Source organism: Glutamicibacter sp. JL.03c (genome assembly GCF_025854375.1).
Lineage (GTDB): Bacteria > Actinomycetota > Actinomycetes > Actinomycetales > Micrococcaceae > Glutamicibacter.
In genome coordinates this window covers 1-57,671 of record NZ_CP107575.1, presented here as the reverse complement: position 1 = coordinate 57,671, position 57,671 = coordinate 1, and the positions used below count along the sequence as shown (strand labels likewise).

Sequence of the window (57,671 nt, the reverse complement as noted above, 5' to 3'; positions counted from 1 at the left end):
GCTCGTCCATGCCCTGCTCGACCAGGTGGTCCAGGGCGCGATCCGAGCGCTGCAGCATTTCCTGGGCGGGGTGGCGCCGCGAGCAGTTGTAGACCGCGTACTTCGCGACGCGGATGCCCTGCCCGGCCTCCAGGCGTGCGCTGATGACCTCGTCGGCGCGTTCATCGGAGGTCTTGCGATCGATGCGCAGTTGCTGGTCGGCGCCCCCGGTGGTGCTCACCTGATGCTCGACCATTGCCGCCACGGACATGCCGGAGCCCGGGACCGCGTAGGAGATCCCCAGGCGCGAGCCGTTGACCGTGTTCCCTGCCGGGTGCAGCGGATTCTGGCTGGCTTCTTCGCTCTTGCGCGGATCGGCCACCCCGGCGGCGGAGGCGTCAGTCTCCTCCGGCGATGCCACCGTGCGCGCTGAGCGGTTGCCCACGACCGAAGACTGCACGAGCACCCTGGCCGGGGCATCCAACAGGCGCACATGGACGTCCTGCAAGGCCAGGTGCCGGTCGGTGAAGGAAATCATCGTTCGGGCCATGACGGCTACGCGGTGCCCTTCGGCGGTCCGCCACAGGGTGCGCGCGCACAAGGTTCCGTCGCGGAAGTCCAGGCGCAGTTCATCGCGCAGCATCTCAGTGCGGCCGACTTCCAGCGCTTCATCGTTGATGAAGACGCGCAAGGTCCTGAAATCCGGGGCGCTGATCATGGTCTGCCCGGTTTCGGCCAGGCCGAACGCGCTTTCAGCGTGGCGGATCTGCCAGGCCTCGTGCAGGCCGTTGATGAATGTTCCGCCGCTCTGGTCGCCCAAGCCCAGCTGGGCGGCCCGGGCGCCGAGGAAACCATTGCCCAGGGAGAAGACGGTGTCCTGGGCGCCGTCGGTGTCGCGGTGCTCATCGCGCAGCAAGGACCAGGAGTCCATTTCCCAGGCCTGAACTGAATCCCCGGAGACGAGTTCTGCAAGATCCTCGATGACAAAATGCGCTCCGGCGTCCATCAGCTCGGCCGCGTTCTCCTCGCGAGCCACGCCGACCACGCCGAAGCCTCCGGCACGGGCTGCGGCCACGCCGCTGGTGGCGTCCTCGAAGACCACGCACTCTTCCGGGCGCCAGCCCAGATCCGCCGCGGCTGCCAGGAAGGTGTCCGGGGCCGGCTTGCCGGCCAAGCCGCGGGCGGCGGCTTCATGCCCGCCCATCACCAGCGGGAAGTGCTCCTCCAGACCCGCGGCAGAAAGCACCATGCGGGCGTTGCGGGAGGAGGAGACTACCGCTACGTCCAGCCCTGCTGCGAGGACCTGGCGCAAGTAGGCCAGGGAACCCGCGTAGGGTTCGATGCCGTCGCGCAGCAGCACTTCGGTGAACTTATCGTTTTTCATATTTCCCAGGGCGCAGATGGTGTCCTGGCCCGCAGGATCCTGGACGTTTCCCCATGGCAATTCGAGACCCCGCGAGGCGAGAATGGCTTGCACCGCGTCATAGCGCGGACGCCCGTCGAGCAAGTTGAAATAGTCCTGCTCGGTGTAGCCGGCCACGCCCGGGAATTGGTCAAAATAGGAAGAGAAAAGTTCATGCCAGGCCCTGCGGTGAAGCAGTGCCGTTGGTGTAATCACACCATCCAGATCGAAGAGGACGGCTTTGTAATCACGGTGTCGGTACTCAGGTCGATAAGCGTTCACGATCGAAATCCTTCGAAAGAGGAGCAAATTACTAGCCGTAGTCCATACGGTAGCAACTGAACGCGTTTGCATCGACATACTACGATAAGAACGTGGCACAGTGGATAGATTTGTTCAATAGCGATAACTGGCGTGAGTCGACCACCGAATGGATCGACGCGGCCTGCGAGGCGTACGGCATCCAGCGCACCGCCGATCCCGACTTCTGGCCCGCCCAATTGCACCAGATCCAGGCAACGGTGCAAACCGACGCGGCGGACCTGATCTTCAGCGCCAATGCCCCGGGGCTGGCAGCCGAAGCGGCCACCACCGTGGTAGCCGGCCAGATCCTTCCCGAGCGTTTCGTGATGCCTCTGGCGGTGGACCGCAGCGCCGGCTACATGCTCAGCCCCGACTTCGGACATACGATGGCGGATCTCGGGGATTCGGTAGAGAACTGGGAACTGGCCCTTGCCTCGCTTGGCTCACTGCAGGTGGCCTTAATGGGCCGGGAAGACCAGTTCTTCGACGCCGGAGTCACCGTTGTCGACCCGCAGTTCCTGCCAGAACAGTTCGAGCAAGCGTTGATGATGCATGTATCCCTGCCGCCCGAGCATCCCCTGCACATCGACGGGGCCCACGCCGATCACCTAGCGTCCCATATCGACGAGCTGACCAAGGCCTGCGCAACGTTGCATGAGGGTTCTGTTCCCCTGAGCCTGGAGCATGGAAACTTTGATCTCTCCCAGGTGGTTGTTCCGGCTGAATCCGGTACCCATGGGCGGATCCTGAACCTATCCTCGGCCCACTGGGCGCACCCCTTCTCGTCGCTGAACACCGCTCTGGCCGCCATGACCGAGGTATGGGATTGTGACACCAGCGATGAGCGCGTCATGCAGTCGCTGTTCGCTTATCTGGAACAGTTTGCAGCCTATGGCTCACCGGATGAGCTCTATGACCTGATCAGCCCAGCCTGCCTGGTGGCTCCACTATCCCAGCATGAAACATGGCTGCGATTGCTGTTGGATGCCAGCGACGAGCATCTGCGCGAGAACGCGCCGAGCGTGCTTGCCACCTTGGATCTTCAGTAGCTGTAGAAAATTCGAGGGACCCAGTTCAATGAATGAACTGGGTCCCTCAGTTTGCATGGACTACTGCGCTACAGCGGTTTCGATTTCCTTGAAGGCGTTCTGCGCGGCATCTGCCACGCTCTGGCGGTCAAAGAAGACTTCCATTTCGTAGCGGTATAGGATGTCCTGGACGGCGCTGAATCCCATGGGCGGAATAGGTTCAGTTCCTTGCAGCTCCGGTTCCAGGCTGGTGACGAATTCTGCCGAGGCGGTTTCAATCGAGTCAAGGTCGGCGACGACGCTCTTGCGGACATCGAGGTTGGCGGGCAACCCGCGGTCCATCTTGTTCAGCGCGCCGGCCTCTTGCGAATTGACCATGAAATCAATGAATTTCTTGACCTCATCCGGGTGCTTGGTACGGCCGTAGCCGGACATCATCATCGAAGATTTGTACCACAGCCCATTGTCCTGCGCCTTGCCGGTGCTGCTTGGCAAGCGCAATGGAACCAGATCAGATCCTACGGCTGCCGACAGGCCACCGAGCTGGTTGCTCCACCACATGCCGAAGGCTGCGGTTCCGGTGCCGGTCATCGAGCGGTCTGGTCCGGCGTTCTGGTTTTCTGCCAGCACCGAAGCCTTAGGGTATGACCCGCCGCTGAGCAGGTCCCGGTGGTGCTGGAAGTACCCGGTGAGGTCTTCGACGGTGAACCCGAGGGCGCCGTCGCTGCCGGTCAGGTGCTTGCCGTCCTGACGTAGCCAGGTCTGCAGGCCTGCAGGTTCATTCGGGGCTTCGGCGCCGTATTTGCCGTCGAGCTTCTCGCTCACGGTTTCGGTGATCTTCCGGTAGTCATCCCAGGTCCAGGTCTTGTCATCGGGAATTTTCAGCCCGGCTTCCTCGAGGACTTTCGGGTTGGCAGTCAGCGTGAAGGAATTGATGCCCGTGGTGATTCCGACCAGGCCGTCATCGGTGGTGCCGTTCTGGATGGATACCTCTTCAAACTTGGAGACATCCACGCCGGTCAGATCGAGCAACGCTCCGCGGTCCGCATATTCACGCAGGTACTTGTCGTCCATCTGGATGACATCGGGAGCATCATTGGAGGCAACCTGGGTAGCCAGCTTGTCCCAGTACCCGCTCCAGTCCGAGTACTCGCCCTGTACGTCGATGTCCGGGTTCTCGGCTTCAAAGGCTTCGATGATCTTGTTGGTGGCTTGGGCTCGCGAATCGGAACCCCACCATGAAAACCGGAGTACGGTCTTCCCGTCGGCGCTCTCAGCGCCGCCGCTGCCTCCGCAACCGGTCAACGCGAGGGCAGCAACCGCGGCAATGGCTACGGACTTGCTCAGGCGTGCACCGAACTTCTTTCGATTGTTTCTTGAGATGTCCTGCTGGTCCATGGGTCTCCTCCTTGAGTGGGCCGGTGAGTGCGAGGCTTCAACAATTGGCCGTGATTTTCAGTCTTTTGGAAAGCGCTTCCCAAACAATCTAATTGTGACCCCAGTCACGAGTCAAGAGGCAAAGTTGAATAGGTCAATAACTTTTGGCCATGGCATCGCGCACGCTAGGTCCTACCGATTCCCATCGCGCAATCGCGACGATTCGCGCAGCACAGTGGTGCCAGTAACCACCATTTTGCGCGCATCACCATGGCTGAGCACCATTTCTCCAGCCCAGCGGCCGATTTCCTCCAGCGGAAGGCGAGCGGTACTAACCGAAGGCGTGACGTCCTCAAGTGTTGGAATATCGTCAAAGCCCACCACAGCGATATCTTCGGGTACACGCAACCCGCTTTCCCTAATGGCGCGAATCGCACCCAGGGCCATGACATCGGATACGCAGAAGACGCATACTTGCTGGCCCGCCCCTTCGGGCTTTCGCGCCTGGAGGTAGTCGCTCATGGCCATGTAGGCACCTTCCCGGGAAAACGCCCCATGGACAACCTCGACGGCGGCAAGACCGGTGCGCTTGAGCTTCGAGAGAAAGCCTTGGGCGCGATGGCGGGAAGTCAGCAGATTTTCATCGCCTGCCAGCACAATAAACTTGCGATGACCTGCACGGATCAGATCTCCGGCCAGATTCTCGGAGGTGGTTTCGTTATCCACCTGGATACCGCCGGTACTGGCTAGCGGCTGGCCAATAACAACCACCTGCCCGCCATTCTCCTGGTAGTTCTCAATCAGCTTGAGCAGCCCGTCATCTTCAGATTGACCACGTGAGCCGGACAAGATGATGGCATCTGTCCGCTGCGACATGAAGGCCCTGACGGCCTCGATTTCCCGCTCCGGCTCGGAATCGGTGCTGGCCAAGAGCAACTGGGTACCGCTATCTCCCAGGCCACGCTGGACACCGCGCGCAATCGTGGAGAAGTAGGGGTCGGCGATATCGCGGACGACAAGGCCAATGAGCTTAGTCGATGCACGGGCAAGCGCTTGCGCTTGCGCGTTGGGAAAGTATCCGAGTTTTTCCGCAGCCGCGCGGACCTTATCGGAGATCTCGGCCGCTGGTTTACGTGCGGAACCGTTGAGCACACGCGAGGCAGTAGCCAATGAAACTCCGGCTTCATTAGCGACGTCAGTTAGTCGAATAGCCATCTGAAATCCTTTTCGTCCACTACAAGCTGGGACAAGCTTATCTTTCAATCCCCGTGATGGTTGACACCCCAATTCTGCATCACTATCGTGGAAAGCGCATTCCCAAGAATATTTCCCTCTCTCACTTCAGCCGAGGAGTCTCTCGTGACAAATACCAAAGTTCTCCGAATTGCCATGAACGGCATTACCGGCCGCATGGGCTATCGGCAACACCTGCTGCGTTCGATCCTGCCCATCCGCGATCAGGGCGGCATCACCCTGGCTGACGGCACCAAGCTCACCGTTGAGCCGATTCTTGTCGGCCGCAATGAAGATAAATTGCGCGAGCTCGCGCAAAAGCACCAGGTAGAGCACTACAGCACAGACCTCGATTCGCTGATCGACGACCCGAGCATCGACATCATTTTCGATGCCTCGATGACTTCGCTGCGGTACGACACCCTGTCCAAGGCCATCGCCGCCGGCAAGCACATCTTCACCGAAAAGCCGACCGCTGAAACACTGACCGATGCCATCGACTTGGCCCGGCAGGCCAAAACCAAGGGCATCACCGCTGGCGTCGTGCACGACAAGCTCTACCTGCCCGGACTCGTGAAGCTGCGCCGCCTCGTCGACGAAGGCTTTTTCGGAAGAATCCTCTCCCTGCGCGGAGAATTCGGCTACTGGGTCTTCGAAGGCGAAATCCAGGAGGCACAGCGCCCATCGTGGAATTACCGGTTAGCCGACGGCGGCTCGATGACCACCGACATGTACTGCCACTGGAACTACGTTCTGGAAGGAATCATCGGCAAGGTCAAGAGCGTCACCTCGACAACCGCCACCCACATCCCGACCCGCTGGGATGAACAGGGCAAACCATATGAAGCTACCGCAGACGATGCGGCCTACGGCATTTTCGAACTCGAAACCCCCTCAGGCGATCCGGTGATCGCACAGATCAACTCCTCCTGGGCGGTGCGCGTGTACCGCGACGAACTGGTCGAGTTCCAGATCGATGGCACCCACGGCTCAGCCGTTGCAGGCCTGAACAAGTGCGTCGCCCAGCAACGCGCCCACACCCCGAAGCCGGTCTGGAACCCTGACCTGCCGGTTACCGAATCCTTCCGCGATCAGTGGCTGGAAGTTCCAGCCAACGCGGATTTGGATAACGGCTTCAAGCTGCAGTGGGAAGACTTCCTCGCAGACGTCGCCGCCGGACACGAACACAAGTACGGCCTGCTCTCGGCAGCGCGCGGCGTGCAGTTGGCGTCCCTGGGCTTGCAGTCCGCAGCAGAGCGCCGGACCTTGGACATCCCGGAGATCACGCTATGAGCGAGAACAATTTCCCGGAACTAACCCTGATCGACGAGCACGGCCAGTCCTTCACTTATCGGTTGCAGGGTCCCGGAGACTTCCACCGCCCCGCCTCGCCGATCACCTCGCGCAAGGTTTATGCCGCGGCCCACGTGATTCCTCAAATGGGGGCGGACAATACTCCCGGCGCGCCAGCGGTGATCGACTGGGAGGCCACTATGGCCTATCGCCACGAGCTCTGGTCCTACGGCCTCGGCGTCGCCGATGCCATGGACACCGCGCAGCGCGGCATGGGCCTGGATTACCCTGCGACCTGCGAACTCATCAACCGCTCTGCTCAAGAGGCGGCAGCTGTCATCTCGGAAAACCGCTACCCCGCGCTCACCGGGATGACGGTGCGCGATATTGTCGCCTGCGGCGTGGGAACCGACCAGCTCACCATCGAATCCGTTGAACCGGGCCAGCTGCAGAAAGTCGCTGACGCCTATCTGGAAATGCTGCGCCTTGTCGAGGCCTCCGGCGCGAAGTCCATCCTGATGTGCTCGCGCGCGTTGGCCAAGGCCGCGCGGACTCCCGAGGATTACCTCCAGGTTTACGGCGACCTGCTGGAAGCAGCCCAGCAACCGGTGATCCTGCACTGGCTGGGCGAGATGTTTGATCCGCAGCTTGCCGGCTATTGGGGAACCACCGATCTTTCCGAAGCGACCTCGGTATTCCGGTCCATCTTGGAAAAGTACTCGCAGAAGATCGACGGGGTGAAAGTTTCCCTGCTCAACGCAGAGCATGAGAAACAACTCCGCTCGGCCCTTCCCTCAGGGATCAGGCTCTACACCGGAGACGACTTCAACTACCCCGAGCTCATCGACGGTGACGGCGAACTTCATTCAGATGCCCTGCTGGGAATATTCGCCGCCATCTACCCCGCCGCCTCGACAGCGCTGCAGGCGTTCGATGCCGCGGATTCGGTGCGGGGACGGGCCATCTTGGACTCTACCCGGGAGCTGGGACTGCATATCTTCAGTGCCCCGACCTTCTACTACAAGACGGGTATCGCCTTCCTTTCCTGGCTAAACGGCCATCAAAGCGGCTTCCAGATGGTGGGCGGGCTGCACGCTGGGCGCTCGCTGCCCCACCTGATCCGAACCTTTATTCTGGCGGATTCCGCCGGTTTGATCTTGAACCCGGGCTTGGCCGCTGAGCGCATGGAACAGCTCCTTGCGGTCTATGGAATCAAGGCAGCCAACCGATCACTGACAGGAGTGTCATGAGCTTCGAATTATCACTGAACACCGGCACCACCCCCCACCTCAACCTGCACGAGGCGGTCGAAGCGGCAGCCCGCGCTGAATTGACCCATATCGGCCCTTGGCGCCACTTGCTCGAAGAAGCGGGAGGGGCGCAACGCGCAGCGGACATCATCAAGGAAGGCGGACTGCAGGCAAGCACCCTGTGCCGTGGCGGATTCCTGACGGCAACTTCCAAAGAGGCGCAGAAGGATGCTTTCGATTCCAATAGGAATGCCATCGAGGAAGCGGCCACCATCGGGGCAGGAAATCTGATCATGGTCGTCGGCGGATTGCCGTCAGCCGCGCACGTTCTCGGAGGCACCGGAGATCCGCAGGATAAGGACATCGTCGGAGCTCGCGACCGAGTCGCGCGTGCACTGGACCAGCTGGTGCCTGTTGCGTTGGATCATGGGGTTTGCCTGGTTCTCGAAGCGCTGCACCCCATGTATGCCGCTGACCGGGCGGTGCTCTCGACCTTGGGCCAAGCCCTGGATTTGGCCACCGCGCACCCTTCCGAAGCCGTCGGTGTTGTTGTCGATACCTTCCACGTCTTCTGGGACCCGCAGTTGCAGCAGCAGATCCAGCGAGCCGGGCATGAGCGCCGATTGGCCAGTTACCAAATCTGCGATTTCAATCTGCCCATTGCCAGCAACGCCCTGCAATCGCGCGGCATGATGGGCGACGGGCATATTGATTTCACTTCCATCTCCCGCTGGGTGGCGAAGGCCGGTTATCGAGGCCCGGTGGAAGTCGAGATCTTTAACGACGAGATCAATAGCCAGGATGCCGATCTGACCTTGGCGGCCATGTCTGAGCGTTATCAGTCGCTTGTTTTGCCTCATCTTGAACAAGCTGCGGGCATCCAGCCGGCGAGCGCAATAAACTGATCTGACTTCAACGATTCCAAGAAGGGCACTATGAACCAGCAATCCACCGCAGCGACTGCCAAAGACGACAGTTCCGTTGCGCCGTCATCAGCGCCAACGGTGGTGCTGGTTGGCCTCAATGGCTTCGGACGCCAGCATCTGAGCAACATCCAGCGCTTGGCCAGCGAGGACAAGATCAGTTTCCTCGCCGGCATCGATCCTGAAGATCCGGGCAGCCTGGTTCCCGGGGACAACACGCGAATATTCACCACCCTCGATGAGTTCCTCGAATCCGGGCTGAAACCGGATATCATCATCATTTCGACCCCGATCAGCACCCACGCCGATTTGGCCATGAAAGCTCTGGATACCGGCGCGGACCTGTATCTGGAAAAGCCGCCAACGGCCACGCTGGAGCAATACGAGACCCTGCTCAGTGCCGCCCAGGCAGCTGGCGTTAACGTCCAGGTTGGGTTCCAGGCCCTGGGGTCGCTGGCTCTGACAGCGGTGGCCGGGTTCTTTGAAGAGGGCGCTGAGAACTCTCCCATCGGGGCGCTACGAGCGGTCGGTGCCAGCGGAAACTGGCTGCGCACCACGGGCTACTACAACCGATCTCCATGGGCGGGCCATCGCCAGCTCAACGGCGTGGATATCGCCGACGGCGTGGTCACCAACCCGCTGGCCCATGCGGTTGCCAGCGCACTGCGGATCGCCGGTGCCCAGCGTGCTGGTGATATTCTCTCGGTAGCCACGGATTTGTACCATGCTCATCGAATCGAGGCCGACGATACGTCCGTGGTGAGGATGCAGACAAACAGCGGCATCCCGGTCACCGCGGCCTTGACCGTTTGCGCGGCCGATCAGCAGGATCCGTGGATCACCATCTATGGGACCGAGGGCTCGGCCATCTTGTACTACACGCGCGATGAATTGGTGATCCGCCCCAATCCAGAATTCGGCAAGCCCGAGTCATCCCAGGTCTTCGGTCGCGTGAACCTGCTGGAGAATCTCGTAGACGTCCGTGCCGGTCGCGCGCCCGAGCTGCTGAGCTCGCTGGAATCGGCCGGCGCGTTCATGCGGGTCCTGGAACAGATCCGCACCGGTGCCGAGCCCATGGATATTCCGGCGGACTACGTGATCTCCACCGACCGCGGCGATCAGTTCCATCCGGTCATCCCCGATATCGAGCATTTCATCAACCGTTCCGTGGCCGCGCAGTCCGATTTTTCCTCGCTTGGCGCACCGTGGGCCAGCGAACCGGAGACCAGCGGAACATTCGCATTGGAGAATCCGTCCAACGCCCAAAAACAAGTCATCGCGAGGCTGCGCACGGGCCAGGATATTTCCATCACGAACTCGCCGCGACCCTTCTTGGATCAACTGACCACCATGGGCGGCGTGCACGTCAGCGACCAGCAGCCGCTGGACCACACATGGCATCTTGGGGTCTCGGTGGCCCTGCAGGACGTGAATGGAAACAACTTCTGGGGCGGGAGGACCTACACCCGTGCCGACTCGCGGTATGTATGGCGCCAAGACCACGGGCACATCCGCACAGTGGCCAATTCCTTTGCCCCGAACGGAAGTTCAGTGCGTTCCGAACTGGAGTGGGTCGGACATCAGCAGCGGGTGCTGCTGGACGAGCACCGCACCATTGATTTCACCGCCTTCACCCACCAGCCCACCTCGGCAACAGGCTGGATCATGGATTTCGCTTTCAGCCTGCGGGCACGGGAAGAATACGTATCCATCGGCTCCCCAGGATCCAACGGACGGGTCAACGGCGGTTATGGCGGATTCTTCTGGAGACTGCCCAAAGCCGAAAACACGCGGATATTCACCGACACCCTCTTGGGTGAGGAACAAGTCCACGGCTCCCGCAGCCCATGGATGGCATTCAGCTCCGACTTCGCCTCGGAAGCTGTCAGCTTGGCGCAACGAAGCACCGGCCACGGCGCGGCGACCCTCATTTTCTGCAGTGGCGACAGTGACCCATGGTTCGTCCGCAGTTCCGGCTATCCGGGTGTGGGAAGCTCGCTGGCATGGGATGCCCCGGTCGTCTTGGATCCCGGAGCCGCATTGACCCGTCGTGTGCGGGTGCTGGTGGCTGATGGCCACTGGGATCGCTCCGCAGTGTCGGCGCTCTTCCAAGAATTCGGTTCCCACCATTAGGACGCCGCCTCATGTCTTCTGCCGCCACTATTGAGTATTCAACAAAGCATGCCCAGCTCATTGAGCTCCTCCAGTCACGTGGAGCCCAGGCCATCATGCTCTCCACCCCCGCGTCCTTGGCTTGGTTCCTTGGTGGCGCCCGGACCCATGTGTCCCTCGCCGCACCGCCAATTGCCAGGGTCCTGGTTCATGCCGATGGCTGCGAACTGGCGACGTCCGTCAGTGAGGCGCAGCGCCTGCAAAACGAGGAACTCAATGCCTCGGATCAGATCAACATCCACGTCACCGCGTGGTACGAGTCCCTCGATGACGTTGGCTCGTGGTTTGGACAAGCCGCTGCATGGGAGATTCTCGACGAATCTGAGATCGAGCCGGAATTGCGTGCCTTGCGCACCGCATTATCCGCGGTGGAAATCGAGCGTTATCGCCAGCTATGCCAGGACACGGCTGAGATCATGACCGAGGTCTTGTCTGTCGTCTCCAGCGAGGACAGCGAATTTTCCGTCGCAGCCAAGCTCTCTGCCAGCGCCATGGAGCTAGGTGGTGAGGTGCTCGTTGCGCTCGTTAGTTCGGCTGCGCGTGGCGGCTACCGGCATCCCCTGCCGACGAGTGTTCCGCTGGGGCGCAAGGCCATGGCAGTGCTGTGCGTCCGGAGACACGGGCTGATTGCCAATCTCACCCGGTGGGTGCGTTTTGAACCAGCCACGGAGCAGGAAACCTCCGGGGAATCAGACATTCTCGGCGTCGAGGCGGAGATCCTTTCCGGCATTTGCGCGGGCACGATGCTTGGCGATCTTTTGTCTCGGATCCAACAGGCCTATCCGGCCCACGGTTTTGACGAGCAGGAGTGGACGCGGCATCACCAGGGCGGAATTGCCGGGTATAACGGCAGGGATCCGCGGCTGGCTCCCGGAGCGACTGACCGCTTCCAGGTCAATCAAGCGTTCGCGTTCAACCCGAGCGCGCAACGCAATGGGCTGACTTTCAAGGTCGAAGACACCATGCTCTTGACCGAGTCCGGCACTATCGAAGTTCTCAGCATGGATCCGCGCTGGCCGGCGATCATGGTGAACGGCTTGCCTCGGCCCCAAGTCCTGCAGCGATAGGCGTCCAACACAAAATCCGGTGGATGCGAGGTATATTTTCCTCGCTTCCACCGGGTTTTTGCCTCAAGGCTCAGACCTTTGCTTTGAGCTCCGTTCTCCAGCTTCGCTTGGGTTCCCAACCGATGGTTTCCCTCGCCTTGTCGATGCTGAAGGCCGGGCGGTCCCCCGTCAGACCGGTTGCCAGCGATGCGAGTTCTGGGTAGATTTCCGGAATGATTTCCGAGAGCGGCCGGGTTGCCATGGCATCCTTGGCTCCGACGAAAAATACCGAGCCGTTCTCAACTCGATCAAATCGCCCTAGGAGCAGCAAAAGGAAGTCAGCGACATCGCGTGCATCCACATAGTTGAATAGTGCCGGGGCTGAGAGCCCAGGATCCTTCAGGCGCTCGGCCACCGTGTGTCCTTGCTGCGTTGGAGCTCCGTCCCATTCTTCTTCGGCAATCACGAAGCAGGGACGGAATGAAGCGAACTTCACCGGGCTGCTGGGACCCATCTTTGCCGCGAACATGGCAGCGATCTGTTCAGCGACATATTTTGACAGCCCATAGGCGTGCCAGGGGCGTGGGGTTTCGTCTTCGTCCAAGGGAAGCTTCTCGGGAACCCAGCCGCCCGGAGATCCGTAGCCCATGATGGATGGGCTGGAGGCCAGCACCACGCGCGTCGCGCCGGACTCGACGGCGGCCGAGGTGACGTTGTGCGCGATTGTCGCGTTGGTCTTCAGCAGAACTTCCTCGGGAGCCATGAAAGGCACAGCCATCGCGGCTAGGGAAACCACTGCTTGCGGGGAGATTTCCTTGAATGCCGTGTGGGTAGCTTCGGCATCCATCAAATCAAGGCTGCGGTAGTCAACGCCGCGAACGCGCTGCTTGGGCAACTCCCGGTCCAGCGAGACGACCTCGTGTCCGGCCGCTGCGAAGCCATCGACCACTGCACGTCCCAAGCGGCCAGAGCCGCCGGTGATAATGACTTTTTCGCTCATGGAATCAATCACACCTGAACCTGTTGATGCAATGACAGATTAACCCCTAGTCCGGCCGATGCAACATCGATGAGGGCGCCGGTGTCCAGGGATTTGTTCCCGCAGATTCCTACGGCAATGGCGCGGACGCCGTCGAGGAACCCGGCTTGGCGTGAGTAGGCGTCTGCTTGGCGCCCTTCGAAGAGTTCTTCCAAAAGCAGCCTGTCGCCCCCTCCGTGCGATCCTTCCGAATTGATGATCGGGATTTCTTCGGCCCCTTGCCAGTGGCGCTGAACCACAAGGCGTTCACCCTTGGAACGGACGTTGCTGCTCTGCCCGTCGTCGCTGTAGGAGGGATCCACTGGCCTCCCGCCAGATGCCGGCAGAACTGCAGCGCGCTCGACCACGTCGAGTTCCAGTCGGCCTTCGGTTCCGTTAATGGCCACCCGGTAGCCTTCCCAGGGGCTGTGCGCGTTGAGCGAGTAGGAAAGAATCGGGCCTTTGTCGTATTGAACTGTCAGGCTCAGATTGTCTTCGATGGAAATCTGGCCGTTGAAGACGCCTTGGTCGCGACGGTACCCATCAAAATGCTCATTAGCCAGGTACAGTTTTTCCAGTCGTTCATCGCTGCGCAGATCAAGATCGAATGGCTCTTGGTCGCTGGTATCGTGCGTGCCGCGTTCGTGGGTCGCGAAGCCCCTGGCTTCGGCGTTCTTCGGGCCATAGAACTTCAGGCCTCCGGCGGCGAATACGCTGTGCGGCGAGTCATCAAGCCACCAGTTGACGAGGTCAAAATGGTGGCTCGATTTGTGGATGAGCAGGCCGCCGGAATTCTCCTTGAGACGGTGCCAGCGGCGGAAGTAGTCGGCGCCATGGACGGTGTCGAGCATCCAATTGAAATCAACGGAGGTGACCTGGCCGATCAGCCCGTCGTCAATGGCCTTTTTCAGTGCCGTATTGCGCGGTGAGTAGCGATAATTGAAGGCCACGATGACTTCACGTCCGGTCTCGGCAACCGCCTGGGCAATGCGCGCGGTGCTCGCGGCATCGATAGTCAGCGGCTTTTCCACAATGACATCAGCGCCTGCGTACATGGAGGTGCAAATCAAGGAGGCGTGGGTATAGTCCGGCGTCGTGATGATGACCCGATCAATCGCGTTCTCGCGGATGTACGCTTCAAGGTCTTCAGGGTCAAAGGACCCCAGCCTTTGGCCGAAGGTCTGCTCGACGACATCCTGGTAGTACTCGATGCGGCCTGGGTTGGTATCCGCCAAGGCAACCAGTTCAGCGACGCTGCTGTGATCGCCGAGCATGGAGGTGATGTACATTTCGCACCTGTTGCCGGCTCCGATCAGCACATAGCGCGTGCGTGTTGTTGTTCCCATGTGTTGTTTTCTCCTTAGCTAAGGGCCGCGGCCATTGGGTCAGTTTCAGACATGCCAATGGCCCGGGTTCTAATTCTCCGGGCCATTCGCACTTGGTTATTTGATGCCGGTCGTGGCGATGCCCTTGACCAGATACTTCTGGCCGAAGAGGAAGGCCAGGAAGACCGGGATAAGGGTGACTATCGACATCGCGAACAGGGCGCCCCAATTCGATTCGCCGGTGGAGTCGATGAACGCGTTGAGTGCTACCTGCACGGTGTAGTTGCTCGGGTTCGTCAGGTAGATCAGCGAGGTGAAGAAGTCGCTCCAGGTCCAGATGAAGGTGAAGATCGCCGTGGTGGCCAACGCCGGCACCATCAGCGGCAGGATCACCTGCAGGAAGATCCGCGGGTGGCCTGCTCCATCGATACGGGCGGCTTCGTCCATATCCTTAGGAATACCGCGGATGAACTGGATCATCAGGAAGATGAAGAACCCGTCGGTGGCCAGCAGCTTGGGGACAATAATCGGCCAGAAGGTGTTGACCCATCCGATCTGGGAGAACATGACGTACTGCGGAACGATGATCACGTGAATCGGAAGCATGATCGTCATGAGCATGAGAACGAACATGATCTTCTTGAACTTGAACTCAAGCCGGGCGAAAGCGTATGCCGCCATGGAGCAGGAGACCAGATTTCCGATGATGCAGCCCAAAACCAGGATGGCGGAGTTCATCAGGTACTTGCTGAATGGCTCTGACAAGGCGTCCCACCCGTTGGGGTAGTTGGTCCAGTCCACCTCGGAAATGACCAGGCCCGCTTCACGGAAGATCAGGTCATTGGGCCTGAAGGAGCTTGCTACCATCCACAGCAGCGGGTAGATCATCACGCCGGCTGCCAGGATCAGCAGGGCATGCTTTACGACTGAACGCAGTGGCGTACGCATCTTGGGTTTGTGCCCCTTGACCCTGCGGCCCTTGGAGTCGGTTCCACCCGCCGGTGGTTTCTGGCCCAGCATTTTCTCCTCGTCGAGAACCTGATCCTGCCGTGCCTGGTCAAGATCTGCTGATTGCGGTACCGAAGTTTGATTAGTCATCGTAGAACACCCAATACTTTGAAACTAAGAAGTTCACGGCGGTGAAAGCGCCGACTATGAGGACCAGGAGCCAGGCCATGGCCGAGGCATAACCCATGTCGAATTGCTTGAAGCCTTGCTGGTACAGATACAGAGTGAAGAACATCGTGGAGTCCGCCGGCCCTCCCGAACCATTGGAAACGATGAAGGCTTGGGTGAAGTTCTGGAATGCGCCGATGATCTGCAGCACGAGGTTGAAGAAGATGATCGGGCTGATCATCGGAAGGGTGATGCTGCGGAACTGGCGCCATTTCGTAGCGCCGTCAATGGACGCGGCTTCGTAGTACATGGCCGGCACCTGACGCAGTCCCGCCAGGAAGATCACCATAGGTGATCCGAAGGTCCAGACGTTGAGCAGGATCAGGCTTCCAAGCGATGTATTCGGATCCGAAATCCAGCCGATGCCTTGTATTCCTATAAGTTCCAGCATCTGATTGACCAGGCCGGTGGTGCCGAAGATCTGCTTCCACAGCACTGCAATAGCTACGGAGGATCCGAGCATTGAGGGCAGGTAGAAAACCGAACGGTAGAACGAGAGTCCGCGCATGCCCCGGTCCAGCAGGATGGCTACACCCAGTGCTACAGCCAGCTGAAGCGGGACGCCAACCAATACGTAAGTGAAGGTCACTCGCAGCGAATTGTGCAGTCGCTGGTCCTCGAGCATCCGCTGGATGTTGTCCAAGCCGGAGAATTCCGGCGACTGCAACAGGTTGTAATCCGTGAAGGCCAGGTACAAGGACATCGCCATCGGTCCCAAGGTAACCAGAAAGAGCCCAATCGTCCACGGAATCAGGAAGATATGAGCGGCCTTATTGTCTTTTGCAGAAACCTTCCGACCCTTGGTCTTACTCAGGCTTTGCAACTCGGCAATGGCACTCACTGGCCATCACCTCCTTTCATCAGAACGCTAAGGTGCCCCTTGCGAATCGGGACCGACATGACTGACTCCTTGCTTCAAGAACTGCTTCGCCAACATGCTTTGGAATGCGCTTTCCAATCTCTATTCCACAACGCTAAACTAAAGAGCAACGTGAGGTCAACCACATTGGCCAGATGAATAATCGCAACAGCATCACCGGCAGGACAGTCGCGGACACAGGCGAAATGACATCACCTCGGCGCACCAAGAACCTTCGAAAGGAAAGGCCAATTGGCACAGGTCAGATCCGGATTTAATGACACTATCGAGTCCATAGAACTCTATCTAGTTTCACTGCCCTTTGATGCGGCACGCAGAGAAGCGGAAGATTCCAATGTGGAATCAATCGATACTTTCAATGCATCATCAAGAACTTTCACCGAGATGGAATCATTGATCGTCAAAATCACCACGGCCCAAGGACTGGTCGGCTGGGGCGAGGGATTCGGGCACAAGGCGAATCCCGCCACATGGGCGGCTTTGGAAGACATCGTCGCTCCATTTTTCCTGGGGCGCACAACCGATCTGAATGACTGCCTCCCCGCGGCGCAGTATGCTTTCCATGCCTTCGGACGCACGGGCCCGATCCATTACGCCCTGTCAGCTATCGACATCGCTCTTTGGGACATCGCAGCCAAGCATGCCAACAAGACGCTTCGGGAATTCATCAATGCCCAGGCACGCCACGAAGTCCACGCCTACGCGTCCCTGGTGCATTATGCAGAGGATCCGCACGAGGTCTCGTTCCACCTCGAACGCGCCAGATCCCGCGGATTCAAGGCTTTCAAGCTGCATGAATCCCTCAAGCCGGCGATTAGTGCCGCGCGGGGCACCGTTGGAACTCTCCCGCTGATGGTCGATGTGAACTGCAAATGGGATGCGGCCCAGGCCCGCTCGGCCTTCGCAGACTTGGCTGACTTGAATCTGCTGTGGATCGAAGAACCGGTCTTCCCGCCCGACGACTCGCGGTCCTTGCACGAGCTGAATTCCGTCTTCAAGAATGTCTCCGGTGGCGAAAACCACTCGGGAGTCCAAGGCCTGATCCATGACATGGAGCGAGGAGCCCTTGAATTCGCGCAACCAAGTGTGGGAAAAATCGGCGGCATCAGCGCAATGCTGCAAGTGCGCGAAGCCGGCCATTGTCTCGGCGCGCACGTGATCCCGCATTGCTTCTACTACGGCCCCGCGCTGCTGGCCAGCGCGCAACTCATTGCCCTGGATCCCCCGGTGCAACTGGCAGACGGCAATCTCCGCCCGGAACTGGAAATCCCGTTCTTGAATTGGGAGGTGCAGCTGCATCCCTGGCACGCGCCGCATCAAAGCCTCATGGATTCCGAGGGCATCGTGCCACTGCCGAGCACACCGGGCCTTGGATTCGCCCCGGACGAAGCCGTCGTGGATCAATACACCATCAAATACAGCGCGTTAGGCGCAAGCTAGGATCCCAGCACCTTCATCAATAACTCCGCGTCATCGCTCATGATCGCGTCGACTTTGCGATCCTTGAGCAGTTTCATGGTCGGCTCGTCATTGACCACCCACACGTGCACCTGCGCGCCAGCACGTTGGACGGACCGGGTGAAACGACCGGTGGCCACGGGCAGCCAGCCCTGCTTAAAAGGGACCTGCACCGCCCAGAAATCCTTGACCAGCTTCTTGGGAACCCAGCCAAGAAGGTGGGCGCAGAGCCAAATCAAGATGATTTCACGCTGTCCCGGCGAGCGCCTGATCGGCGCCGACAGAAGGTGGCGCACCGCATGGCTGCGGGCGCTGGAGAATGAAGCCAAGGCGATCTGCTGATGCGCCCCGCGCCGCTCGATCAGCTCGGCCAACGGGCCAATGACGTGTTCGTCTTTGACATCGAGGTTCACGACCTGCGCCTGCGGGAAGGCCTCGAGCAACTGGTCGAGGGTGCACAGCGGCTCTCCGCCGGCGGTGATCTGCGCGAGCTCATCGTCGGTGCGCTCATTGAATTTTCCGCTGGCCTCGGTCACCCGGTCCAAGGTCTCATCATGGAACAGGTAGACCGTGCCATCAGCCGAGGCGTGCACGTCGGATTCCAGATGGAGCACTCCGAGATCCACGGCACGCTGGAAGGCCACCAGCGTATTCTCTTCGTCGGCATGGCGCACCCCGCGGTGCGTGAAAGCATACGTCATTTCAGCAAGTCCTCGATGACCTGGGCGACGCCGTCTTCGGCCAAGGACGGGGCACAGTAGCGGGCCGTGGCCAGGGTGGTGGGGTGCCCCGAGGCCATGGCGTAGCCGTGGCCGGCAAATTCGAGCATCTGGATATCGTTGGGCATATCCCCGAAAGCCATCACTTCTTCCGGGGTGATGTCCAAGCGCTGGCAGTATTCGTTCAGGGTCCGCGCCTTGTGGATGTCCACGTGGGCCATCTCCAACAGCGACACGTCAAAAGCCGAGTGGGTGATGGACACCAGATGGCTGAGCTTGGGTCTCACGGCAGCATAAAAATCATCGATCGCCAGGTGCTGGGAGCGCGCAAGGAATTTCACGATGCCCTCGCGGTCCATGGCATCCGAGGACAGGTCCATCACCGCCTGCACACCGAAATTATGGTGCCGGTCGGCGAAACCCTCGCCAAGGTGCAGGCCCTTGGTGGTCTCCGCGGCAAAGGTCGCCTCCGGTTCCACTGCGGTGATGATCTGCGCGGCTTCGCGTGCCGTGGCGGCGCTCAGCGTCCGGGACCAGATCACCTCGTCGCGCTCCAGATCATAGAGCACCGCGCCGTTGGAGCAGATGACGGTACCCAGGCCGCCAAAGGCCTCGATCACCGGGGTCAGCCAGCGAAACGGGCGCCCGGTGACAAAAACGATCTGGATCCCGGCCTGGCGGGCATCCAGAAACGCCTGGCGGGTACGCGCGGATATCGTCCCGTCCGGGGCGACAATGGTCCCATCCAGGTCCGAGGCGATCAGCTTGATCACGCTAGAGCTCCTCGCGCCGTGGCGGGTTGGCACCGGCACGCTGAACGGTCACGGCTGCCGCCTTGGCGGCAAATTCCAGGGCCTGGGACAGTTCGCTGGTCTGCAGCTGGCCCAGCTTCTCGCGGTTGGCAGCGCCAATCATGTCGTGCTCGGCCAGCCAGCACAGCAAGGCCGCCGTGAAGGTATCGCCGGCGCCCACGGTGTCGGTCACTTCCACCGACGGTGCGATGAATTCTGCATCCCCGGCGCGCACCACGCCCCAGGAGCCACGTGATCCGGCGGTGGACACGACGATGGCCGGGCCCATATCCAGCCAGGCCCGGGCCGACTCATGCACCGAACGCATCGGGTACATCCATTTCAGGTCGATGCCCGAGACACGCACGACGTCGGCCTGGCCGACAAAGCGTTCCACCTCGGCCACCGTCTGGGCATGATTGGTGACCAGCGATGGGCGCAGGTTCGGGTCATAGCTGATGGTCGCATGCGTGCGCGCCGCGGAGAGCAGCGGCAACAGCTCTTCCGGGCTGAACAGCGTGGCGATGGAGCCGGTGTGCACCAATTCCACGTCCTGCGGCAGCTCCGGGCCGATGGTCGGCATCTGCCAGAAGGCATTGAAGGCGAAGGCCGCACCGCCGGCAGGGTCGAGGATGCCGTGGGCGATCACGGTCGCCTCGTCATCGGCGCCGCCCAGATACTTGACGTTGTTGTCCTTGAGGTAATCCTCGATCTTCGCGCCCTTGTCGTCGGCGCCCCAACGGGAAATCAGGGTTCCGGGATAACCCAGGCGAGCCAGTGAGACCGCGACGTTCAGCGGGCTGCCGCCAACAAATTCCTGGGCTGGGGCAATGCCTGAGGCCAGGACGTCAACGAGGGCTTCGCCGATCACGGTCGGGTTCATGCTGCTCCTTTAATAGTGCACAGGGGACAGGGCACGCACGCAGGCGGCCCATTGGCTGCTGCGCGGGTCAATCCAAGTGTAATGATCGCCCGGAAACAACGCGAAGCGGTAGTCCTGTCCGAGGGCTGCTGCCTTGTGGACCGCCCGCTGGGCGATTTTCAACGGAACGTCGGCGTCCTCGCGACCATGAAAGATTACGACACGGGCGGGCATCGGCCATAATTCCACCGGACTATAGGCAGCCAGCGGCGCCCCGTCGAGCAGCAGATCCACTGCGGAATCGCTGAGCGCCTGCCTGCGCGCATACTCCAAGTCCAGCAGTCCGGCCTGGCTGATCACCTGGGTGACCCGCGGGTCATTGGCCGCCACCACGCAGGCCAGCTGCGCTCCGGCGGAGTGGCCGATCAGCGTAATCGGCCCATCCTCCTTGATCAGTCCCAGAGCCAGCCGGGCGTCGGCGAGCATCGCCGCGGCGCTGCCGGTCCCCCGCCGGTATTCCAGGTTGTAGGCCGGAATCCCGCGGGCCGCCAGATCCTCGGCCAGCGGGACGCCGAGCTGCGCAGTGTATTTCTCGCGCCAGTAGCCGCCGTGGATGATCATCACCGCGCCGCGGGCCGTGCTCTGCTCGGGTTCGAAGAACTGGAGGTGCTGGTCCGGGTGGGCCCCGTAGTGCATCACTAGTTGCCTGGGAAGTTCGGCGAGCGCTTTTCCACGAAGGCGGCCCGGCCTTCCACCGAATCATTGGTGGCAAAGGCCCGCTGGAAGGAGTCCGCCTCCACCAGCAGCGCGTCATGGGTGTTCAGCGCATCCATCTGCACCAGCGCGGATTTGGCGTTGGCCACCGCGGTGGGCGAAACGGCGGCGATCTCCTCGATGGTGGCCACTGCCTGATCGATCAGCTCCTCGGCGGGGACCACCCGGTTGGCCAGACCGATCCGCAGCGCTTCGGCGGACTTGATCCGGCGTCCGGTGAAGATCAGTTCGCGGGCCAGCGCATTGCCGACGCGGCGCGGCAGGCGGACCGAACCGCCGAAGCCGGGCACCAGGCCCAGGTTGACTTCGGGCTGGCCGAAGCTGGCATTCTCGGAGGCGTAAATGAAGTCGCAGGCCAGGGCGATTTCGCAGCCGCCACCCAGCGCGAAGCCGTTGACCGCTGCGATGACCGGAACCTGCAGGGATTCCAGCCGTTCGGTCACCGCGTGCATCTGGCGACCGTAGGCCAGGGCGGCCTGGGAGTCCATGGCGTTCATCTGCACGATGTTCGCACCGGCCACAAAGGATTTCTCCCCTGCTCCGGTGATGATGACTCCGCGGTATTCGAATCCGGTGGTTTCAAACCAGTCGATGAAGGCTTCGAGGTCATTGACGACCTCCTGGGCCAGCGCGTTCAGCGATTTCGGCTGGTTGATGGTCAGGACCAGTGCTGGGCCCCGCGAGGACAGGGCGAGCGTATCAAATTGCTTCATGGCTTCACTCTACCCATGGGATCTGGCCGGTTCTAGCGTTTCTTGCGCCCCTTGGAACCGCCTGGCTTGCCGGGCTTGCCCCCATTGCTGCGCGCCTGCTTCTTGGCCAGCTCCTTTTGGCGCTTGGCTGCGGCCAGGGATTTGGCCTTGGCTTCGGACTTCGCCTTGTCGTTGATGCGCTTGGCCTTCTGCTCATGGTTGCGCACCGAGGCTTGGCGGGAGGAATTCGCGCTGCGGCCGCGCACAATCCCGATGAATTCCTCCAAGAGCGTGGCGTCTTCCATGGAGGTCGCCCAGGCGATGCCCACCTGGGTTGGCGCGCCGTCCTCGACGAAGCGGGAGATCACGTCCTTGCGGGCGAACAGCCGGGCGATGCTCTGCGGCACGCGCAGCACCTGGGCGCCGGAGGCCACGACCTCCATGGCCACGCCGATGCCTCCGGCGTCTTCCGGGTAATCAGCCAGGTCCAGTTGCGGGAAGCCTGCGGCGACATCGGCTGGCACCGATTCGTCGTAGTATTCGATTTCGTGGTCTTTGGCGGCGCAGACCACTTCCAGTTCCTCGTACAGCGGGATCACGTGGCGGGTGGAGTCCTTGGGTGATTCGCCGACGTAGCGCACGAACACCGCGTCGGCCTGGTCCTCGGCCAGCAGGTCGAGGATTCCGCTTTCATCGTGGCGCCATGCCTGGAGCTCAACCTTCGGATAGCGCTCCTTGAAGCGGTCCATCCATTTGCCGGGGGTCACGCCGGTAGCGTAGGCGATTCGAAGAGTTTGCACGGGTTAAGCCTACGCTGTGCCGGGTGGAATGCTGCAGGCGGGCACCGTTGAACGGTACCCGCCTGTCAGTAGAAGCGCTGGGCTTACTTGTCGGTCTTCACAACCAATACGTCGCATGGTGCCGAGTGGGCTACCGAGGAGGCAACCGAACCCAGTACGCGGCCCAGGCCCTTCATGCCGACGTTACCCACGACGATCAGCGAAGCCTTGCGGTCTTCAGCGTCGGAGATCAGAACGTCGCCTGGCTTGCCGTGGCCCGCTGCTGCGGTGATCTTCACGCCTGGGACAGCGTTCTTCACGTCGTTGGCAACGCGCTGGGCCAGCTTGCGAGCCTGCTCTGCGTCGTCCAGGATCCAGGTATCGGAACCGATGGATACGACCTCGGTGTTGTCCGATGCGTGAGCGGTGACGACCACCAATTCGGCGTCGATCTTCAATGCCAATTCCGCGGCACGGCGAGCTGCTCGCTGTGCGGTTTCCGAACCGTCGACACCTACGATGATGGTTTCTGACATATTGCTCTCCTTATTGGTAAGTGATGCTATTAAGTGATGTATAACACCTTATGGCCTTCAGGCCACTTTATCCTGTAAAAAGCCGACGGCGCGTTCCCAAGCGATAACTGCCTGCTCAGGGTCGTAATTTCCGGCGGTGTTTTCGTCATTATGGAAGGCATGCTTGGCGTCGTAGAAGTAGTACTTCACGTTGGCGCCGGATTGCTCGCGGATTTGCTCCTCCTGGGCGCGGGCCTGCCCAGGCGGGTACATCTCGTCGAAGTTGGCGTAGTGGCCCTGGATATCGGCGCGGATTCCCGAGAAGTCATTGGGCACGCCCTGGCCGACTCCGTAGAACGGAACGGCAGCGGCGATCTTCTCTCCCTGCTGCGCGGCCAGCTGCAGCACGAAGCCGCCACCCATGCAGAAGCCGATGACGCCCAGCTTCTCGCTGGTGACATGTTCATTGGCCAGCAGGTAGTCCACGGCGCCAGCCAGAAGCTGGGCACCCTTGGCTTCGGGTAGCTCGGCCATCATCTGCCCGGCTTCCTCACCGTCGTGGGTGATGGATCCGCCGTAGAGATCCGGGGCGAGGGCGACAAAGCCGAGGGCCGCGAGGCGATCGGCGATATCTCGAATGTGGTCGGTCAGGCCCCACCATTCCTGGATCACGATGACCCCGGGGCCCTTTCCTGCTTCAGGCACAGCCAGGTAGCCGTGTGCTTGCGCACCCGAGGATGGGAACGTCACGTTCTGGTGCGGGGTTTTTCCTGCCATTGCGCCTCCTGATCTTCGTGTGATCCCAGTTTATGCAGGTCTGAGCCTAATTGGCATTGATGTGCCCCACATTAGTCAGATGTTGTTCATTTGGCGGGTGTGACTTCGCCGATGCGCTGCAGCGCGTCGGTCACCAGATTCCAGAAGCCGTCGTGGTCCAGGTCCACGGCCACCGAGGTGTTGCACTGCTCGCTGGCGGGGGCACGGAAGTCGGTGACCGTCATGCCCAGGGTCAAATCCCCTCGCAGTTCCACGTTGACCGGAGCCTTCACGGTGCGCACGATCTGCGGGTCGATGACGTAGGCGACCGCGCAGGGGTCGTGGACCGGCGGGGCATCGAAACCCTGGTGGTCGCGGTAGGCCTGGGCGAAGAAGTCCATGAGCTCGCGCACGAATTTCGCCGGGCCGGTGCCGATCTTCTCGATGCTCTGCACCACCTCGGTAGTGGCCAGGGCTTGGTGGGTCAGATCCAGGCCGACCATGACTACCGGCCAGCTTTCATTGAAGACGATGTGCGCGGCTTCCGGGTCTACCTTGATATTGAATTCGGCGACGGCGCTCCAGTTGCCGGTGTGGTAGCCGCCGCCCATGAGCACGACTTCGCGAACCCGGGAGACGATGCGCGGTTCCTTGCGCACGGCCAGCGCGATATTGGTCAGGGCACCGGTGGGCACCAGGGTGATTTCCCCCGGCTCGTGGCTCATCACCAGATCGATGATCACGTCCACGGCATGGCGGGGGTCCAGTTCGATGGCGGACTCTGGCTGCTGGGGCCCGTCCATGCCCGAGTCGCCGTGGACTTCTGCCGCGGTTTCCACCTCGCGCACCAAGGGGCGGGCGCAGCCTGCGGCAAAGGGAATTCCGGTGATGCCGGCAATGGTGCCCACGGCCAACGCATTGGCGGTGACCTTCTCCAGGATCTGGTTTCCGGCGACGGTGGTGACGGCCAGCAAGTCGATGGCCGGGCTTCCGTGCGCCAGGATCATGGCGACCGCGTCATCGTGCCCCGGATCGCAGTCCAGAATGATCTTGCGGGGCGTTGCGCTGTCCTGGGCCATGGTGCCATCCTTTTATTCCTCCGGCGGGCGGCCGGTCATTGATCGAGATGCGAAGATCTTCATCCTAGGCAATTCTTTCCTGTTCTCCAGTTTACGTCAAGCGCTTAACTTAGGAGTTGGCCGGGATAGCAAGCGACTACGATGGAGCCATGACGATTGCTGAGAAGACCGGAAATACCCGCGAACCACGCCGGGTCACCGCAGCCATGGTCGCTGCTCATGCAGGCGTATCCACGGCCACGGTCTCGTTGGTCGCCAACGGCAAGTCTTCCGGAAGGGTCTCGGCCAAGAACGAGGAGCGTGTGCGCGAAGCGATTCGCGAGCTCGGCTATTTTGTCGACAGCATCGGCAGCTCATTGGCCAAGGGCGTCAGTTCCCTGGTCATCCTGGTCGCCCCGGATATCTCCAACCCGTTCTTCGCCAAGGTCATCGCCGGCGTTCGCTCGGTCTTGGCCAGCGACTACCAGCTCATGCTCTCGGTCACCGATGCCGGCGTCTCCCCCAGCGCCAGCGAAACCCGCAAGATCCTGGGCCTGCGCCCGGCCGGCCTTCTAGTGCACGCGCCAAGCCAGGAATTCCTCGATGAGATTGGCGGCAACCTGCCCATGGTCGCCCTCGACGCTCCCGGCATCAGCCCGAAGTTCCCGGCGGTTAATATGGATGTCGCCCAAGGCGCCCGAGATGTGGTGGCGCATTTTGCCGTCCAGGGGCACACCAAGGCCGCGTACCTGGATGCCATCACCGGAACCGAAACCCTCGCGGTGCGTCGTGAAGCCTTCCTGCAGGCGGCCGGCGATTACGGCATCGAGGTGCTGCCGTCTTCCGTGGCCACCTCGATGATCGATGTCAATGCCGCATCCGCGGCCTTCAGCGAGCAGTGGGCCACCTGGCAGGAAGCAGGAGTGACCGCCCTGGGCTGCGCCACCGATAACCACGCCTTCGGCGTACTGCATGCAGCCCGAGGCCTGGGGATCCGCATACCGGATCAGCTCGCCGTAGCGGGGTTTGACGATCTGCCATACTCGGCCACCTCCAATCCCTCCATTACTTCGGTGCAGCTGAATGCGCAGGAAGGAGGGCGGCTGGCCGCTTTGAAGCTGCGCGCCTTGCTCGAGGGCAAGGACCCCGAGCCGCTGCAGAGCATGCTGCCTAGCTCATTGGTTGTCCGCGGCTCCACCGTGATCGGCGGGGAGCACTAGCCCAGGCTGTGGGGTGCTGCGGCCTACTGGATAAGTTTTCCGCTCTTGGACAGTTCCGGATTGGTGCAGGAGGACAGGTCGAAACAGCAGGGGCGGCGCTTGCCGTCGCGGAGCTTGGAAATGCTGACCTCGACGCGCCGCTGACGGGTGTCCGGGTTCTTGGTGGAACCGACCCAGCGGACCCATTCCCAACGAGCCATCGGAGTCAAGCCAACCCACGTCTCGTCCAGATCGCTGGCATCGCCCAGCGCTTCGGCCAGGTCAGCGGGCACTGCGGTTTCCGGCCAGCTGGAACTCGGCAGCACCGATAGCTGGAATTGCTGGCCTATCTCGCCTTCGAGTTCCGGTGCCTGTTCGGCGTGCAGATCCAGCCAGTGCCCGCGACGTCCATCGGGATCAATCACCACGGTCCGGCCGGAAAATTCCCCGAGAAGCTCGAGCGCCACTTGGCCCCGGCTGGAGAGCTGGTCGCTGGATTCCTGCTCGAGGCGGAGGATCCTGTGGCCGTTGACCAGGTCGAGGGTTCCGCGAATTTCGAACGGTTCTTTGGATGCCGCCACGATGTCCTGCCTTTCAAATCGTCAATGGAAGTCTAGTCCAGCCCCAGGGTGCCAACACAGTACTAGGATGAAAGTTATGCGTGAGGTCCCATTACTGGTCAGCTCCTGCCTCGCAGGCGTTCCCTGCCGTTATAACGGCAAGGCCAAAAGCGATCCGCAAATTGTTGAAGCCGTCGCCTCGGGCGCTGCGATCGCAGCCTGCGCTGAAGTTCTCGGCGATCTGCCAACTCCTCGTCCACCTGCCGAAATCCTGGGAGGAGACGGGAACGATGTCCTTGAAGGAAACGCCAAGGTACTCACCATCAACGGTGAAGATCTGACCCAGGCCTTTATCTCAGGGGCTCAAAAGGTCGCGGATCTGGCTGCCGAGAGCGGGATCACCGAAGCCATTTTGCAAGATCGCAGCCCTTCCTGCGGCTGCGGAGCCATCTACGATGGATCGCACAGTGGAACTTTGGTCGAAGGCGACGGGGTGCTGGCGGCCCTGCTCAAGCGGCGCGGATTCTCCGTTTCGACTCGCCGCGGGCAATAGTTATCAAAAAGATGCAGATCTGGCGACGGCGGACTTAAACAGAAAATAACCCCTGATCTGAACTTCAGTTCATTTCAGAGGCTATTTTCATTTTGTGCGCGAGGGGGGACTTGAACCCCCACGACCTTGCGATCACTGGCACCTGAAGCCAGCGCGTCTACCAATTCCGCCACTCGCGCATATGTAATTCTTGTTGCTTCGTGCTTTTGCAACAAGAAATAGCTTACACACACATTTTCAGTTCACCTAATCGAAACCCGTCTATGTGGCCAGAGACACAGCGTTCGCGCCCTGACCTCTATGTCGGTAAGGCTGATCTCTGTGGATCACCCAAGGATTTTTCGGCATTTGCACAGCTGAAAACAGTAAGATCGAATATGAAGTTCTGTGTTCACTGCTTTTTAGCGCGAATGCGGGACACTAAGACAAACAATGGACCCTTGAGGAAGGAGCACGAATAATGGGCTTTCTCGACAATGTCGAACGCGGCTTAGAGAAGGTCGTCACAAGCTTCTTTCGTGGAACCAGCACCGCAGACCTCAAGCCGGTAGAACTGACTACCGCCCTGCGCAATGAAATGGACCGCGGGATTCTGCCAATTAGCGAAGGACGTAGCCTCGCTCCGAACGACTTTGTCGTCTCGTTGAGCACCAAAGACTTCGAAACCGCTAAAAGCTGGGGGCGAGCAGTCGTTAATGAGATGGCTAAGGTCACCGCAGAGCACGCCACCAACCAGGACTACTCCGTCCATGGTGATGTCATGATCCACTTCGTCTCCCAGCAGGACTTCAAGCCTGGGGAAATGGAAATCAACGGCACCGTCAAGGAAACCAGCTCCCATGTTGTGGCTTCGGCACCGGTGAAGACGCCGACCGCACGCCCCGTGGACCAGTCATCGCCGCGCACCACTGCGCAGCCGCGCCCTAACGTCCGCCCGGTCAATGAGATCCCCAAGGTGCCAACGCAGAAGCAGGCCATCCTCGAAGTTGCCGGCCAGCGTTTCGCCCTGAACCACCGCTCGGTCGTCCTGGGCCGCTCGGCGAGCACCGATATCCCGGTGGATGATTCCGGCGTTTCACGCCAGCACATCCGCGTTGAGACTCGTGGCAAGACCAATTTTGTGGTGTCCGATTTGGGTTCAACCAATGGCACCTACGTCGACGGCAAGAAGATTTCTGCCGAAACCCCTATTTTTGACGGTTCGATCATCACCATTGGACAGACCAAGATAGTCTTTCGGCTAATCACCTCGAACAACGGAGGCCGCGCATGAACGATCTGGTTCTAAGCCTGTTCCGACTGGGCTTCCTAGTACTCATCTGGCTGCTCGTCTTGAGCGTTGTCGGATCGATGCGCCGTGATTTGGCCGTGGGATCACGAGCCCGCACGGGCAAGCCCAGCAAGCGCGCATTGAAAAAGAACCCTGAACTGGCAGAACCAGAAGCGCCAGCGCGCAAGGCCGCAACCTCCCTGGCTATTGTCGAAGGCCCCCTGGCCGGCAACAGCATCCCGCTGAGCGGACAGCCGATCATGTTCGGCCGCGCACAGGACGCCACCGTAGTACTGGACGACGACTATGCATCAGGACGCCACGCTCGCCTGTTCCCCCAGGGATCACGCTGGTTCATCGAAGATCTCGGTTCCACCAACGGGACCTTCGTCGGCGATAGCCAGCTGACCCGTGCGCAACCAGTGGAGCCAGGGCAGCGGATCCGCATCGGAAAGACTGTCCTGGAATTGAAGGCCTAGCCTATGGCCCTCAAACTCAAATTCGCCGCGAAATCCGACGTTGGCCGGATTCGCAAAAAGAACGACGACTCCGCCTACGCCGGTGAATACCTTGCCGTGCTGGCCGATGGCATGGGTGGCCACGTTGGTGGCGATGTGGCTTCCGCGTCCACCGTCTTGGACCTGGTGCACCTGGACCATGCAGATATCGACGATCCGCAGAACGCCCTGCCCGATGAAATCCAGGCCGCAAATCTGGTATTGAATGAACTCGTAGGCGCCAACCCGAAACTGTCGGGAATGGGAACCACGGTGACATCCCTGCTGCTCTCAGGCAGCACCTTGCACATGGCCCACATCGGCGACTCCCGCGCCTACCGGCTCAAGCACAACAATTTTGAGCAGATCAGCCGCGACCACACCTTCGTGCAACGCCTGGTCGACGAGGGACGGATCAAGCCAGCCGAAGCCGAAGTCCATCCGCACAAGAACGTGCTTTTGCGCGTCCTCGGCGACTCCGACGCCTCCCCGGAACTCGATGTCCAGCAGATCGACGCCGAGCCCGGGGAACGCTGGATGCTGTGCTCCGACGGCCTGACCGATGCGGTCCCGCTGGCGATCATCGAGCAGATCATCCGCACTACCGCCGACATGGATGAAGCCGTCAACGACCTGGTGGCCACCACCTTGAAAAACGGCGCGCCGGATAACGTCACCGTGGTGATGTTCGAGGTCATCGAGGATGACGCGGACGAATTCAGTGAGCCATCTGTCCAGGAACCAGCTCCGGATACCGCGCAGCTGGCCATTGCCGCAGAAGGCGACGTCGAAGCCAGCGCCTCCTTGCTGCGCCACGAGATTTCCCAGCGCCCGCACCTGCTGGTCGGCGCGGCCCAGTTGGCTACGCAGACTGGCCAGATTCCGGTGGTCACCCAGCACACCGGCGAACGCCGCGCGGCTGCGCTGCTCACCCACCGCTCACCGGCTGCCGGCCAGATCCTCGATCCGCTGGAAAGCCCGACCGCCCACCGGCGCTGGATGATGCCGATCCTGCTCACCTTGGCGTCCTTCGTCGTGGTGGCCCTGGCCGTCTGGGGCTACATGTGGACACAGACCCAGTACTTCGTTGGCACCGTGGACAACAAGGTCGCCATCTACAAGGGCGTCCCGCAGGAGCTTGGACCGATTTCGCTCTCCGAGGTTGATACCGTCAGCAAGGTTCCGCTCGAAGCCCTGCCGGAATACTCGCGCCAACGCGTTGAAGCGACCATCTCGGCGGATAACCGGGAACATGCACAAATGATCATCCAGGAACTGCTGGTCACCGCCAAACAGAACTGTCCGGTGCAAGTTCCCGGATCCAAGGAATCAACAAGCAACAGCCAAACCCAGCTGCCAGCCTACTGTCAGGAGATCATGCAATGACCGAAGTGCAGACCGCACCGGTACCACGGCGCAATCTCGAGCTGCTGCTGATTGTCTTGGCATTGTGCGTCGGCGGCGCAGCATTCTTCCTGGTGGGCAGCACCACCGAGGATGTCGACAATACCGACTTCTATGTCCAGATGAGCATCATGGCGGTACTCGCCCTGGCTGTCCACGTATTGCTGCGCATCTTCGCGAAATATGCCGATCCAGTAATACTTCCAATCACGATTGCCCTGAATTCCCTGGGCTTGGCCATGATTCACCGCATTGACTTGGCTAAAGGCAGTTCGCAGTCAGCTCGGCAGCTGCTTTGGACAGCCATCGCCATCGTCATTGCCGCGGCGGTTCTCTGGGCTGTGAAAGACCACCGGATATTGCGCCGCTTCACTTACATTGCCCTCTTGGCATCTATCGTGTTGCTTCTGCTGCCCTTGATTCCGCATCTCGGCGTGACCATCAACGGTGCACGCATTTGGATTCGCGTCGGCTCTTTCTCTCTGCAACCTGGTGAGCTTGCCAAAATCACCCTGTCGATCTTCTTCGCCGGGTATTTATCGTCCAACCGCGACCTGATCCTGCTGGCCGGGCACAAGTTCGGCCCGCTGCAGCTGCCGCGTCTGCGCGATATGGCGCCAATGGTCATCGCCTGGTTGCTGTCCATCGGTGTTCTGGTGGTCCAGCGTGACCTCGGTTCGGCAATCCTGTTCTTCGGCCTGTTCATCGTGATGGTCTATGTGGCCACCGCGCGCATCTCCTGGGTGCTCATTGGCCTGCTCATGGTGGTTGCCGGCGGTCTAGTCGCAGGGCTGACCATGAGCCACGTGACCCGGCGTCTGGATGTGTGGCTCAACGCCTTCGACCCCGCCATCTACCAGGCCAAAGGCGGCAGCATGCAGATCGTCGAAGGCCTGTTCGGCATGGCTGACGGCGGCCTGTTCGGCACCGGTCTGGGTGCCGGATCCCCCTACCGGGTGCCGCTGGCCAACTCGGACATGATCATCGCCTCCTTCGGCGAAGAGATCGGCCTGATTGGCCTGACCGCCATCATCCTGCTCTACATGCTGCTGGTCTCCCGTGGCCTGCGCGCGGCCCTCGGTTCCCGCGACACCTTCGGCAAGCTGCTGGCCGCCGGGCTGTCCTTCACGCTGGGCCTGCAGTGCGTGGTTATCATCGGCGGAGTCACCCGGCTCATTCCGCTGACCGGTTTGGCCACCCCGTTCATGGCCGCTGGCGGTTCCTCGCTGCTGGCCAACTGGATCATCATCGCCCTCCTGCTCTTGATTTCGCACAACTCGCGCCGGCCGAAGTCCGGCGTCTCAGGACCCACCGATGAAATTGCAACACCCAGCAAAGCCCCAACGACCAGCACCAAGGTGGTGAAGAGCAAGTGAATCAGGCCATCAAGCGAGTCTGGGTAGCATTGACCCTGCTCTTCGTGATCTGCCTCGGCGGGTTGAGCTACATCCAGTTCTTCGACGCTGACCAGCTCTCCGACAACGCCCTGAACAAGCGCCAGCTGTACCGCGAATTCGATCTGCCGCGCGGCGCCATCCTGGTTGACGGCAAGCCCATCGCCGAATCGGTTCCCACCGATGACGGCCAGTTCGAGTACCAGCGAAAGTACACCGATCCGGAAACCTACGCGCACCTGACCGGATACTACTCGCTGGCTAACGGCACCACCCAGCTGGAGTCCTCGCTCAATGATTGGCTCACCGGCACCAGCTCGGATCTGCTCTATGACCGCCTGCTGGCGATGTTCACCGGAAAGAAGGCCGAAGGCGCTTCGGTGGAGCTGACCATCGATGGCGACCTGCAAAAGACTGCCTTCAACGCCATCCCCGATGGCGTGAAGGCGACCATCATCGTCACCGATCCGAAGACCGGCGACATTCTGGCGATGGCGTCCAAGCCGAGCTACGACACCAACGACCTGGCGGTGCATTCGACCTCCAAGGCCGCGCAGAACCTGAAGAAGGTCAGCGACATTGAGGGACTGAGCCCGTATCAGAACCCAGCCATCAACAATCTGAGCTTCCCGGGGTCCTCGTTCAAGATCCTCAGCACGGTCGCCGCCTTGGAGTCCGGAAAGTATGATCTGGACACCGTGATCGACAATCCGACCTCGGTGAACTACCCGAACTCCACGACGCCAATGCGCAACTTCGAGGAAGGCATCTGCGCCCGTGAACCACGCGCCCGCCTGGTCTTCATCTTCGCGCAGAGCTGCAACACCCCATTCATGGAAATCAGCCAGACCGTCGGCAAGGAAGAATTCGCCGATGTGACCGAGCGCTTCGGTTATGGCCAGCAGCTGAGCATTCCGCAGAACGTTGTTCCAAGCAAGTTCCCGACCGCCGAAGCCGACGCCGCAGAATTGGCGCGCATGGCCATCGGCCAAGGCAACAACCAGGTCACCCCGCTGCAGATGAACATGGCTGCCATGGCCATCGCCAACGACGGCGTGATCATGAAGCCGAACATGATCGACAAGGTGATCGCCCCGGATCTTCGCGTGATCGAAGAACCGAAGCCGGAGAAGTTCTCCACGGCCACCAGCCCGGAGATCGCCGAGCAGCTCACCGAGTTGATGGAAGGCCCGGTCAAGAGCGGTACCGCCATGAATGCGGCGGTACCTGGCGTGGACTTCAGAGCCAAGACCGGCACGGCTCAGCTGGGCACCGAAGACGGCATCGCCTACGTGAATTCGTGGATGACCGGCTTCGCCCCGGCGGATGACCCGCAGGTGGCCATTACGGTCACCTTGCAAAACGTAGATTACAACACTGGTCACAATACGACCGGTGCACTGATGAAGACGATGTTAAAGGCGGTGTTCAACAAGTGAGGCCAGTAACCGGCACCACCTTGGGCGGTCGTTACAAGCTCACTGACCGCATTGCGATCGGTGGCATGGGCGAAGTTTGGAAGGCTCGCGACCAGGTCCTCGGACGCCTCGTAGCGATCAAGATCCTCAAGGAGGAATACACCGACAACGAGAGCTTCCTGACGCGCTTCCGCGTGGAAGCCCGCCACACCGCCCTGCTCAACCACCCGGGCATCGCTGGCGTCTTCGACTACGGCGAGGAACAGGGATCCGCCTACCTGGTCATGGAACTGGTCCCCGGCCCGCCGCTGTCCACCATCATCGAGCGCGAACGCAAGCTCGAGGTGGATCGCACCCTCTCGCTGATCGCGCAGACCGCACGCGCGCTGGCCGCCGCCCACGAGCACGGCCTGGTGCACCGCGATGTGAAGCCGGGCAACATCCTGGTCATGCCATCGGGCGTCGTGAAGATTACCGACTTCGGCATCGCCCGCCTGGCCGACCAGGTCCCGCTGACCGCCACCGGACAGGTGATGGGCACCGCCCAGTACCTGGCTCCGGAGCAGGCTACGGGGCAGAACGCCACCGGAAGCTCGGATATCTACGCGCTGGGCGTGATCGGCTACGAATGCCTTGCCGGGCGCCGTCCGTTCACCGGGGAGTCGCAGATCGCCATCGCCTTGGCGCAAGTCAATGACGCTCCCCCGGCGCTGCCTGACACCATCCCCGCGCCGGTACGCCAGCTGATCATGTCGATGCTGGCCAAGAACCCTGCCGACCGCCCCAAGGATGCCACGGCCCTTGCCAAGGCCGCCGATGCCCTGCGCGCCGGCGACACGAACACCGCCACCATGGCGGTGCCCGGCATGCTGGCCACCGGCATTTCCGAAGATGCCACGCAGGCGCTGAATATGGGCGAGGACGCCACCCAGGCGATGACCCGCCAGGATTCCGCCCCGACGATGACCAATGCCATGCCAACCGTAGTGGAGCCGGCGCGGACCGCCAGCGGTTTCACCGCGGCCAGCAGCCAGGGTGCCAACGGCTTTGATGACGAAGATGCCGATGCCCAGGATGCTCAGCCTGACGACTCGAAGCGCAGCCCCTGGCTGATCCCGCTGATCGCCATCATCGTCCTGGCCGTGGTCATTGCGCTCTTGGCCTGGCTGATCCCTGCCATGAGCAGCAACAACGACGACCAGCCCACCGCGACGGTCACCGAAAGCAGCTCCGGATCGCCTGAGTCCAGCGAGCCGACCGAAGAAACCACCGAGCCATCGGAGGAAACCTCGGAGCCTTCCGAGACCTCCGAGTCCCCTTCAGAGAGCGAAAGCGAGAGCCCTGAGTACGTCGAGGTCTCCTCCTCGCTCATCGGCCAGGACATCGACACGGTCACCGCCGAGCTTGAAGGCAAGGGCCTGCAGGTTGATGCGGTACCGCAGGAAACCGATGAGGCCGAGCCACGTGAGGTCATTTCGCTGAACCCCACCGGCAATGTCGAGGTCGGCGAGACCGTGACGGTCACCTACGCCATGGCACCGGAAACAGTTGAGGTTCCCGAGGTCACCGGCATGAGCTTCGAGGCGGCGCAGAAGCGGATCCAGGATGCTGGCCTGGCTGCCGCAAGGGGCGAAGAGCGCAGCGACTCCTCGGTCGCCGGCACCGTCCTGTCCCAGGACGTCTCCGCCGGCAGCGACGTAGACCCTGGTACCACCGTCACCCTGGATCTTTCGACCGGCCCTGAAGAAGACCCCGAAGAATCCGAAACCCCGACGGCCACGCCGACTCCCGCTTCCTCGCCCACTGCCTCGGAAACGGACCAGAGCAAAGCACCATGAGCGAAGTCGAAGCATTGCCGCCTGGCCTGCCGCGGATGATCAGCGACCGATATGAGATCCAATCGCTCATTGGCCGCGGCGGCATGGCCGACGTCTATCTCGCGCTGGACCATGTGCTCTCGCGCAAGGTGGCCGTGAAGGTCCTGCGCCCGGACACCGCCAGCAATCCCATGGTGGTCAACCGGTTCCGTCGCGAGGCCAAAGCGGTTGCGGCCCTGAGCCACCCGAATATCGTCGCTGTCTACGACACCGGCGAGCTTCCAGCCACCGATCAGCAGCACGAACGACTGCCCTTCATGGTCATGGAGTATGTCACCGGGAAAACCCTCAAGCAGGTGATTTCGCAGGACCGGATCGATGCCCCGTTCGCGGTCTCCCTGATCCGTGGCGTATCCGAGGCGCTGGATCATTCGCACGCCAATAATGTGGTGCACCGCGACGTCAAGCCGGCCAATGTCATGGTGACCGGCTCCGGGCACGTGAAGCTGATGGACTTCGGCATCGCGAGGGCCACGGATAACTCAGCCACCATGACGCAGACCGCTGCAGTGGTGGGCACCGCGCAGTACTTCTCCCCCGAGCAGGCTCGTGGCGAACAAGTGGATTTCCGCTCCGATATCTATTCGGCCGGGTGCCTGTTCTACGAGCTGATCACCGGCACGCCGCCGTTCACCGGCGATTCCCCGGTCTCCGTGGCCTATCAGCATGTGGGCGAGATCCCCCCTGCCCCGAGCGAGGTCGCGCAGGATGTCGATCCGATCTTCGACCCGGTCGTGGCCAAGGTGCTGTCCAAGGAACGTGATGACCGGTTCCAGTCCGCCGGAGCGTTCGCGCTGGCTTTGGAAAACGCCCTGAACGGGATTGAATTCCATGAGGACCAGTCCACGCCGGCAACCTACACGTTGCCGATCTACGGCACCCACGATTCCACCGAACCTGGTTTCGCGGCCCACGAGGCCGCGATGACCACGGAGCATCCGGTCTTCACGACACACGATGAACCGGTGGAAACCACCGGTCATCGCTCCAACCGCGGGCTGATCGTGCTGTTGTCGTTGATCGCCGTCGTGGCCGTGGCCATTGCCAGCTTCCTGGTGATCCGCTCGATCCAGGCCGATGCCGAAAAGCGCGCCCCGGTGGCCGTCCCCGACGTGAAGAACCTGTCGGAAGATGACGCCAGCAGCCTGCTGCGCGATGCGACCTTCAACGTCCGCGTTGAGCGTGAGTTCAATGAGGACGTGGATGAGAACAAGGCAGCTCGTACCGATCCTGCATCGGGCACCAAGGTGGCCAAGGAATCCACGGTGACCTTGTACATCTCCGAGGGCTCCGAGCAGCGGGTCATCCCCGAGGATTTGGCCAACCAGTCCGAGGCTGCCGCGCGCGATGCCTTGCGCCAGGCTGGCCTGGAGGTAGGCGAGGTCACCCGCGAGGATTCAGCGACCATTCCGACAGACTGGGTCGTTGGCACGAGCCCGGATCCGGGCTCCAAGGTCAAGGCCGGCAGCGAGATCGATCTGATCCTTTCCACCGGCAAGGTCGAGGTCCCTGATCTCTCCGGGAAGACTCCCGATGAGGCTGAAGAGATCCTCAAGGACCAGGGCCTGGAAAAGCTCTCGCTCAGCGCCAGCTCGGACACCGAAGTGACCGACGAATTCGCGCCGGGCACTATCGTGAGCCAAACTCCCAGCGCCCCGGGCACCATGGAACAGGGTGGCACCATTACCTATGTCCTGGCTGAAGCGCCAGCGGAACCGACCCCGTCCGAGACCCCCTCTGAAACCCCATCCGAAAGCGAGTCTTCGGATGATTCCACTGCCAGTGAATCGCCGAGCGAGACCCCTTCCCCGACGCCAAGCACGACTCGACGCGGAAAATTGCCCCCACCGGCACAACCCGGTGAGGGCAATTAATCAGCGAGCGATTATTCTCCGCTGAATAGCGGGCTCAGGGTGGCAGCCTTCTCGGCTGCCCCCTGCAGGCCCAGGAATTCCAGCCAGTTCCCCAGCATCTGGTAGCCCTGCTCGGTCAAGACCGACTCCGGATGGTACTGCAGGCCCCACAACGGTGCGTCCCGGTGGGCCAGGGCCATGATGACTCCCCCGGCGGTCTGGGCAATGATTTCCAGCTCGTCCGGGATGCTCTCGCGCACGGCGGCCAGCGAATGGTAGCGCGTTGCGGTGAATGGGTTGGCAACGTTATTGAACACCGGGTGGTTATCGTGATTAACCAGCGATGTCTTGCCATGCATCAGCTCTTCAGCATGGGTCACCGTTCCCCCATAGGCCTCGGCGAGCGCCTGGTGTCCAAGGCAGACACCCAGCATCGGCTTGCGCTGCCCACCGCACCACTTGATCAGATCAATGCTGACGCCCGCGCCGGCCGGGTCACCGGGGCCCGGAGAAATCAGCACACCGTCGTAATCGGCGGCCAGCTCGATAGCTTCCTGGACGCTCAAATCATCATTGCGGTATACCGCCGTCTCAGCGCCCAGCTCTTGGAGATAGCCCACGAGGGTGTAGACAAAGCTGTCGTAGTTGTCGATCACTAAAATCTTGGTGCTGCTCACGAGGTACTCTGGCCAATCGTTGAATCGGTGAAGGGGCTGATGTACTGGTTCAGCCACGGGAAAACATACACCATCAGTAATAGCACGATGGCAGCTATGAGAATCAATGCTTCAAAAATGCGAAGCCACAATGGACCGGGGAGATTCCTGAAAATCCAGGCGTACATTTTTCCTCCTAGCTCGTTGCGTCGATAACCATGTCGCGGATTTCCTTGGGTGGGCCTGCATCCAAGGGGCGCCAATCCGTGAGTTCGGAATAGGCGATCATGCGTTGTTGGGTCGTGTACTTCGGGTGGCAGGTGGTCATGGTCAAGATCGATTTTGTCGGTTCCACGCCCCATTGATGCGGGGTCGGCAACAAGACGTCGCCGTTGGAAGGATCAACAACTTCTGTGGCGTACCAGGTGTAGGTGTAATAGCCTTCAGCTGTTTGCAGGTAGATCTTGTCGCCCTTCTGGAGCTTGTCGATGTCCCAGAAGACCTGGCCATGGGTCTGGCGGTGGGCTGCGACCGCAAAATTGCCCAGCTCGCCCGGCTGCTGGGTTGTCGGGTAGTGCCCGATGCCCAGGTTGTCGATGACCCAGTCGTCAACGCCGCTGGTGACCGGGTGATGCGAGCCATGGCTGCCAAAGCGCGGGAAGTACATGATCCCGAAAGTCTCCCCCGGATCGATCTTTGTCACTGGCGCCGGCCCGTAGTCTTTTTCTTCGGCCTTTTCCTGTTCCTCGGACGGCTCATCGGAATCGTCCGGGATGACGACGTCGCCTAATTCCTGCACCAGTCCCTGTGTGGCCTGTTTCTGGGCCTGGGCGGAGTCGATATTGGTCCACCACAGTTCCCACACCACGTAGAGCATCAAGATAATGCCCAGGGTAATGAACAGCTCGCCAAGGAATCCCGCGATGACATTTCCCGCAGACCGTGGCCGGCGCTCCATGCGGCGACCTTGCACTGTGGCGGATCGGTTCACAGCTCTCGGCTCCTTTGGGGATTCGTAGATAGCGATCTGTCAATCAACGTACTCTGACCCAGCCCAAAACCCGGGAGTTACCGCGGATTGCGGCTAGGATGGAAGCAACGTAGGAATGCAGCAAGCAGTTCTCAGCATTCTTGTACCCAAGCCTACCGGGAAGACGTTCATGTCTCCCACATTTTCTACATTAAGCAGATGAAGCCGAGGGAGCATTCGAGTGCCGGAGTCAAAACCACGACGCAAGAACACAACACAGGCCCGATCCGAGCGCCAAAGCGCCCACGCTATCGATAAGCCAATGCCCGGATGGTACAAGCCGGTGATGTTTGGCCTCATGCTCTTGGGCCTGTTGTGGATCATCGTGTACTACATTTCCCAGACCCTGTTCCCCATCCCCAACATTGGCGGCTGGAACATCGTGATTGGATTCGGCATCGCAATGGTCGGATTCTTCATGACAACAGGCTGGAAATAGCGATTTCGCCGGTCCCATTGGGACCGGCGAAATCTCTTTTAAGAGTGTTGTTGCTAGTGGCTGACGGCCTTCAGGCCAATGACGCAGCCTACCAGTCCCAAGATGAAGACCATCTTCAGCACCGAAAAGGCTTCCTGCCCGGTGGCCATGGAGTAAATCACCGCGAGCGCGGCTCCGATTCCGACCCAAATCGCGTAGGCGGTACCCACAGGGATTTCCTTCATCGCGTACGCCAGGCCCGCCATGGAAACGATCAGGCCAGCAACGAAGACGATGGACGGGACAATCTTCGATAGTCCTTCGCTCATGCCCAAAGCGACAGCCCAGATGGCTTCGAAAACACCAGAAATAATCAGAACGGCCCAATACATGCCAGATTCCCTTCTCTGGCCGTCTTGTCGCTCTCCGGGTACGGCTCCCTCGTCCGGGTTCAGGCATTCATGGCCTGCAACATGCTCAGGCTATCAAATTCAGGCCACTGCGGCGGGCTGCTGTGACCAAGATGCCTTCGATCTTCTTGAGCAGGCTCGAGTCCACGGCCCAGCGTTGCAAGTACAGGGGAACGTCGGCAAACCATTGGTCGTGAATCGTCTGGATTCCGGCTGCCTGTGGCAATTGCAATTCAGGAATCATGCCCCAGCCCATGCCGGCTTCGACGGCACTGACGTACTTGAGGGAATCCGGAATATGGTGCACTGTTCCGGACGGACGGCGTCCTGCGCCTGCCACCCGCTCGAGCATGTCGTATTGCAGAGGATCTTCCCGGTCAAAAACCACCATGGGCGTTGTTGCCAGTTCTTCCGGGCTTTTGTGGTGCAGATACCGTTTGATGATTCGCGGCGAGGCGGCCGCCCGGTAGCGCATGGCACCCAGCTTTTTGCTGAGGCACCCTTGGAGCGGTTCCGGGGTTGCGGTCACCACTGCGCTGACGCGCCCGGTGCGCAGCAGCTCCAGTCCCCTGTTTTCGTCGGTGCGCAGTATCTCGACCGACAGGTCATCAATCTCTGCTAGCTGTTCAAAAACCGGGCCGAACCAGGTGGAGAGCGAATCGGAGTTGACCCCCAGGGCTATGGACAATGGCTTATCCGCTGCGAGCTCGCGGGCGAATTCCGCACTCAACAGCGACATTTGCCGGGCATAGCGCAGTACCTTGTAACCCTGTTCTGTTGGCACGACCGGGCGGCTGCGGACGACAAGAATTGCACCCATGCGGTTTTCCAGGGCTTTGATCCGCTGGCTGACGGCGGAGGGCGTAATCCCCAGATCAATGGAGGCATCGTCGAAGCTTCCCGCGTCGACGATGGCCAAAAGCGTCTCGAGTTGCTCAACATCGATATTCACATTAGGAACTCTAATCTAGATTCAGAAAGTTAAGTTCGACTAAGAAAAATCAATCTCATACGGTTTTCCCATGACCCCAGCACCATTTTTCTTCGGACTGACCACCGGACTGTCACTGATCGTGGCCATCGGCGCACAAAATGCGTTTGTGCTGCGCCAGGGCATCAGAAAAGAACATGTTTTCATCACCGCACTCGTGTGCTGCCTGTCAGATGCAGTGCTGATCTTTGCTGGGGTCAACGGCATGGGCGTCTTGGTGGAGCAGGTACCTTGGCTGCTGATCGTCGCACGGGTTGGCGGATTCCTGTTTTTGGCCTCCTACGCCATATTCGCTTTCCGAAGGGCGATTAAACCTGAATCCCTGAAGGTTTCGGGCACCACCCGGACGACGACCGCTTTATCGCTGATCGGAACCGCTCTGGCGCTCACTTGGCTTAACCCGCACGTCTATATCGACACGGTACTGCTCTTGGGCTCGGTGGCCGTTGCGCAGGGCGCTGGCGCGGGCTGGTTTGCCGTCGGAGCCATTGCCGCAAGTTTCCTGTGGTTTTTCGCGTTGGCCTACGCCGCTCGATTCCTTGCTCCGCTCTTCGCGAGACCTAAGGCCTGGCAGATTCTGGACTTCATCATCGGGCTCATGATGCTCTTCTTTGCCGTGTTGCTGATTTGGCCAGTTTTCACGAAGTAATCCACAGGTAGAGCTCGTTATCCACATGCAGTGTGCATAATTTCTATAAACAGTTGTTCACAAACTTATCCACAGGTGGGGATATTCACTGCAAAGTACGGGTAATTTCGCAGAATGGCCAAGTCAATAAGTATTTCCCAGGGGCGAATCACATGCGTGTAAGTTATTAACACTGTGGATCCAGGCTGTGGATAAAGGCTGTATTCACACCTATTGAGCGGAGTTCTGTGCTATCGGTTAAACTTTCGAACCTTAAGTTATTAACAAGCCGACGGTTCGTATATGCACTATCTACAGGGGTTGTTAAAAAGTTATCCACAACTGGGGACAAGGTTGTGAGTATTGGGTAACACGGCCGGAATACCCTTGATATCACGGGAATTGGCGCCTGTTAATATCTCCACGTGCCACCAAGTTACACGGATGTAAGTTATTAACAGTGTGGATATCCCGTGTGGATAACCGGTGGAGATGTTTTCGAACGGTCAGCCAGTGAACTTCACGGCCTGCGCGACAAGATAAACCGCTCCTAGAAGCAGCGCTGAAAGAGCAGCCAAAAGCAGGATCTGCGTTCGGGCACGTTGTGGATTACTTCTGGGTATCAACACAATGCAGCAGGCGCCCAGAATGCCCAGAATGGCACCACCCAAATGGCCCTGCCATGAGATTCCGGAAACCACAAAGCCCAAGACGATGTTCAGCACCAGAATGATGCCCATTTGGCGTAGAGCCTGCTTGTTGGAGCGGTAGACAACAAAGGTGGCCAAGAACAGGCCAGCCAAGGCACCTGATGCTCCGAGGGTGGCGCTCAACGGCGCACTCAGGAGCAAGATGCCAAGTGAACCACCGATCGCGCTGATCAAATACAGCCAGGCAAAACGCAGCCTGCCCAGCTTGGTTTCTAGCAGGGTGCCGAAGATATAAATGCCGTACATGTTCATGGCCAGGTGCAGGAACGATCCCATGGAATGCGCAAACGCGCTGGTGATCAGCCTCCACGGCTCATAGGCCGCGATAGCCGGGGCCAAGACCAAGGAATTGGTGAATCCAGGGATAATCCACTGAAGGGCATAGACCATGACGTTGAGTGCGATCACCGCATAGGTAATGACCGGTGCTCCGGCACGAAGCCGGCCGCCAAACTCGGTCTTCTGCTGGGGGATAGCCCTATTGGCTTGGGCCACGCAGTCGACGCATTGCACACCCACCGGAGCGGACACCTGGCATTCAGGGCAGATCGGACGCCCGCATCGATGACACGATACATAGGACACCGTCTGTGGGTGTCGATAGCATGTCGGAGTTGCTTGGCCCTGTGGGTTTACCTGCCCGTAGGACATCGGTACCTGCCTTGTGTAGTGGGAAAGTGCTTAAAGCTCGAGGCCCCGACAACACCATTGGGTGGATCGTCGGGGCCTCGAAGTATTGCGTCGGTGAGTTACAGGGTCTCGATATCGACCGAGTTGATGACGACGTCTTCCAGTGGCTTGTCACGGCCATCGGTTGCTACAGCGTTCAGTGCGTCAACGACCTTGCGGGAGTCTGCATCGACAACTTCACCGAAGATGGTGTGCTTGCCCTGCAGCCAGGTGGTTGGAACGGTGGTGATGAAGAACTGCGAACCGTTGGTTCCACGGCCCATGCGGATACCCGCGTTGGCCATGGCCAGCTTGTAAGGCTCGTTGAAGTTCAGTTCCGGGTGGATCTCATCATCGAACTGGTAGCCTGGGCCGCCGAAGCCCTGGCCCAGCGGGTCGCCACCCTGAATCATGAAGTCAGAGATGATGCGGTGGAAAATGGTTCCGCTGTACAGCGAGGTGTTGGTTTTCTTGTCACCGGACTCTGGGTGTACCCACTCCTGCTCACCGGTCGACAGGCCGACGAAGTTCTTTACGGTCTTAGGTGCGTGGTTGCCGAAGAGATCGACAACGATATCGCCCAAGGTAGTGTGAATCGTGGCTTTATGAGTTGCGTTTGCGGTCATGCCTACATTGTTCCATGATCAGGGCGCGAGCCGCTAAAAACTGACGTACGCGTTGAGTGAAAATTTAGAACAATCTCTGGTGGCTGGCCGATAAACACTGGTCTGAGGCGCTGTAACTGCATAAGCTTGAGCTGTCGGAGAGCTGGATCATCTGTCAGTCTGGAGCAATGCATGAGCAAGAAGAGCAAAGCAGGAAAAGTACTAGCCGTAGGCTTGATTGCTGGCATAGTCGCGCTACTGGTGGCTGTATGGAAGGCCTCAAAACCCATCGAAGATCCGTGGGAAAATGAACCCGAGCCAGCACAGCCTCAGCAGCCCGTTGAGTCTCGCGAAGCAAGCGTCGAAGAAATCCGCGAGATCATCGAAGATGACAAATAAATTCTAGTTACTCCCGAGTTTTCGGTTGGGCTTGTCCTCGGATCACGAGGGCAAGCCCAACGAGTATCACCAGCAGTCCGGCGTAGGTAGCCAATGAAACCACCTGCCCCAGGAACAATGCCGCCAGAAGGGCTGCGCCCGGGATCTCCAAGAGGATCAGCGTGGAAACCGTCAAAGGCCCCAGCACATTGAGCAAGTGATTCATCGCTGTATGCCCGAAGATCTGCGCGCACAACGTCAGCAGGATGATGGCCCACCAGCCTTGGGCGTCAAACCCCCAAATGGGCATGCCCGTGGCCAGGCAAAGAACCAATAGCGCCAGGGCCGTAATCGCATAGCAGCTCGAGGTGTAGGTCGCCGTCGCCATCGTCCGCCGCGCCATCGAACCTGCCAGCGTGTACACCGCGGCCAGCAAGCCGCCAGCCAGCGCCAAGAGGTCTCCGAGCAGCGCCTGTGAACTCAGCCCCATATCGAACCCGGTAATCAGGATCGCCCCGCCGAGCGATACAGCCATGCCAATGAATACCGGAGTCCGGTATTGCACGCCACGGATCACCTGGAAGACGGCGATCCATACCCCTTGGATACAGACCAAGGCGGTTCCAGCTGCCACGCTGGTCAGACGCATCGAGTACATGAAGCACACGAAGTGCAAAGCCAAGGCCAGTCCGGCAATGCCGGTGAAGAACCATTCGCGCCGGGTCATCGAAAGATAGACGCGGGGGTTCTTCCTCAGGGCGGGCACACTGAGCACGGCCGCGGCGGCTCCATTGCGCCAGAACGCCATTGATAAAACAGGAACGCCGGGGAACGCGGCGATAATCGGCCCGGAAGCCGAGATGCCGATGATCCCGACCAGGGCAAGTAGTAACGTCACTGACTTAGATTACCGGTGGTTGGCACCCTGTTTTCCCAGTGGCCTCATCACGTAGGCCCAGGGTGCTGCATTCCTCCAAGGATCATAATATTCCATATAAGGAATATATCGTTGCATCTGCTAGATTCCGGTCTTCTGAGGCTTCTTGCGGCGCCAGTAGGCAGCAACCAGCGCTCCGGACAAGTTATGCCAGACCGAGAATACAGCAGCGGGCAAAGCCGCCTCCGGAGTGAAGTATTGCTTGGCCAGTCCGCCAGCCAAACCGGAATTCTGCATGCCGACTTCGATAGCCATCGTGCGCCGTGCATCCTCGGGCACGCGCATCAAGACACCGACTCCATAACCCAGCAGCAGGCCAAGGCCGTTGTGCAGGATCACTGCGGCCAGCACAAGCAATCCGGCAGTCAGGATCGCCTGGGCGCTGCCGGCAACGATGATGGTCACGACGAAGGTAATGGCGATGACCGAGATCCACGGGAGCACCCCGGTCACCTTCAGGACCAGCCGGTTGAGCAGCATGCGGAGCACGAGACCCAGGATGACCGGAATCAGCACGATCTGCACGACGCTGACCGCCATGGACCCGGCATCTACCGGCATGTACTGGCCGGCCAGCCACAGGGCCAGGAGCGGAGTGAGCGCCGGAGCGATCAATGTTGAAACCGAGGTCATCGCCACCGAGAGAGCGACGTTGCCTCGAGCCAGGTACGACACGACGTTGGATGCGGTACCACCCGGTGCGCAGCCGACCAGAATCAGGCCGGCGGCAAGCGCTGGGTCCAGATGAAGGAGCTTGGCAACAAGCCAGCCCATTATCGGCATCACCACGAACTGGGCAACCACGCCGCCAAGGACCGGCAACGGGTTCTTCACAACCAGTGCGAAGTCCGGCAAGGTCAGGGTCAGCCCCATGCAGAACATGATTACCATCAGCAGGGGATTGATCCATCCTGCGAAGCCGAGGAAGGTCTGGGGGAGCAGCATGCCGCACAACCCGCCGAGCAGGATCAGCGCGGGGAAGAGCAGTACGGCAATGCGCGAGTCTTTTTCAATTTTTGCGGTGTCAGCTGCGCCGCGGACCTCGCTGGAATTATCGTTCAACACCTACGGTATCTTGCCACCAATGGCTGCTTACCGAAAATGGGAAGACAGAAGTTAATGAACTGACCCAGTCATATTTACTTTGATGTCACTGTTGATCCCCATGCTGAAAGGGTGAAGGTTGCTATCGTTGCTGAATCGTTCCTTCCCCACTTCAATGGGGTTACCAACTCTATTCTCAAGACGCTGGACCACTTGGCGCTTACCGGGCACGACGCGGTGGTCATCACGCCAGCAGGTTCCTTAGCTGGTGAACTGACGGGGCACGGCGTTCCCCGTCAGTACAAGGGCTTCGCGATCCATACGGTGCCATCAATGCCCCTGGCGAGTTATCCGGAAGTCCGGGTGGCCACCACCAGTGTCGGGCGCTTGCGCAAGATCCTGGCCCGCGAACGCGTAGATGTCGTCCATATGGCCAGCCCATTCATCCTGGGCTGGCAGGGACTGCGCGCCGCCCAGGAATTGAACCTCCCTACCGTAGCGCTCTACCAGACCGAAGTGCCAAGCTATGCCGAGCGCTATAAGATGCCGTGGCTGACTCAGCGTCTCTGGGATCATGTCCGGGCAATCCATACGGCAGCTGACCTTTCGCTGGTCCCTAGCACTTTCTCGTACCGCCAGCTGCAGGATCTGGGCATTGACCGATTGAAGATCTCGGGCAGGGGAGTAGATACCGCGCAGTTCACCCCGAGCCGCCGCAGCGAGCAGTTCAGGTCGGCGGTGGCCCCGAATGGCGAGGTGGTCATCGGCTATGTAGGGCGCCTGGCCGCAGAGAAGCAGGTCGCCGACCTGAAGGCCTTGGCGGATCTGAAGAACACCAGGCTTGTCATCGTGGGTTCTGGTCCGTTAGAGAGCGAACTACGGGCTTTGCTGCCTACCGCCCACTTCACCGGATTCCTTTCGGGAGAGCGCCTGGCCGAGGTCATGGCCTCGATGGATGTATTTGTCCATCCGGGAGCCTCGGAGACGTTCTGCCAGACCATTCAAGAAGCCATGGCTTGCGGCGTGCCTGTGGTTGCCGTGGGCCGCGGAGGGCCGCTAGATCTGGTTGATTCTTCGCGCACGGGGTGGCTGTACCAGCCGGGAAACCTCAATGAACTGCGCAGCCGGGTCAGCGACCTGGCCTACGACGACGCGAAGCGCGTGGCCTTTGCCAGCGCTGCCTTGCGCAGCGTGCAGGATCGTTCATGGTTCAGCATTGGCGAACAGCTCTTGGCTCACTACCAGGATGTGCGGATGGCTTGGAGCAGCCGCTAGCAGCGCCAGAGCCTGGGGATCGAAAAGGACGGAAAGCATAAGCTTTCCGTCCTTTGACTGTGGAGCCTAGGAGAATCGAACTCCTGACATTCTGCTTGCAAAGCAGACGCTCTACCAACTGAGCTAAGGCCCCGTATTTGTTTATCTGGTGTTCCACACCGACCGATCCATTGCGGATCAATCAAAAAGAATTAGCGGAAAGCTGATGCTTTCCGCCACTCTCTTTTGTGGAGCCTAGGAGAATCGAACTCCTGACATTCTGCTTGCAAAGCAGACGCTCTACCAACTGAGCTAAGGCCCCAAAAGCTTTAGGAAACTTTATCGGCTACCTGATGCCAGGTTTCCTTTGTTTCCGAAGAAGCCTTCGCTTTCTTGACCAAGACTACCGCAGCAGTCGCAATCGTTGCGAGAACCAGGAATTTTTTCATTACTTCCTCTTTCTCTCCAGCAAGGTTTCCGTGGGCGTACCAAGACTTGAACTTGGGACCTCTTCGTTATCAGCGAAGCGCTCTAACCGCCTGAGCTATACGCCCTTGCTTTTGTTTGTTCCCTTTGGAACGAAATAAAACTCTACCGGGGATTTCCAGAAGATACAAATCGAGCCCGGGTGTCATGCATCACAGCATGAAACCCGGGCTCGACTAGGGGTGTTTCTAGTCGTCGGTGAGGGTCACTCCGACGCCGCCAACCAGCGAAGCAGCAATGTTGTACAGCACCGCACCCAGCATCGAGATGACGGAAATGACCACGACGTTCACCACGGCGATGATCGTCGCGTAGGAAGCCACCTGGCCAAGGGACATGCTCTGGCGAAGGTCGAAGCCGCCTTCAGCCACCGCGTCCTGGATCAGCTGGTTGAATGCGTCGAACGTACCCATCAGGTCCAGCAGGGCCCAGATGCCAACGGCCGCGACCACGGTGATCACACCGAAGGCTACCGACAGCAGGAAGGCCAGCTTCAAGACAGAGAATGGCTCAACCTTGGAAACCAGCAAGCGGGCCTTGCGCACCTTGGCCTTGGGAGCCGGGCGGACCAGGCGCTCCTGGCCATTAGCCGGACGCTGGGCGCCGGTTGGCCGCTGGCCGGCCGGGCGGGAACCTGCAGGACGAGCCTGGCCGGCGGCCTGCTTGGCACCTGCGGCGGCTGGGCGGCTACCGGTGCCAGTTGATGCCGGACGCTTTACCTGGGTAGGTCGCGGCGCTTCGCTCTTCGGGGCACTGCCGCTGGGGCGTGGCGTCGAGGGCGTGCTCATGCGTTACCTCCGTTAGTGGTGTCATCTTCCTGGGCGTCCGATTCGGTTTCCGGCGCGGTGGATGACTGATCGATCGTGTTTTCTGCGTCCAACGTTACGGCATCTTCCTCCAAGTTCTCCTCGAGCTGCGTCTCGGAGTTCTTGGCCACCGCAATAATGTGGTCCTTCTTATCCGGCTTGGCGAAGATGACACCCATGGTGTCGCGGCCCTTGGCTGGGACCTGGGCGGCGGCCGAGCGGACGACCTTGCCCGAGCCCATCACCACGAGCACCTCATCGGTCTCGTCGACGATCATCGCGCCGACCAATTCACCACGTTCCTCGTTCAGCTTGGCAACCTTAATGCCCAAGCCACCACGGGATTGAACGCGGTATTCAGCCACGTCGGTACGCTTCGCGTAGCCCTCGTTGGTCACCGTGAAGACGAAGGCGCCCTCGCGGACCACATCCGCGGCCAGCAGCTCGTCGCCCTCGCGGAACTTCATGCCGGTCACACCGGAGGTCGCGCGGCCCATCGGACGCAATGCGGTGTCGGTAGCGGTAAAGCGGACCGACTGGCCCTTGCGCGAGACGAGCATCACATCATCGGATTCGCTCACCAGCTGCGCGGAGACGAGTTCGTCATCATCACGCAGGTTGATGGCGATCACGCCAGCGGTGCGGTTGGTGTCGTAGTCCTCCAGCCGGGTCTTCTTCACCAGGCCGTTGCGGGTCGCCAGCATCAGGTACTGCGCGTCCTGGTAAGTGCGCAGATCCAATACCTGGGCGATGTGCTCGTCCGGCTGGAAAGCCATCACGTTGGCCACGTGCTGCCCCTTGGCGTCGCGGCCGGCCTCGGCCAGCTCGTAGCACTTGGTGCGGTAGACGCGGCCGTGGTTGGTGAAGAACAGCAGCCAGTTGTGGGTCGACGTGACGAAGAAGTGCTCCACCACGTCGTCACCGCGCAGGTTGGCACCCTTGATGCCCTTGCCGCCGCGGGCCTGCGAGCGGTAGTTGTCGATGCGGGTGCGCTTGACGTAGCCGCCGCGGGTGATGGTGACGACCATTTCCTCTTCAGGGATCAGGTCTTCGACGCTCATGTCGCCGTCGTAGCCCATGAGGACCTTGGTGCGGCGGTCATCGCCGTGCTTGTCGACGATTTCCTGCAGTTCCTCGGAGACGATCTCGCGCTGGCGATCAGGGGAGGCGATGATGGTCTGGAATTCGGCGATCATGCGCTCGAGCTCGGCGTGGCGGTCCTGGATCTTCTGGCGCTCGAGGGCGGCCAGGCGGCGCAGCTGCATGTCCAGGATGGCGCGGGCCTGGTCCTCGTCGATGCTCAGCAGTTCCATCAACCCGTCACGGGCCGCCTCGGTGGTGGCCGAACGGCGGATCAGCGCGATGACCTCGTCCAGGGCATCCAGGGCCTTGAGCAGGCCGCGCAGGATGTGGGCCTCCTCTTCGGCCTTCTTCAAGCGGAACTGGGTGCGGCGCACGATCACTTCGATCTGGTGGGTAACCCAGTGGCGGATGAACCCGTCCAGCGGCAGGGTACGTGGCACCCCGTCGACGATCGCAAGCATATTGGCCGAGAAGTTGCTCTGCAGCTCGGTGTGCTTGTACAGGTTGTTCAGCACGACCTTGGCCACGGCGTCGCGCTTGAGCACGATGACCAGGCGCTGGCCGGTGCGGCCGGAGGTCTCGTCGCGCATGTCGGCGATGCCGGCGATCTTGCCGTCGCGCACCAGCTCGGCGATCTTCACTGCGAGGTTATCCGGGTTGGCCATATATGGCAGCTCGGTGACCACCAGGCAGGTGCGGCCCTGGATTTCCTCGACGTTGACCACTGCACGCATGGTGATCGAACCACGGCCGGTGCGGTAGGCATCGGCGATGCCCTTGGTGCCAAGGATCATCGCACCGGAGGGGAAGTCCGGGCCCTTCACGCGCAGCATCAGCTCGGCGAGCAGCTCTTCGCGGCTTGCCTCAGGGTTCTTCAGATACCACTGCACGCCCTCGGCGACTTCGCGCAGGTTGTGCGGCGGAATATTCGTGGCCATGCCCACTGCGATGCCGGAGGAGCCATTGACCAGAAGGTTCGGGAAACGCGCCGGCAGAACCGTTGGCTCCTGGTTCTTGCCGTCGTAGTTGTCCTGGAAATCAACGGTGTTCTCGTTGATGTCGCGGACCATTTCCATGGCCAGCGGGGCCATCTTGGTTTCAGTGTAACGCTGGGCGGCGGCGCCATCGTTGCCCGGCGAGCCGAAGTTGCCCTGGCCCAGGGCCAGCGGGTAGCGCATGACCCAGTCCTGGATCAGGCGGACCAGCGCATCGTAGATCGCGGTGTCGCCGTGCGGGTGGTACTGGCCCATGACTTCACCGACCACGCGGGCGCACTTGTTGTAGGCGCGCTCGGGGCGGTAGCCGCCGTCATACATCGCGTAGAGCACGCGGCGGTGCACCGGCTTGAGGCCATCGCGCACATCGGGCAGCGCGCGGCCGACGATCACGGCCATGGCGTAGTCCAAGTAGGACCGCTGCATTTCGGTCTGCAGGTCGATCTGGTCGATGCGCCCGCCGTCATGGACCGGCTCGAGGACCTCGCCGTCCATGGGTTCGTTCTCAGGGGTTTGCTCGTCGCTCAATTTTTTCCCTTATAAGTCAAAAAGTCTTCGGTGGATATTCGATCGGCACGGCTGATCAGATATCCAGGAAGCGCACGTCCTTGGCGTTCTGCTGGATGAAGTTGCGGCGGGACTCGACGTCCTCGCCCATCAGCACGGAGAAAACTTCGTCTGCGGCCGCGGCGTCATCCATGGTGACCTGGCGCAGCGTGCGGAATTCAGGGTCCATGGTGGTGTCCCACAGCTCCGAGTAGTCCATCTCGCCCAGGCCCTTGTAGCGCTGGATGCCGTTGTCCTTGGGCAGACGCTTGTTGGAGGTCTGGCCGGCGAGCAGCGCATCGTCGCGTTCCTTGTCCGAGAACACGTAGTCGTGTGGCGCGTTGGACCACTTGATGCGGTACAGCGGAGGAGCTGCCAGGAAAACGTAGCCGTGTTCGATCAGCGGGCGCATGAAGCGGAAGATCAAGGTCAGCAGCAGGGTGGTGATGTGCTGGCCGTCGACGTCGGCATCGGCCATCAGCACGATCTTGTGATAGCGCAGCTTGGACATGTCGAACTCTTCGCCGATTCCGGTGCCGAAGGCGGTGATCATCGCCTGGACTTCGGCATTTCCCAGCGCGCGATCCAGGCGGGCACGCTCCACGTTCAGGATCTTGCCGCGCAGCGGCAGGATGGCCTGGGTGTGCGGGTCGCGTCCGCGCTTGGCCGAACCGCCTGCGGAGTCGCCCTCCACGATGAAGACTTCGCACTCGGAAGGGTTCTTCGAGGAGCAGTCCGAGAGCTTGCCGGGCATGCCGAAGGATTCCATCGGCGACTTGCGGCGGGCATTATCGCGGGCCTTGCGGGCTGCCAGGCGGGCCTGGGAAGCGAGCTGGGCCTTGCGGATGATGTCGCGAGCCACGTTCGGGTTGCGTTCGAACCAGTCGCTGAGCTCCTCGTTCACCACGCCCTGGACGAAGCCGCGGGCGATCGAGTTGCCCAGCTTGGTCTTGGTCTGGCCTTCGAACTGCGGTTCGGAGAGCTTCACCGAAATCACCGCGGTCAAGCCCTCGCGGGCATCTTCGCCGGTGAGGTTGTCGTCCTTTTCGCGCAGGATCTTGTTATCCCGGGCGTAGCGGTTGAGCAGGCCGGTCAGCGCGGCACGGAAGCCTTCTTCGTGGGTGCCGCCCTCATGGGTGTTGATGGTGTTCGCGTAGGTGTGCACGGATTCGGCATACGCGCTGGTCCACTGCATCGCGATTTCCACGCTGATGCCGCGAGCGGAGTCCTCGGATTCGAACGCGATGACCTCGTCGTGGACCAGTTCGATCTTCTTGGCGGCATTCAGGTGCTTGACATAGTCCAGCAGGCCATCCTTGTACAGGTAGTCCACGGTGCGCGGCTTGACTACCTGGTTTTCGATCTCTTCTTCGACTTCCGCTTCCGGTTCGGCGTTCACCGGGGTACGCTCGTCGGTCAGCGTGATGCGCAGTCCCTTGTTCAGGAACGCCATCTGCTGGAAGCGGGCACGCAGGGTTTCGAAGTCGAATTCGGTGGTCTCGAAGATTTCCGGATCCGGATAGAAGGTCTGGCTGGTGCCGGTCTTCTCGGTTTCCTCGCCCTGGGTCAGCGGGCTGGTGGTGACACCGCCGTTGCCGAAGCTGATGCGCCATGCGTGGCCTTGGCGGCGCACGATGGTATCGACCTTGCGGGAAAGCGCGTTGACCACGGAAATGCCCACGCCGTGCAGGCCACCGGACACGGCGTAACCGCCGCCGCCGAACTTGCCGCCGGCATGCAGGATGGTCATGACCACCTCGACGGTAGGCTTGCCCTCGGTCGGGTGGACATCCACCGGGATGCCTCGGCCATTGTCTTCACAGCGCACGCCGCCATCGGCCTGCAGGGTGACATTGATGGTGTCGCAGTATCCCGCCAATGCCTCATCGACGGAGTTGTCGACAACTTCGTAAACCAAGTGGTGAAGGCCTCGAGGGCCAGTGGAACCGATGTACATGCCCGGACGTTTGCGTACCGCTTCGAGTCCTTCGAGGACGGTAATATCCTGGGCGCCATAGGTATGTTCGACTTTGGAAGTCATCGATTCCGCGGGAATTTGGCTTTCTGCCGGATCCTGCGGTGAAGCATTTTCAGTAGGCACGGGTGCTACGAACTCCTCGAATTTGGCGCGCGATCACCGTTGGCGCCCAGTGGGGCATTTTTGGCGATCTTGGTCTGGAGGGACCCCATCGCAGGGCTTAGCCCGCGCTAAAGTCATTTCACTACCTCTAATTCTACCGCGTTGAGCAAAATAATCGGTGCTTCTGTGGCCTAAATCAGCCACATAAAGCTAGTAATTGACCATCTGAGGCAGTTGCGGAGCTCAAGTGAGGGGGGATCCATCCTCCGGGTCCGTTAGCGCGCCATATGCCGTATCAGCAATTCTTATCCATAGGTGTCCCGGGGACCCCGCCCCGCCACCGAACGCATGCCATGGCGCCATGAAGGGGCATTAGGACCGAGCACCCTGATCACGGTCACGATTCCCGGGCCTAGTTCGGCATCAAATTTCTTCAATAATTGATGGCTGAGTAAGCGCAACTGTGTTGCCCATGAGGTGGAATCGCAGCGCACGATCACCACGGTGTCCTCAAAGGATTCAGGTTTGCAGTGCGCGGCGATATCCTCGCCGACCATATCGTTCCAACGACCCAGCACCGATCCCACGGCCACTTGGGTATTCCAGCCGCGTGCCTTGGACAGGCGGGCAACCACTTCGCCAATGGCTCGAGGGTCCCGGATCGCACCGGGCTCAGGTGACCCGCCCTTGTCCATGAAGCCGCGCCGGGCTGCTTGGCGTTTGCGGACTTTTTCCATGCGTGCCGCATCAACGCGCCGCTCGCCGCGTTCTTCAGCGAGCTTGCGCATCCGGTTCAGCAGGGCCTTAGCGGCATCGAGCTCCGGATCAAAACGATGTTCGTCGCGTTCTTCAGGTTCACGCATCGACGACCTGGCCAGGGGATACCTGGAAGAAATGTCCCTTCAGCGCTTCGGGGACATCTTCCACAACAGCCGCGGTCACCAGGACCTGCTCGGCACCGGCAACAATATGGGCCAGCCGGTCGCGACGAGTCGCGTCCAGTTCGGCGAAAACATCGTCAAGGATCAAGATCGGTCCCGAACCCGGGCGAGGATCATCGTCGCCAAAGACCCGATAGGCCGCAAGGCGAAGTGCCAGGGCAAAAGACCAGGTTTCGCCGTGGGAGGCGTAGCCCTTGGCCGGCGTGGGACCCAAAATCAAGGTCAAATCGTCGCGGTGCGGGCCAAACAGGGAAATGCCGCGGTCCAGTTCCCGATTGCGGTTGGCCTCAATGGCGCTCAGCAGCAGATCCTGGATTTCGCCTTGGCTCAGGTCCTCGAGCGAGATGGCCTCAACGGTGTTTTCGTCGGCTTCACTTTCCAACGACGAGCGGTAGATCGCCTTGGCGTCTTTGGCGCCGTCGGCAAGATCAGCATAGGCCGCCTGCATATATGGCCTGATCAGCATAAGAACATCGAGGCGGCCACGAATGAGCCGGGCGCCGCAGGTGGCCAGCTGCAGGTCCCAGGCCTTAAGCGTGTTCTCCTGCGAGGAAGTGAGGTTGGATTTTCCACGGATCGACTTGAGCAGCGCATTGCGCTGTTTCACGATTCGTTCGTAGTCGTTCTTTGTCCCTGCTTCGATCGGACGCAAGGCGACAAGCAGCTCGTCCAGGAACTTCCGCCGGTGCGAAGGATCGCCCTTGACCAGCGCCAGGTCCTCGGGAGCGAAGAGCACGGTGCGCACCATGCCGAGAATCTCTCGAGCGCGCACAGGATTGGCCCGGTTGATGCGAGCTCGGTTGAGCTTGCCGCTGGTGATTTCGACTTCCAGCGTGGTTTTTTGGCTGCCTCGATGCAAAGTGCCGCGGATGAGCGCTCTTTCAGCGCCGAAATTCAGCAGCGGGGCATCATTGCTGACTCGATGGGACGCCAAATTCGCCAGGTAGCCAATGGATTCAACGATGTTGGTTTTGCCCACGCCGTTGGGTCCAATAAGCACGTTGATGCCAGGAGCCAGGTGCACGTCGGCCTGCGCATACGAGCGGAAGCTCGTGAGGGAAAGCTGCGATATATACACCGGGGTCCTGACAGAAACGAGGTGGTGGATGAAGAATCCATCCACCACGCAATTGGTTTAGTTCGAGTTTGGCAAGCGTACGGGCATCACGAGGTAGCGGTACTGATCCTGGTCGGCTTCGTCCAGCTGCTTCTGCCCGGTGAGCATTGCCGGCTTCGGCGCGCTGGTGAAGGAGAAGCGCACGAAGTCAGTAGTGAAGGAGTTCAAGCCTTCGGACAAGAAGGTCGGGTTGAAGGCAACTACGATATCTTCGCCACGCAGGGAAGCAACGATGGCTTCCTCAGCCTGGGCGTCTTCGCCGGTGCCTGCGTCCAAGGTCAGCTGTCCGTCAGTGAAAGCCATGCGTACTGGGGTATTGCGTTCAGCAACAACCGATACGCGGCGGACGGCTTCCATCAGCTCGCTGGTGCGCACCGTTGCATGGATCGGTGTGTCGCTTGGGAATAGCGAGCGGATCTTTGGATATTCGCCATTGATCAGCAATGAGGTAGTGCGTCGGTTGGAGCTTTCGAAGCCAACCATGTCACCCTTCTCACTGATAGCCAGTTTCAATTCGCCCGCACCGGAAAGGGTCTTCGCGACTTCGCTCAGGGTCTTTGCCTTGATCAGGAACGAAGTCGAGATCTCCGAAGAGTTCGGAGTCCAGTTCAGTTCACGCAGCGCCAAACGGTAGCGGTCGGTAGCCAAGAAGGTGATCAGATCGTTTTCAATCTCAACCTTGATGCCGGTGAGCACCGGAAGGGTGTCATCCTTGGACGCCGCGACGATGACCTGTGATACCGCAGCAGCGAAGGCCTGGCCGTCGAGGGTGCCGGCAATGGCTGGAAGCTCTGGCAGCGTCGGGTATTCATCAACTGGCATGGTGGCCAGGTGGAATCGCGAGCGACCACAGGTCAACGAAATCTTTGAACCATCGGTTTCCAAGGTCACCGTGGAATTAGGCAATGAACGAGTGATCTCAGCCAAGAGCTTGCCGGAGACCAAGATCGAACCTTGCTCAGAGATATCTGCAGGAATCTCAATGTGCGAGGAAATCTCATAATCAAACCCCTCGAGGCGAACCAGGCCTTCATGGGTAGTGATCAAAATGCCAGCAAGTACTGGTGAGGGTGGGCGTTGTGCCAGGGACCGGGCGGTCCAGGATACGGCTTCTGCCAATACATCCTTTTCAACGCTGAACTTCACGAAAATTCCGCCTTTCGGACACCCTTGAGTCTTAAGTCAGGCCAAGAAGGTTGTTCCCTCGCCAAGTTCTTAAGCATAGAGCAGGTAGTTGCACGTTCTCTCCATCTTAATCTTGCCACGTCCTGAAGATGCAAAGTCAGTCCTCAATCTCATCTGGTGAAGAGAGCTGCGGAAGAAAAGGATTTGAACAGGTTTGGCTCGAGGGTCAGGAGTGGACTCGTTATTTGGATGAATAAGTGTTTAAAGGAGGAGTGTTAATAACCCTTGTTGATACTGTGGATAAGCCCTAAATCTCCAGACCTGATGGCAATTGTGCATGTGAACAATCTGTGGTTGAAGCTGACACCGAGTTCCAAGGACTTGTTGAAACTCAGTTCCACGATTATTAACGTCCACACGGGCAGTATCGTTATCCGCAGGTAGTCACCAGATCGTCCACAGATTTATCCACACCTGTGGCTTCTTGTTATTTAGTGTTCCCGCTGGCTCTGCTTGATGCGGTTGGTTAGCTCGGTGACTTGGTTAAAAATCGCTCGACGTTCCGCCATGAGCTCACGGATCTTGCGATCTGCGTGAATCACGGTGGTGTGGTCGCGTCCACCGAGCTCGGCACCGATCTTCGGCAGCGACATGTCGGTAAGCTCACGCAGCAGGTACATGGCGATTTGGCGAGCCGTGACCAGGGTCCGGGTTCGCGACTTGCTGTTCAGCTCATCGATGGACAGCCCGAAGTACTCGGCAGTCTGCTTGATGATGGTCGACGGAGTGATCTCCTGGGCGCCGTCCTCGCTGATCAAGTCCTTGAGCACGGTTTCGGCCAGGGCCAGATCAACCGGCTGGTTGTTCAGGGAAGCGAACGCGGTGACCCGGATCAAAGCGCCTTCGAGTTCACGGATGTTGGTGGAGATGCGTGAAGCGATGTACTCCATGACGTCGCCTGGAGCCGAGAGATTTTCCGCATCGGCCTTCTTGCGCAGAATGGCGATACGCGTTTCGAGCTCTGGCGGTTGGATATCGGTGAGCAGACCCCACTCGAAGCGCGAACGCATACGGTCTTCGAAGCCTTGCAGCTGCTTCGGGGGCAGATCCGAAGTGATCACAACCTGCTTGTTGTGGTTGTGCAACGCATTGAAGGTATGGAAGAACTCTTCCTGGGTCGCGTCCTTGTTCGCCAAGAACTGGATATCGTCAATGAGCAGGATATCGACATTGCGATAGGTCTGCTTGAAGCTGGCGCCCTCGTCATCACGGATGGAATTGATGAAGTCGTTGGTGAATTCTTCAGAGTTAACGTAGCGAACGCGGATGCCTTTGTAGAGGTGTCGCGCGTAGTGGCCGATGGCATGGAGCAAGTGAGTCTTGCCCAGTCCGGAATCACCGTAGATGAATAGTGGATTGTAGGCCTTGGCAGGTGCTTCAGCGACAGCGACGGCGGCAGCGTGAGCAAAACGGTTCGACGAGCCAATCACGAACGTATCGAAAATGTACTTTGGATTCAGTCGTCCGAATTCTTGGGAATTCGATGGGGGAGTAGGCTGCGGAGCCGGCTGCGGCCGCGGGCCAGGAGTTTCGGTCACCGCAGGGGCCGCCGGTGCTGGTGCGCTGGCCTCCGGAACTTCTTCATCCATTTCGTCAGAGAGCGACAGATCGACACTCACAGCACAGCGAATGTCATCCTGGAATACTTCGCGCAACGCTTCATCCAGCGGTTCACGTAGCTGGGTCTGCAAAATGTCACGGGTCAGGTCGTTGGGGACTGCCACGAGCAGGGTCGTACCGATCAGCCCCTGAGGCTTGGCCAACGACACGAAGGCACGGTAGCGCGCTTTGACTCGATCATCGTCCTCGATCTTGCGAATGACCTGACGCCAGGAGCTACCAATGCTATTGGTCTCGTCGCTGCTCAC

General features: G+C 60.2%; 53 protein-coding genes, 4 tRNA genes and 1 riboswitch (1 of these 58 running past the window's edge). Of the genes, 20 read left to right on the top strand and 37 right to left on the bottom strand.

Annotated elements, in window-relative coordinates; all coding sequences use genetic code 11:
• Positions 1-1,663, bottom strand: the 5' portion of a protein-coding gene (locus OF385_RS00280; RefSeq protein ID WP_264276446.1) for a beta-phosphoglucomutase family hydrolase. 1,526 nt of this gene lie to the left of the window's left edge; the window shows 1,663 of its 3,189 coding nt (coding positions 1-1,663); its start codon is at positions 1,661-1,663; its stop codon lies off the left edge, out of view.
• 92 nt (positions 1,664-1,755) lie between these two features.
• Between OF385_RS00280 and OF385_RS00275 the strand changes: the two genes are divergently transcribed.
• Positions 1,756-2,733: a hypothetical protein gene (locus tag OF385_RS00275; RefSeq protein ID WP_264276445.1), complete on the top strand. Its 978-nt coding sequence runs from the start codon at positions 1,756-1,758 to the stop codon at positions 2,731-2,733.
• Positions 2,734-2,793: 60 nt separating this feature from the next.
• Here OF385_RS00275 and OF385_RS00270 read toward each other — a convergent pair whose 3' ends face one another.
• Both OF385_RS00270 and OF385_RS00265 read right to left on the bottom strand, forming a co-directional pair.
• Positions 2,794-4,110, bottom strand: coding sequence for an ABC transporter substrate-binding protein (locus OF385_RS00270; RefSeq protein WP_264276444.1), 1,317 nt, complete (start codon positions 4,108-4,110; stop codon positions 2,794-2,796).
• Positions 4,111-4,281: 171 nt separating this feature from the next.
• On the bottom strand, positions 4,282-5,304 hold the full coding sequence (locus OF385_RS00265; RefSeq protein WP_264276443.1) for a LacI family DNA-binding transcriptional regulator: 1,023 nt from the start codon (positions 5,302-5,304) through the stop codon (positions 4,282-4,284).
• Positions 5,305-5,478: 174 nt separating this feature from the next.
• Here OF385_RS00265 and OF385_RS00260 point away from each other — a divergent pair, with 174 nt between their 5' ends.
• Genes OF385_RS00260 through OF385_RS00240 form a run of 5 tightly spaced genes read left to right on the top strand, consistent with a single transcriptional unit; the run spans position 5,479 to position 12,027 of the window.
• A complete protein-coding gene (locus OF385_RS00260) occupies positions 5,479-6,615 on the top strand; it encodes a Gfo/Idh/MocA family protein (RefSeq protein ID WP_264277962.1) in 1,137 nt (378 codons plus the stop codon).
• Positions 6,612-7,865, top strand: a complete 1,254-nt coding sequence (locus tag OF385_RS00255; protein WP_264276442.1) for a dihydrodipicolinate synthase family protein — start codon at positions 6,612-6,614, stop codon at positions 7,863-7,865. The genes OF385_RS00260 and OF385_RS00255 overlap by 4 nt, the downstream gene beginning before the upstream one ends.
• A complete protein-coding gene (locus tag OF385_RS00250) occupies positions 7,862-8,770 on the top strand; it encodes a sugar phosphate isomerase/epimerase family protein (protein ID WP_264276441.1) in 909 nt (302 codons plus the stop codon). The genes OF385_RS00255 and OF385_RS00250 overlap by 4 nt, the downstream gene beginning before the upstream one ends.
• Positions 8,771-8,800: 30 nt before the next feature.
• On the top strand, positions 8,801-10,921 hold the full coding sequence (locus OF385_RS00245) for a DUF6807 family protein (protein ID WP_264276440.1): 2,121 nt from the start codon (positions 8,801-8,803) through the stop codon (positions 10,919-10,921).
• Between the two features lie 11 nt (positions 10,922-10,932).
• Complete coding sequence (locus tag OF385_RS00240; RefSeq protein WP_264276439.1) at positions 10,933-12,027, top strand: M24 family metallopeptidase; 1,095 nt, start codon at positions 10,933-10,935, stop codon at positions 12,025-12,027.
• Between the two features lie 70 nt (positions 12,028-12,097).
• On the opposite strand, the gene OF385_RS00235 is transcribed toward OF385_RS00240, so the two are convergent.
• From OF385_RS00235 to OF385_RS00220, 4 genes are all read right to left on the bottom strand, one after another.
• Positions 12,098-13,006, bottom strand: coding sequence for an NAD-dependent epimerase/dehydratase family protein (locus OF385_RS00235; RefSeq protein ID WP_264276438.1), 909 nt, complete (start codon positions 13,004-13,006; stop codon positions 12,098-12,100).
• Between the two features lie 8 nt (positions 13,007-13,014).
• On the bottom strand, positions 13,015-14,370 hold the full coding sequence (locus OF385_RS00230; RefSeq protein WP_264276437.1) for a Gfo/Idh/MocA family protein: 1,356 nt from the start codon (positions 14,368-14,370) through the stop codon (positions 13,015-13,017).
• A 96-nt stretch (positions 14,371-14,466) separates the two neighbouring features.
• A complete protein-coding gene (locus OF385_RS00225; RefSeq protein WP_264276436.1) occupies positions 14,467-15,447 on the bottom strand; it encodes a carbohydrate ABC transporter permease in 981 nt (326 codons plus the stop codon).
• On the bottom strand, positions 15,440-16,366 hold the full coding sequence (locus OF385_RS00220; RefSeq protein ID WP_264276435.1) for a carbohydrate ABC transporter permease: 927 nt from the start codon (positions 16,364-16,366) through the stop codon (positions 15,440-15,442). The genes OF385_RS00225 and OF385_RS00220 overlap by 8 nt, the downstream gene beginning before the upstream one ends.
• A gap of 375 nt (positions 16,367-16,741) precedes the next feature.
• Here OF385_RS00220 and OF385_RS00215 point away from each other — a divergent pair, with 375 nt between their 5' ends.
• Complete coding sequence (locus OF385_RS00215) at positions 16,742-17,845, top strand: mandelate racemase/muconate lactonizing enzyme family protein (RefSeq protein WP_264276434.1); 1,104 nt, start codon at positions 16,742-16,744, stop codon at positions 17,843-17,845.
• On the opposite strand, the gene OF385_RS00210 is transcribed toward OF385_RS00215, so the two are convergent.
• The 9 genes from OF385_RS00210 to OF385_RS00170 all read right to left on the bottom strand — a co-directional run bounded on the left by OF385_RS00210 (position 17,842) and on the right by OF385_RS00170 (position 24,830).
• Positions 17,842-18,564: a glycerophosphodiester phosphodiesterase family protein gene (locus OF385_RS00210; protein ID WP_264276433.1), complete on the bottom strand. Its 723-nt coding sequence runs from the start codon at positions 18,562-18,564 to the stop codon at positions 17,842-17,844. The genes OF385_RS00215 and OF385_RS00210 overlap by 4 nt on opposite strands.
• Positions 18,561-19,355 carry an HAD family hydrolase gene (locus tag OF385_RS00205; RefSeq protein WP_264276432.1) on the bottom strand — a complete coding sequence of 265 codons (795 nt, stop codon included), beginning with the start codon at positions 19,353-19,355 and terminating at the stop codon, positions 18,561-18,563. The genes OF385_RS00210 and OF385_RS00205 overlap by 4 nt, the downstream gene beginning before the upstream one ends.
• Position 19,356: 1 nt before the next feature.
• Complete coding sequence (locus OF385_RS00200; RefSeq protein ID WP_264276431.1) at positions 19,357-20,256, bottom strand: PfkB family carbohydrate kinase; 900 nt, start codon at positions 20,254-20,256, stop codon at positions 19,357-19,359.
• 9 nt (positions 20,257-20,265) lie between these two features.
• The gene (locus tag OF385_RS00195; RefSeq protein ID WP_264276430.1) at positions 20,266-20,934 is read right to left on the bottom strand and encodes an alpha/beta hydrolase family protein; all 669 of its coding nucleotides are present in this window, start codon (positions 20,932-20,934) and stop codon (positions 20,266-20,268) included.
• Complete coding sequence (locus OF385_RS00190; protein WP_264276429.1) at positions 20,934-21,722, bottom strand: enoyl-CoA hydratase/isomerase family protein; 789 nt, start codon at positions 21,720-21,722, stop codon at positions 20,934-20,936. The genes OF385_RS00195 and OF385_RS00190 overlap by 1 nt, the downstream gene beginning before the upstream one ends.
• 32 nt (positions 21,723-21,754) lie before the next feature.
• Positions 21,755-22,501 (bottom strand): LysR family transcriptional regulator substrate-binding protein, encoded by a 747-nt coding sequence (locus OF385_RS00185; protein WP_264276428.1) that lies wholly within the window; start codon positions 22,499-22,501, stop codon positions 21,755-21,757.
• An 83-nt stretch (positions 22,502-22,584) separates the two neighbouring features.
• A complete protein-coding gene (locus OF385_RS00180; protein ID WP_022874462.1) occupies positions 22,585-23,016 on the bottom strand; it encodes a universal stress protein in 432 nt (143 codons plus the stop codon).
• A gap of 57 nt (positions 23,017-23,073) precedes the next feature.
• Positions 23,074-23,772, bottom strand: a complete 699-nt coding sequence (locus OF385_RS00175) for a dienelactone hydrolase family protein (RefSeq protein WP_264276427.1) — start codon at positions 23,770-23,772, stop codon at positions 23,074-23,076.
• A gap of 86 nt (positions 23,773-23,858) precedes the next feature.
• The gene (locus tag OF385_RS00170) at positions 23,859-24,830 is read right to left on the bottom strand and encodes a nucleoside hydrolase (RefSeq protein ID WP_264276426.1); all 972 of its coding nucleotides are present in this window, start codon (positions 24,828-24,830) and stop codon (positions 23,859-23,861) included.
• Between the two features lie 149 nt (positions 24,831-24,979).
• On the opposite strand from OF385_RS00170, the gene OF385_RS00165 reads away from it, so the two are divergent.
• Entirely contained in the window at positions 24,980-26,029 is a 1,050-nt protein-coding gene (locus OF385_RS00165; protein ID WP_264276425.1) for a LacI family DNA-binding transcriptional regulator, read from the top strand.
• Between the two features lie 23 nt (positions 26,030-26,052).
• Here the strand turns inward: OF385_RS00165 and OF385_RS00160 are convergent, their stop codons facing one another.
• Entirely contained in the window at positions 26,053-26,589 is a 537-nt protein-coding gene (locus OF385_RS00160) for a YdeI/OmpD-associated family protein (protein ID WP_264276424.1), read from the bottom strand.
• A 67-nt stretch (positions 26,590-26,656) separates the two neighbouring features.
• On the opposite strand from OF385_RS00160, the gene OF385_RS00155 reads away from it, so the two are divergent.
• Entirely contained in the window at positions 26,657-27,121 is a 465-nt protein-coding gene (locus OF385_RS00155) for a DUF523 domain-containing protein (RefSeq protein ID WP_264276423.1), read from the top strand.
• A 95-nt stretch (positions 27,122-27,216) separates the two neighbouring features.
• Here the strand turns inward: OF385_RS00155 and OF385_RS00150 are convergent.
• Positions 27,217-27,300, bottom strand: a tRNA-Leu gene (locus OF385_RS00150).
• A 281-nt stretch (positions 27,301-27,581) separates the two neighbouring features.
• On the opposite strand from OF385_RS00150, the gene OF385_RS00145 reads away from it, so the two are divergent.
• The 7 genes from OF385_RS00145 to pknB are packed head-to-tail and all read left to right on the top strand — an operon-like array spanning position 27,582 to position 36,855.
• Positions 27,582-28,394, top strand: coding sequence for an FhaA domain-containing protein (locus OF385_RS00145; protein ID WP_264276422.1), 813 nt, complete (start codon positions 27,582-27,584; stop codon positions 28,392-28,394).
• Positions 28,391-28,870: an FHA domain-containing protein gene (locus tag OF385_RS00140; protein ID WP_264276421.1), complete on the top strand. Its 480-nt coding sequence runs from the start codon at positions 28,391-28,393 to the stop codon at positions 28,868-28,870. The genes OF385_RS00145 and OF385_RS00140 overlap by 4 nt, the downstream gene beginning before the upstream one ends.
• A 3-nt stretch (positions 28,871-28,873) precedes the next feature.
• On the top strand, positions 28,874-30,274 hold the full coding sequence (locus tag OF385_RS00135) for a PP2C family protein-serine/threonine phosphatase (RefSeq protein WP_264276420.1): 1,401 nt from the start codon (positions 28,874-28,876) through the stop codon (positions 30,272-30,274).
• Entirely contained in the window at positions 30,271-31,668 is a 1,398-nt protein-coding gene (locus OF385_RS00130) for an FtsW/RodA/SpoVE family cell cycle protein (RefSeq protein ID WP_264276419.1), read from the top strand. The genes OF385_RS00135 and OF385_RS00130 overlap by 4 nt, the downstream gene beginning before the upstream one ends.
• A complete protein-coding gene (locus OF385_RS00125; RefSeq protein WP_264276418.1) occupies positions 31,665-33,125 on the top strand; it encodes a peptidoglycan D,D-transpeptidase FtsI family protein in 1,461 nt (486 codons plus the stop codon). The genes OF385_RS00130 and OF385_RS00125 overlap by 4 nt, the downstream gene beginning before the upstream one ends.
• Complete coding sequence (locus OF385_RS00120; RefSeq protein ID WP_264276417.1) at positions 33,122-34,942, top strand: protein kinase domain-containing protein; 1,821 nt, start codon at positions 33,122-33,124, stop codon at positions 34,940-34,942. Before OF385_RS00125 ends, OF385_RS00120 begins: the two co-directional genes overlap by 4 nt.
• The gene (gene pknB, locus OF385_RS00115; protein ID WP_264276416.1) at positions 34,939-36,855 is read left to right on the top strand and encodes a Stk1 family PASTA domain-containing Ser/Thr kinase; all 1,917 of its coding nucleotides are present in this window, start codon (positions 34,939-34,941) and stop codon (positions 36,853-36,855) included. The genes OF385_RS00120 and pknB overlap by 4 nt, the downstream gene beginning before the upstream one ends.
• An 11-nt stretch (positions 36,856-36,866) precedes the next feature.
• On the opposite strand, the gene OF385_RS00110 is transcribed toward pknB, so the two are convergent.
• On the bottom strand, positions 36,867-37,511 hold the full coding sequence (locus OF385_RS00110) for an anthranilate synthase component II (RefSeq protein WP_264276415.1): 645 nt from the start codon (positions 37,509-37,511) through the stop codon (positions 36,867-36,869).
• Between the two features lie 175 nt (positions 37,512-37,686).
• Positions 37,687-38,481 carry a class E sortase gene (locus OF385_RS00105; RefSeq protein ID WP_264276414.1) on the bottom strand — a complete coding sequence of 265 codons (795 nt, stop codon included), beginning with the start codon at positions 38,479-38,481 and terminating at the stop codon, positions 37,687-37,689.
• A 220-nt stretch (positions 38,482-38,701) separates the two neighbouring features.
• On the opposite strand from OF385_RS00105, the gene OF385_RS00100 reads away from it, so the two are divergent.
• On the top strand, positions 38,702-38,959 hold the full coding sequence (locus OF385_RS00100) for a cell division protein CrgA (protein ID WP_264276413.1): 258 nt from the start codon (positions 38,702-38,704) through the stop codon (positions 38,957-38,959).
• Positions 38,960-39,012: 53 nt separating this feature from the next.
• Here the strand turns inward: OF385_RS00100 and OF385_RS00095 are convergent, their stop codons facing one another.
• Together OF385_RS00095 and OF385_RS00090 are read right to left on the bottom strand one after the other, a co-directional pair.
• Positions 39,013-39,330, bottom strand: coding sequence for a DMT family transporter (locus OF385_RS00095; protein WP_264276412.1), 318 nt, complete (start codon positions 39,328-39,330; stop codon positions 39,013-39,015).
• Positions 39,331-39,344: 14 nt separating this feature from the next.
• Positions 39,345-39,412: riboswitch (guanidine-III (ykkC-III) riboswitch) on the bottom strand.
• Between the two features lie 3 nt (positions 39,413-39,415).
• Positions 39,416-40,300 carry an ArgP/LysG family DNA-binding transcriptional regulator gene (locus tag OF385_RS00090; protein WP_264276411.1) on the bottom strand — a complete coding sequence of 295 codons (885 nt, stop codon included), beginning with the start codon at positions 40,298-40,300 and terminating at the stop codon, positions 39,416-39,418.
• Between the two features lie 70 nt (positions 40,301-40,370).
• Between OF385_RS00090 and OF385_RS00085 the strand changes: the two genes are divergently transcribed.
• Positions 40,371-40,988 (top strand): LysE/ArgO family amino acid transporter, encoded by a 618-nt coding sequence (locus tag OF385_RS00085; protein WP_264276410.1) that lies wholly within the window; start codon positions 40,371-40,373, stop codon positions 40,986-40,988.
• A gap of 485 nt (positions 40,989-41,473) precedes the next feature.
• Here the strand turns inward: OF385_RS00085 and OF385_RS00080 are convergent, their stop codons facing one another.
• Together OF385_RS00080 and OF385_RS00075 are read right to left on the bottom strand one after the other, a co-directional pair.
• Positions 41,474-42,172 carry a rhomboid family intramembrane serine protease gene (locus tag OF385_RS00080; protein ID WP_264276409.1) on the bottom strand — a complete coding sequence of 233 codons (699 nt, stop codon included), beginning with the start codon at positions 42,170-42,172 and terminating at the stop codon, positions 41,474-41,476.
• Positions 42,173-42,426: 254 nt separating this feature from the next.
• Positions 42,427-42,972, bottom strand: coding sequence for a peptidylprolyl isomerase (locus OF385_RS00075; RefSeq protein ID WP_264276408.1), 546 nt, complete (start codon positions 42,970-42,972; stop codon positions 42,427-42,429).
• 171 nt (positions 42,973-43,143) lie between these two features.
• Here OF385_RS00075 and OF385_RS00070 point away from each other — a divergent pair, with 171 nt between their 5' ends.
• Positions 43,144-43,350, top strand: coding sequence for a hypothetical protein (locus OF385_RS00070; RefSeq protein ID WP_264276407.1), 207 nt, complete (start codon positions 43,144-43,146; stop codon positions 43,348-43,350).
• A 7-nt stretch (positions 43,351-43,357) separates the two neighbouring features.
• On the opposite strand, the gene OF385_RS00065 is transcribed toward OF385_RS00070, so the two are convergent.
• A complete protein-coding gene (locus OF385_RS00065; RefSeq protein WP_264276406.1) occupies positions 43,358-44,227 on the bottom strand; it encodes a DMT family transporter in 870 nt (289 codons plus the stop codon).
• Positions 44,228-44,347: 120 nt separating this feature from the next.
• Complete coding sequence (locus tag OF385_RS00060) at positions 44,348-45,328, bottom strand: bile acid:sodium symporter family protein (protein WP_264277961.1); 981 nt, start codon at positions 45,326-45,328, stop codon at positions 44,348-44,350.
• A gap of 114 nt (positions 45,329-45,442) precedes the next feature.
• Here OF385_RS00060 and OF385_RS00055 point away from each other — a divergent pair, with 114 nt between their 5' ends.
• Positions 45,443-46,585 carry a glycosyltransferase family 4 protein gene (locus OF385_RS00055; protein ID WP_264276405.1) on the top strand — a complete coding sequence of 381 codons (1,143 nt, stop codon included), beginning with the start codon at positions 45,443-45,445 and terminating at the stop codon, positions 46,583-46,585.
• A gap of 60 nt (positions 46,586-46,645) precedes the next feature.
• Here the strand turns inward: OF385_RS00055 and OF385_RS00050 are convergent.
• From OF385_RS00050 to dnaA, 11 genes are all read right to left on the bottom strand, one after another.
• Positions 46,646-46,718, bottom strand: a tRNA-Ala gene (locus OF385_RS00050).
• Positions 46,719-46,813: 95 nt separating this feature from the next.
• A tRNA-Ala gene (locus OF385_RS00045) sits at positions 46,814-46,886 on the bottom strand.
• A gap of 7 nt (positions 46,887-46,893) precedes the next feature.
• Entirely contained in the window at positions 46,894-47,013 is a 120-nt protein-coding gene (locus OF385_RS16660) for a DLW-39 family protein (protein ID WP_022874488.1), read from the bottom strand.
• Positions 47,014-47,044: 31 nt separating this feature from the next.
• A tRNA-Ile gene (locus OF385_RS00040) sits at positions 47,045-47,118 on the bottom strand.
• A 120-nt stretch (positions 47,119-47,238) separates the two neighbouring features.
• Positions 47,239-47,838: a DUF3566 domain-containing protein gene (locus OF385_RS00035; RefSeq protein WP_264276404.1), complete on the bottom strand. Its 600-nt coding sequence runs from the start codon at positions 47,836-47,838 to the stop codon at positions 47,239-47,241.
• On the bottom strand, positions 47,835-50,462 hold the full coding sequence (gene gyrA, locus OF385_RS00030; RefSeq protein WP_413468042.1) for a DNA gyrase subunit A: 2,628 nt from the start codon (positions 50,460-50,462) through the stop codon (positions 47,835-47,837). Before gyrA ends, OF385_RS00035 begins: the two co-directional genes overlap by 4 nt.
• A gap of 55 nt (positions 50,463-50,517) precedes the next feature.
• Positions 50,518-52,521, bottom strand: coding sequence for a DNA topoisomerase (ATP-hydrolyzing) subunit B (gene gyrB / locus OF385_RS00025; RefSeq protein ID WP_264277959.1), 2,004 nt, complete (start codon positions 52,519-52,521; stop codon positions 50,518-50,520).
• Between the two features lie 344 nt (positions 52,522-52,865).
• Positions 52,866-53,423 carry a DUF721 domain-containing protein gene (locus OF385_RS00020; RefSeq protein WP_264276403.1) on the bottom strand — a complete coding sequence of 186 codons (558 nt, stop codon included), beginning with the start codon at positions 53,421-53,423 and terminating at the stop codon, positions 52,866-52,868.
• Positions 53,416-54,579, bottom strand: coding sequence for a DNA replication/repair protein RecF (recF, locus tag OF385_RS00015; protein ID WP_264276402.1), 1,164 nt, complete (start codon positions 54,577-54,579; stop codon positions 53,416-53,418). Before recF ends, OF385_RS00020 begins: the two co-directional genes overlap by 8 nt.
• 57 nt (positions 54,580-54,636) lie before the next feature.
• A complete protein-coding gene (gene dnaN, locus OF385_RS00010; protein ID WP_264276401.1) occupies positions 54,637-55,764 on the bottom strand; it encodes a DNA polymerase III subunit beta in 1,128 nt (375 codons plus the stop codon).
• A 470-nt stretch (positions 55,765-56,234) separates the two neighbouring features.
• On the bottom strand, positions 56,235-57,647 hold the full coding sequence (gene dnaA, locus OF385_RS00005) for a chromosomal replication initiator protein DnaA (protein ID WP_413468167.1): 1,413 nt from the start codon (positions 57,645-57,647) through the stop codon (positions 56,235-56,237).
• Between the last annotated feature and the right edge of the window lie 24 nt (positions 57,648-57,671).

Bases quoted from the DNA above. Each gene is read 5' to 3' on its own strand.
- OF385_RS00270 (WP_264276444.1), bottom strand. From the start codon at position 4,110: ATGGACCAGCAGGACATCTCAAGAAACAATCGAAAGAAGTTCGGTGCA.
- OF385_RS00265 (WP_264276443.1), bottom strand. From the start codon at position 5,304: ATGGCTATTCGACTAACTGACGTCGCTAATGAAGCCGGAGTTTCATTG.
- OF385_RS00260 (WP_264277962.1), top strand. From the start codon at position 5,479: ATGAACGGCATTACCGGCCGCATGGGCTATCGGCAACACCTGCTGCGT.
- OF385_RS00255 (WP_264276442.1), top strand. From the start codon at position 6,612: ATGAGCGAGAACAATTTCCCGGAACTAACCCTGATCGACGAGCACGGC.
- OF385_RS00250 (WP_264276441.1), top strand. From the start codon at position 7,862: ATGAGCTTCGAATTATCACTGAACACCGGCACCACCCCCCACCTCAAC.
- OF385_RS00245 (WP_264276440.1), top strand. From the start codon at position 8,801: ATGAACCAGCAATCCACCGCAGCGACTGCCAAAGACGACAGTTCCGTT.
- OF385_RS00240 (WP_264276439.1), top strand. From the start codon at position 10,933: ATGTCTTCTGCCGCCACTATTGAGTATTCAACAAAGCATGCCCAGCTC.
- OF385_RS00235 (WP_264276438.1), bottom strand. From the start codon at position 13,006: ATGAGCGAAAAAGTCATTATCACCGGCGGCTCTGGCCGCTTGGGACGT.
- OF385_RS00230 (WP_264276437.1), bottom strand. From the start codon at position 14,370: ATGGGAACAACAACACGCACGCGCTATGTGCTGATCGGAGCCGGCAAC.
- OF385_RS00225 (WP_264276436.1), bottom strand. From the start codon at position 15,447: ATGACTAATCAAACTTCGGTACCGCAATCAGCAGATCTTGACCAGGCA.
- OF385_RS00210 (WP_264276433.1), bottom strand. From the start codon at position 18,564: ATGACGTATGCTTTCACGCACCGCGGGGTGCGCCATGCCGACGAAGAG.
- OF385_RS00200 (WP_264276431.1), bottom strand. From the start codon at position 20,256: ATGAACCCGACCGTGATCGGCGAAGCCCTCGTTGACGTCCTGGCCTCA.
- OF385_RS00190 (WP_264276429.1), bottom strand. From the start codon at position 21,722: ATGAAGCAATTTGATACGCTCGCCCTGTCCTCGCGGGGCCCAGCACTG.
- OF385_RS00180 (WP_022874462.1), bottom strand. From the start codon at position 23,016: ATGTCAGAAACCATCATCGTAGGTGTCGACGGTTCGGAAACCGCACAG.
- OF385_RS00175 (WP_264276427.1), bottom strand. From the start codon at position 23,772: ATGGCAGGAAAAACCCCGCACCAGAACGTGACGTTCCCATCCTCGGGT.
- OF385_RS00170 (WP_264276426.1), bottom strand. From the start codon at position 24,830: ATGGCCCAGGACAGCGCAACGCCCCGCAAGATCATTCTGGACTGCGAT.
- OF385_RS00165 (WP_264276425.1), top strand. From the start codon at position 24,980: ATGACGATTGCTGAGAAGACCGGAAATACCCGCGAACCACGCCGGGTC.
- OF385_RS00155 (WP_264276423.1), top strand. From the start codon at position 26,657: ATGAAAGTTATGCGTGAGGTCCCATTACTGGTCAGCTCCTGCCTCGCA.
- OF385_RS00145 (WP_264276422.1), top strand. From the start codon at position 27,582: ATGGGCTTTCTCGACAATGTCGAACGCGGCTTAGAGAAGGTCGTCACA.
- OF385_RS00140 (WP_264276421.1), top strand. From the start codon at position 28,391: ATGAACGATCTGGTTCTAAGCCTGTTCCGACTGGGCTTCCTAGTACTC.
- OF385_RS00135 (WP_264276420.1), top strand. From the start codon at position 28,874: ATGGCCCTCAAACTCAAATTCGCCGCGAAATCCGACGTTGGCCGGATT.
- OF385_RS00130 (WP_264276419.1), top strand. From the start codon at position 30,271: ATGACCGAAGTGCAGACCGCACCGGTACCACGGCGCAATCTCGAGCTG.
- pknB (WP_264276416.1), top strand. From the start codon at position 34,939: ATGAGCGAAGTCGAAGCATTGCCGCCTGGCCTGCCGCGGATGATCAGC.
- OF385_RS00095 (WP_264276412.1), bottom strand. From the start codon at position 39,330: ATGTATTGGGCCGTTCTGATTATTTCTGGTGTTTTCGAAGCCATCTGG.
- OF385_RS00085 (WP_264276410.1), top strand. From the start codon at position 40,371: ATGACCCCAGCACCATTTTTCTTCGGACTGACCACCGGACTGTCACTG.
- OF385_RS00075 (WP_264276408.1), bottom strand. From the start codon at position 42,972: ATGACCGCAAACGCAACTCATAAAGCCACGATTCACACTACCTTGGGC.
- OF385_RS00070 (WP_264276407.1), top strand. From the start codon at position 43,144: ATGAGCAAGAAGAGCAAAGCAGGAAAAGTACTAGCCGTAGGCTTGATT.
- OF385_RS16660 (WP_022874488.1), bottom strand. From the start codon at position 47,013: ATGAAAAAATTCCTGGTTCTCGCAACGATTGCGACTGCTGCGGTAGTC.
- OF385_RS00035 (WP_264276404.1), bottom strand. From the start codon at position 47,838: ATGAGCACGCCCTCGACGCCACGCCCCAGCGGCAGTGCCCCGAAGAGC.
- gyrB (WP_264277959.1), bottom strand. From the start codon at position 52,521: ATGACTTCCAAAGTCGAACATACCTATGGCGCCCAGGATATTACCGTC.
- OF385_RS00020 (WP_264276403.1), bottom strand. From the start codon at position 53,423: ATGCGTGAACCTGAAGAACGCGACGAACATCGTTTTGATCCGGAGCTC.